At 64.8% G+C, this 56454-nt stretch carries 52 protein-coding genes, 1 tRNA gene and 1 pseudogene (1 of these 54 only partly in view); 14 read left to right on the top strand and 40 right to left on the bottom strand.

What is annotated here, in order from left to right; genetic code table 11:
- Positions 1-244, top strand: partial view of an alpha-D-ribose 1-methylphosphonate 5-triphosphate diphosphatase gene (locus ACLE20_RS10750; RefSeq protein ID WP_410940283.1) — the 3' portion only. It extends 896 nt beyond the left edge of the window; 244 of the gene's 1140 nt are visible here — the last part of the coding sequence; its start codon lies beyond the left edge, outside the window; the stop codon is at positions 242-244.
- Positions 245-278: 34 nt separating this feature from the next.
- Here ACLE20_RS10750 and ACLE20_RS10745 read toward each other — a convergent pair whose 3' ends face one another.
- The gene (locus tag ACLE20_RS10745; protein WP_410940509.1) at positions 279-2360 is read right to left on the bottom strand and encodes a response regulator; all 2082 of its coding nucleotides are present in this window, start codon (positions 2358-2360) and stop codon (positions 279-281) included.
- A gap of 351 nt (positions 2361-2711) precedes the next feature.
- Between ACLE20_RS10745 and ACLE20_RS10740 the strand changes: the two genes are divergently transcribed.
- On the top strand, positions 2712-3482 hold the full coding sequence (locus ACLE20_RS10740) for a CDP-alcohol phosphatidyltransferase family protein (protein ID WP_410940282.1): 771 nt from the start codon (positions 2712-2714) through the stop codon (positions 3480-3482).
- An 11-nt stretch (positions 3483-3493) separates the two neighbouring features.
- Here the strand turns inward: ACLE20_RS10740 and ACLE20_RS10735 are convergent, their stop codons facing one another.
- Positions 3494-4414, bottom strand: a complete 921-nt coding sequence (locus ACLE20_RS10735; RefSeq protein ID WP_410940281.1) for a lysylphosphatidylglycerol synthase transmembrane domain-containing protein — start codon at positions 4412-4414, stop codon at positions 3494-3496.
- A 184-nt stretch (positions 4415-4598) separates the two neighbouring features.
- Here ACLE20_RS10735 and ACLE20_RS10730 point away from each other — a divergent pair, with 184 nt between their 5' ends.
- Positions 4599-6191, top strand: coding sequence for a sulfatase (locus ACLE20_RS10730; RefSeq protein ID WP_410940280.1), 1593 nt, complete (start codon positions 4599-4601; stop codon positions 6189-6191).
- A gap of 21 nt (positions 6192-6212) precedes the next feature.
- Here ACLE20_RS10730 and ACLE20_RS10725 read toward each other — a convergent pair whose 3' ends face one another.
- The 4 genes from ACLE20_RS10725 to ACLE20_RS10710 are packed head-to-tail and all read right to left on the bottom strand — an operon-like array spanning position 6213 to position 12212.
- Positions 6213-7337: an ATP-binding protein gene (locus ACLE20_RS10725; RefSeq protein WP_410940279.1), complete on the bottom strand. Its 1125-nt coding sequence runs from the start codon at positions 7335-7337 to the stop codon at positions 6213-6215.
- Positions 7334-7906, bottom strand: coding sequence for a chemotaxis protein CheB (locus ACLE20_RS10720; RefSeq protein ID WP_410940278.1), 573 nt, complete (start codon positions 7904-7906; stop codon positions 7334-7336). The genes ACLE20_RS10725 and ACLE20_RS10720 overlap by 4 nt, the downstream gene beginning before the upstream one ends.
- Positions 7903-8742, bottom strand: a complete 840-nt coding sequence (locus ACLE20_RS10715) for a CheR family methyltransferase (protein ID WP_410940277.1) — start codon at positions 8740-8742, stop codon at positions 7903-7905. Before ACLE20_RS10715 ends, ACLE20_RS10720 begins: the two co-directional genes overlap by 4 nt.
- Positions 8739-12212 (bottom strand): response regulator, encoded by a 3474-nt coding sequence (locus ACLE20_RS10710; protein WP_410940276.1) that lies wholly within the window; start codon positions 12210-12212, stop codon positions 8739-8741. The genes ACLE20_RS10715 and ACLE20_RS10710 overlap by 4 nt, the downstream gene beginning before the upstream one ends.
- Before the next feature lie 488 nt (positions 12213-12700).
- Between ACLE20_RS10710 and ACLE20_RS10705 the strand changes: the two genes are divergently transcribed.
- Positions 12701-13489 carry an inositol monophosphatase family protein gene (locus tag ACLE20_RS10705; protein WP_410940275.1) on the top strand — a complete coding sequence of 263 codons (789 nt, stop codon included), beginning with the start codon at positions 12701-12703 and terminating at the stop codon, positions 13487-13489.
- 52 nt (positions 13490-13541) lie between these two features.
- On the opposite strand, the gene ACLE20_RS10700 is transcribed toward ACLE20_RS10705, so the two are convergent.
- From ACLE20_RS10700 to uxaC, 8 genes are all read right to left on the bottom strand, one after another.
- Positions 13542-13898, bottom strand: a complete 357-nt coding sequence (locus ACLE20_RS10700) for a cupin domain-containing protein (protein ID WP_410940274.1) — start codon at positions 13896-13898, stop codon at positions 13542-13544.
- Positions 13883-14644, bottom strand: a complete 762-nt coding sequence (kduD, locus tag ACLE20_RS10695; RefSeq protein WP_410940273.1) for a 2-dehydro-3-deoxy-D-gluconate 5-dehydrogenase KduD — start codon at positions 14642-14644, stop codon at positions 13883-13885. Before kduD ends, ACLE20_RS10700 begins: the two co-directional genes overlap by 16 nt.
- Positions 14641-15474 carry a 5-dehydro-4-deoxy-D-glucuronate isomerase gene (gene kduI / locus ACLE20_RS10690; RefSeq protein WP_410940272.1) on the bottom strand — a complete coding sequence of 278 codons (834 nt, stop codon included), beginning with the start codon at positions 15472-15474 and terminating at the stop codon, positions 14641-14643. Before kduI ends, kduD begins: the two co-directional genes overlap by 4 nt.
- 20 nt (positions 15475-15494) lie before the next feature.
- Complete coding sequence (locus ACLE20_RS10685; protein WP_410940271.1) at positions 15495-16277, bottom strand: FadR/GntR family transcriptional regulator; 783 nt, start codon at positions 16275-16277, stop codon at positions 15495-15497.
- 21 nt (positions 16278-16298) lie between these two features.
- Complete coding sequence (locus ACLE20_RS10680; protein ID WP_410940270.1) at positions 16299-17579, bottom strand: TRAP transporter large permease; 1281 nt, start codon at positions 17577-17579, stop codon at positions 16299-16301.
- A 4-nt stretch (positions 17580-17583) separates the two neighbouring features.
- Positions 17584-18198 carry a TRAP transporter small permease gene (locus ACLE20_RS10675; protein WP_410940269.1) on the bottom strand — a complete coding sequence of 205 codons (615 nt, stop codon included), beginning with the start codon at positions 18196-18198 and terminating at the stop codon, positions 17584-17586.
- 128 nt (positions 18199-18326) lie between these two features.
- The gene (locus tag ACLE20_RS10670) at positions 18327-19256 is read right to left on the bottom strand and encodes a TRAP transporter substrate-binding protein (RefSeq protein ID WP_410940508.1); all 930 of its coding nucleotides are present in this window, start codon (positions 19254-19256) and stop codon (positions 18327-18329) included.
- A gap of 104 nt (positions 19257-19360) precedes the next feature.
- On the bottom strand, positions 19361-20767 hold the full coding sequence (gene uxaC / locus ACLE20_RS10665) for a glucuronate isomerase (protein WP_410940268.1): 1407 nt from the start codon (positions 20765-20767) through the stop codon (positions 19361-19363).
- 151 nt (positions 20768-20918) lie between these two features.
- Here uxaC and ACLE20_RS10660 point away from each other — a divergent pair, with 151 nt between their 5' ends.
- The 3 genes from ACLE20_RS10660 (at position 20919) to ACLE20_RS10650 (ending at position 24742) form a co-directional block, all read left to right on the top strand.
- Positions 20919-22406, top strand: a complete 1488-nt coding sequence (locus ACLE20_RS10660; protein ID WP_410940267.1) for a mannitol dehydrogenase family protein — start codon at positions 20919-20921, stop codon at positions 22404-22406.
- Positions 22403-23593, top strand: a complete 1191-nt coding sequence (uxuA, locus tag ACLE20_RS10655) for a mannonate dehydratase (RefSeq protein WP_410940266.1) — start codon at positions 22403-22405, stop codon at positions 23591-23593. Before ACLE20_RS10660 ends, uxuA begins: the two co-directional genes overlap by 4 nt.
- A gap of 108 nt (positions 23594-23701) precedes the next feature.
- Positions 23702-24742: a Gfo/Idh/MocA family protein gene (locus ACLE20_RS10650; RefSeq protein ID WP_410940265.1), complete on the top strand. Its 1041-nt coding sequence runs from the start codon at positions 23702-23704 to the stop codon at positions 24740-24742.
- Here the strand turns inward: ACLE20_RS10650 and ACLE20_RS10645 are convergent.
- Genes ACLE20_RS10645 through ACLE20_RS10625 form a run of 5 tightly spaced genes read right to left on the bottom strand, consistent with a single transcriptional unit; the run spans position 24733 to position 29191 of the window.
- The gene (locus tag ACLE20_RS10645) at positions 24733-25320 is read right to left on the bottom strand and encodes a class I SAM-dependent methyltransferase (RefSeq protein WP_410940264.1); all 588 of its coding nucleotides are present in this window, start codon (positions 25318-25320) and stop codon (positions 24733-24735) included. The two genes, ACLE20_RS10650 and ACLE20_RS10645, sit on opposite strands and share 10 nt — an antisense overlap.
- Before the next feature lies 1 nt (position 25321).
- Positions 25322-25948 (bottom strand): DedA family protein, encoded by a 627-nt coding sequence (locus ACLE20_RS10640; RefSeq protein ID WP_410940263.1) that lies wholly within the window; start codon positions 25946-25948, stop codon positions 25322-25324.
- A gap of 2 nt (positions 25949-25950) precedes the next feature.
- Entirely contained in the window at positions 25951-26934 is a 984-nt protein-coding gene (locus ACLE20_RS10635; protein WP_410940262.1) for an SDR family oxidoreductase, read from the bottom strand.
- Positions 26935-26986: 52 nt separating this feature from the next.
- Complete coding sequence (locus tag ACLE20_RS10630; protein ID WP_410940261.1) at positions 26987-27829, bottom strand: SDR family oxidoreductase; 843 nt, start codon at positions 27827-27829, stop codon at positions 26987-26989.
- Between the two features lie 48 nt (positions 27830-27877).
- Complete coding sequence (locus ACLE20_RS10625; RefSeq protein ID WP_410940260.1) at positions 27878-29191, bottom strand: MFS transporter; 1314 nt, start codon at positions 29189-29191, stop codon at positions 27878-27880.
- A 162-nt stretch (positions 29192-29353) separates the two neighbouring features.
- On the opposite strand from ACLE20_RS10625, the gene ACLE20_RS10620 reads away from it, so the two are divergent.
- From ACLE20_RS10620 to ACLE20_RS10595, 6 genes are all read left to right on the top strand, one after another.
- Positions 29354-30277: an AraC family transcriptional regulator N-terminal domain-containing protein gene (locus ACLE20_RS10620; protein ID WP_410940259.1), complete on the top strand. Its 924-nt coding sequence runs from the start codon at positions 29354-29356 to the stop codon at positions 30275-30277.
- Between the two features lie 152 nt (positions 30278-30429).
- Positions 30430-30654, top strand: a complete 225-nt coding sequence (locus tag ACLE20_RS10615; protein ID WP_410940258.1) for an acylphosphatase — start codon at positions 30430-30432, stop codon at positions 30652-30654.
- A gap of 178 nt (positions 30655-30832) precedes the next feature.
- Complete coding sequence (locus tag ACLE20_RS10610) at positions 30833-31486, top strand: Rieske 2Fe-2S domain-containing protein (protein ID WP_410940257.1); 654 nt, start codon at positions 30833-30835, stop codon at positions 31484-31486.
- Positions 31483-32328 carry an aromatic ring-hydroxylating dioxygenase subunit alpha gene (locus ACLE20_RS10605; protein WP_410940256.1) on the top strand — a complete coding sequence of 282 codons (846 nt, stop codon included), beginning with the start codon at positions 31483-31485 and terminating at the stop codon, positions 32326-32328. Before ACLE20_RS10610 ends, ACLE20_RS10605 begins: the two co-directional genes overlap by 4 nt.
- A gap of 11 nt (positions 32329-32339) precedes the next feature.
- A complete protein-coding gene (locus ACLE20_RS10600; RefSeq protein WP_410940507.1) occupies positions 32340-33023 on the top strand; it encodes a glutathione S-transferase family protein in 684 nt (227 codons plus the stop codon).
- Between the two features lie 53 nt (positions 33024-33076).
- Positions 33077-33466 (top strand): RidA family protein, encoded by a 390-nt coding sequence (locus tag ACLE20_RS10595; RefSeq protein WP_410940255.1) that lies wholly within the window; start codon positions 33077-33079, stop codon positions 33464-33466.
- A 4-nt stretch (positions 33467-33470) separates the two neighbouring features.
- On the opposite strand, the gene ACLE20_RS10590 is transcribed toward ACLE20_RS10595, so the two are convergent.
- The 6 genes and pseudogenes from ACLE20_RS10590 to ACLE20_RS10565 form a co-directional block, all read right to left on the bottom strand.
- Positions 33471-34052 (bottom strand): NAD(P)H-dependent oxidoreductase, encoded by a 582-nt coding sequence (locus tag ACLE20_RS10590; RefSeq protein ID WP_410940506.1) that lies wholly within the window; start codon positions 34050-34052, stop codon positions 33471-33473.
- The gene (locus ACLE20_RS10585) at positions 34052-35458 is read right to left on the bottom strand and encodes an FAD-binding oxidoreductase (protein ID WP_410940254.1); all 1407 of its coding nucleotides are present in this window, start codon (positions 35456-35458) and stop codon (positions 34052-34054) included. Before ACLE20_RS10585 ends, ACLE20_RS10590 begins: the two co-directional genes overlap by 1 nt.
- A gap of 1 nt (position 35459) precedes the next feature.
- Positions 35460-36764 (bottom strand): cytosine deaminase, encoded by a 1305-nt coding sequence (locus ACLE20_RS10580; RefSeq protein ID WP_410940253.1) that lies wholly within the window; start codon positions 36762-36764, stop codon positions 35460-35462.
- A complete protein-coding gene (locus ACLE20_RS10575) occupies positions 36764-37573 on the bottom strand; it encodes an ABC transporter permease (RefSeq protein ID WP_410940252.1) in 810 nt (269 codons plus the stop codon). Before ACLE20_RS10575 ends, ACLE20_RS10580 begins: the two co-directional genes overlap by 1 nt.
- Positions 37573-38391, bottom strand: a pseudogene (locus ACLE20_RS10570) (ABC transporter ATP-binding protein). Before ACLE20_RS10570 ends, ACLE20_RS10575 begins: the two are co-directional and overlap by 1 nt.
- Positions 38392-38459: 68 nt before the next feature.
- Complete coding sequence (locus ACLE20_RS10565; RefSeq protein ID WP_410940251.1) at positions 38460-39458, bottom strand: ABC transporter substrate-binding protein; 999 nt, start codon at positions 39456-39458, stop codon at positions 38460-38462.
- A gap of 194 nt (positions 39459-39652) precedes the next feature.
- On the opposite strand from ACLE20_RS10565, the gene ACLE20_RS10560 reads away from it, so the two are divergent.
- Positions 39653-40591 carry a LysR family transcriptional regulator gene (locus tag ACLE20_RS10560; RefSeq protein ID WP_410940505.1) on the top strand — a complete coding sequence of 313 codons (939 nt, stop codon included), beginning with the start codon at positions 39653-39655 and terminating at the stop codon, positions 40589-40591.
- Here the strand turns inward: ACLE20_RS10560 and ACLE20_RS10555 are convergent.
- The 15 genes from ACLE20_RS10555 to ACLE20_RS10485 form a co-directional block, all read right to left on the bottom strand.
- A complete protein-coding gene (locus tag ACLE20_RS10555) occupies positions 40588-41385 on the bottom strand; it encodes a creatininase family protein (RefSeq protein ID WP_410940250.1) in 798 nt (265 codons plus the stop codon). The genes ACLE20_RS10560 and ACLE20_RS10555 overlap by 4 nt on opposite strands.
- A gap of 556 nt (positions 41386-41941) precedes the next feature.
- The gene (locus ACLE20_RS10550) at positions 41942-43189 is read right to left on the bottom strand and encodes an SfnB family sulfur acquisition oxidoreductase (protein WP_410940249.1); all 1248 of its coding nucleotides are present in this window, start codon (positions 43187-43189) and stop codon (positions 41942-41944) included.
- The gene (locus tag ACLE20_RS10545; protein WP_410940248.1) at positions 43186-44004 is read right to left on the bottom strand and encodes an ABC transporter ATP-binding protein; all 819 of its coding nucleotides are present in this window, start codon (positions 44002-44004) and stop codon (positions 43186-43188) included. Before ACLE20_RS10545 ends, ACLE20_RS10550 begins: the two co-directional genes overlap by 4 nt.
- 117 nt (positions 44005-44121) lie before the next feature.
- Positions 44122-45456: an ABC transporter substrate-binding protein gene (locus tag ACLE20_RS10540; RefSeq protein WP_410940247.1), complete on the bottom strand. Its 1335-nt coding sequence runs from the start codon at positions 45454-45456 to the stop codon at positions 44122-44124.
- A 96-nt stretch (positions 45457-45552) separates the two neighbouring features.
- Entirely contained in the window at positions 45553-46602 is a 1050-nt protein-coding gene (locus tag ACLE20_RS10535; protein ID WP_410940246.1) for a branched-chain amino acid ABC transporter permease, read from the bottom strand.
- 2 nt (positions 46603-46604) lie between these two features.
- Entirely contained in the window at positions 46605-47501 is an 897-nt protein-coding gene (locus ACLE20_RS10530) for a branched-chain amino acid ABC transporter permease (protein WP_410940245.1), read from the bottom strand.
- Positions 47501-48421, bottom strand: a complete 921-nt coding sequence (locus tag ACLE20_RS10525; RefSeq protein ID WP_410940244.1) for an ABC transporter ATP-binding protein — start codon at positions 48419-48421, stop codon at positions 47501-47503. Before ACLE20_RS10525 ends, ACLE20_RS10530 begins: the two co-directional genes overlap by 1 nt.
- 156 nt (positions 48422-48577) lie before the next feature.
- Entirely contained in the window at positions 48578-49681 is a 1104-nt protein-coding gene (sfnG, locus tag ACLE20_RS10520) for a dimethylsulfone monooxygenase SfnG (RefSeq protein ID WP_410940243.1), read from the bottom strand.
- 1 nt (position 49682) lies between these two features.
- Positions 49683-50276: an NAD(P)H-dependent oxidoreductase gene (locus ACLE20_RS10515; RefSeq protein WP_410940242.1), complete on the bottom strand. Its 594-nt coding sequence runs from the start codon at positions 50274-50276 to the stop codon at positions 49683-49685.
- A gap of 502 nt (positions 50277-50778) precedes the next feature.
- The gene (locus tag ACLE20_RS10510) at positions 50779-51639 is read right to left on the bottom strand and encodes a hypothetical protein (protein WP_410940241.1); all 861 of its coding nucleotides are present in this window, start codon (positions 51637-51639) and stop codon (positions 50779-50781) included.
- Positions 51636-52109 (bottom strand): hypothetical protein, encoded by a 474-nt coding sequence (locus ACLE20_RS10505; RefSeq protein ID WP_410940240.1) that lies wholly within the window; start codon positions 52107-52109, stop codon positions 51636-51638. The genes ACLE20_RS10510 and ACLE20_RS10505 overlap by 4 nt, the downstream gene beginning before the upstream one ends.
- Complete coding sequence (locus ACLE20_RS10500; RefSeq protein ID WP_410940239.1) at positions 52106-52654, bottom strand: hypothetical protein; 549 nt, start codon at positions 52652-52654, stop codon at positions 52106-52108. Before ACLE20_RS10500 ends, ACLE20_RS10505 begins: the two co-directional genes overlap by 4 nt.
- Positions 52651-53853: a bZIP transcription factor gene (locus tag ACLE20_RS10495; RefSeq protein ID WP_410940238.1), complete on the bottom strand. Its 1203-nt coding sequence runs from the start codon at positions 53851-53853 to the stop codon at positions 52651-52653. The genes ACLE20_RS10500 and ACLE20_RS10495 overlap by 4 nt, the downstream gene beginning before the upstream one ends.
- A gap of 94 nt (positions 53854-53947) precedes the next feature.
- The gene (locus ACLE20_RS10490) at positions 53948-55993 is read right to left on the bottom strand and encodes a vWA domain-containing protein (RefSeq protein ID WP_410940237.1); all 2046 of its coding nucleotides are present in this window, start codon (positions 55991-55993) and stop codon (positions 53948-53950) included.
- Positions 55994-56344: 351 nt separating this feature from the next.
- Positions 56345-56421: transfer RNA gene (locus ACLE20_RS10485), tRNA-Met, on the bottom strand.
- Between the last annotated feature and the right edge of the window lie 33 nt (positions 56422-56454).

The raw sequence follows: 56454 nt of genomic DNA, 5'->3' as shown, positions 1-56454 counted from the left end.
CCTCTCCTCCGATTACGTGCCGTTCAGCCTCGTCCAGGCGGCTTTCCTGCTGGCCGAGCGCGAGATCGTCGATCTGCCGAGCGCCATCCGGCTGGTCACCGCCAATCCGGCTCAGGCCGCAGGCCTCGACGATCGCGGTCGGATCGAGATTGGCCGGCGCGCAGATCTGGTGCGGGTGCGCCGCGGCGGGGCTTTGCCGCCGCTGGTCTCGGCCGTCTGGCGGGCGGGCGAGCGGGTCTGCTGAGCCGCGGCCCGCCTCCCCTCAGAACGGGCGATCGTCAGCCGCCGTTGAGCAGTTCGCCAACGCGGCGGGCAAAGGCTTCCGACGCAAAGGGCTTGGTGATCACCTGCATCCCGCGCTCGAGATGACCGTGGTTGAGCACGGCATTTTCCGCGTATCCGGTGATGAAGAGCACGTTGAGTTCCGGCCGCTGCACGCGCACCGCGTCGGCAAGCTGTCGGCCATTCATGCCGTTCGGCAGGCCGACATCGGTGATCAGGAGGTCGATATCGGGCCGCACGGTGAGGATCTTCAGCGCCGAGGGGCCGTCATCGGCCTCCAGCACGGAATGGCCGAGCTCCTCGAGGATTTCCACCGCCACCATGCGCACAAGGGGCTCGTCGTCGACGACGAGGATGGTGCTCTGGCCCGCCGCCGGTTCCGGTCGGGCCAGATCGGCGGCCACCTCCGCCTCCACCCCATCGCCGAAATGGCGGGGAAGATAGATGCAGATCATCGTGCCCTTGCCGACTTCCGAATAGATCCGCGCCGCGCCACCCGACTGGCCGGCAAAGCCATAGACCATGGAGAGGCCAAGCCCCGTGCCCTGGCCGATCGGCTTGGTCGTGAAGAAGGGATCGAAGGCACGCTCGACCACATCCGGCGGCATGCCTGTGCCCGTATCGCTGACGCAGAGCGAGATATATTGCCCCGGCGCCACGCCGCGCTCCTTGGCGGCGCGCTCGTCCAGCCAGCGATTGCCGGTCTCGATCGTCAGGCGCCCGCCGTCCGGCATGGCGTCGCGGGCGTTGATGCAGAGATTGAGCAGTGCATTTTCCAGCTGACCGACATCGACGAAGGCGGTCCAGAGCCCGCCGGCGGCCACGGTTTCGATCGCGATCCCCGGACCGACACTGCGGCTGATCAGATCATGCATGTCGGCCACGATCCGGTTGATGTCGGAGGGCTTGGGATCGAGCGTCTGGCGGCGGGAGAAGGCGAGCAGGCGCTGAGTCAGGCCGGCGGCGCGCTTGACCGCCGACTGGGCGCCGGTCAGGTAGCGGTCGATATCGCTCAAGCGCCCCTGGGCAAGCCGCGTGCGCATCAGGTCGAGACTGCCGGAAATGCCGGCGAGGATATTGTTGAAGTCATGCGCCAGGCCGCCCGTCAGCTGGCCGACGGCTTCCATCTTCTGCGCCTGGCGCAGCGCCTCCTCGGCCTGAAGCAGTGCGGCGGTGCGCTCTTCCACCCGGTGTTCCAGCGTGTCGGTGAGCGCCCGCAGCGCTGCGATCGCCCTATCCCGCTCCGCCTCCATGGCGCGGCGCCCCTCAATATCGAGCAGCACGCCAGGAAAGCCGAGCGCCGATCCGTCCGCCGCCAGGTCCACTCGGCCGTTCGCCTCCAGCCAGTAATATTTGCCATCCCCGCGGCGGGTGCGAAACTGATGGGCATAGGGACCGCCGCGAGCAAGCGCGGCCCGGATCGAGTCGGACAGCCCTGCCTGATCATCGGGATGGACCGCGGAGACGACATGGTCGAGGCTCAACGGCGTGCGGCTCAGCGCGGGGTCGAAGCCGAAGGCGGCGGCGAAGCCTTCGTCCACGGTAAAGCGGTCGGCCGGCACATCCCAGGACCATGTGCCGATGATGGCGCCGGCGGCAAGCGCCAGCTGCACCCGCTGCACGTTTTCGCGCGCCAAGGCCTCGCTCGCGCGCAGCGCATCCTCGGCCTGGCGGCGGGCGGTGATGTCGCGGAAGAGGACCGAGACCTGGCGCAGGCTCTGCGGCTCGACCCGGCTGGCCGAGACCTCGATATGCCGGCCGATCGCCGCGAATTCCTGCTCGAACCGCACCGTCTTGCCGGTTCTGAGCACGCCGCCATAAAGCTCGAGCCAGACATCGGCATTGTTCGGCTCGATCTCGCGCAGGCGCTTGCCGACGACATCGGGGATGCCGGTCTGCCGCTCATAGCCGGAATTCGCCTCGATATGCAGGTAATCGCTGAGCGGACCATGCGGCCCGTCGATGAATTCGATGATGCAGAAGCCGTCGTCGATCGCTTCGAACAGCGCGCGCCGCGCCGGATCCTCGCTCGAGACCGGCTGCGGATCGGCGCCGTCCTCGGCCCTATCGCCGCCCATCGCGGCCAGCCGGGTACGCAGCTCCAGATATGCGGTTTCGAGCTGCGCGCGCGTCAGCGTGGCGGGGTCTTGGCTCAAGGTCGGGCCTCTTTTGTGTCAGTGTTTCCTTAGCAAGAAGACCGGTGGGGCAAAAGTCCGCGCGGCGCGCTGAGGAACAAGAAAGACCTGTTCCGCAAGGCAAGGTGAACCAAGCCTTGCGCGGCCCGGCAGCGCTGGTCAGAATAAGGGTGACCCCTCCTCCTTATGGAGGCAGCAACCAGACATAGCGATGATGACAGGCCTAGATTCGGTCGGGAAAGATCAAGCGAGACGGCACCGGCCAGGTCGGGTTTGCAGGCTCGTGCTCTGATCATGGTAGTGCAGGGCGGGACGAGACGGAAGAACGAGGGCGGAGCAGAAGCCGCGCTTCAGGCGGATGCTCAAGGCACGCTCTTCTGGCTGTTTGCGGGAACGGGCGTCGCGGCAGGACTGGCGACCTGGCTGCTCTCGCTCGGCTGGCTCTTCGTCGTCAGCGCGCTTCTGCCGCTCGCCCTGATCTACACGCTCGCTCTGCGTGGCCTCGACGATCATCCGCATGCGCGTTTCGGCAAAGCAAATGTAATCACGGCGCTTCGCGCAGCCATGACCTGTCTCGTTGCCGCCGCCCTTCTCTGCCTCGATGGCCTGGCGGACCAAGCGCCGGCGATGTGGGGTCTTGCGGCCTTCGTTCTCGTCGCCTTGGCGCTCGATGGTGTGGACGGGGCTCTCGCCCGGCGCTCTGGACTCGACTCGGCTTTCGGCGCCCGCTTCGACATGGAGGTCGATGCCTTCCTGATCCTCGTCCTCTCGGCCGGCGCGACGCTGCTCGGCAAGGCCGGGCTCTGGGTGCTGCTGATCGGGTTGCTCCGCTATGCCTTCGTGCTGGCCGGCTGGCTTGACCCGCGGCTCACGCAGCCGCTCTTTCCATCCTTCCGGCGCAAGCTCGTCTGCGTCGTGCAGATCCTTTGCCTCTGTCTCCTCCTGCTGCCGGTGGTCGTCCCCCCGCTCTCGACCCTGATCGCGGCGGCCGCTCTCGTCTCGCTCCTCTGGTCCTTCGCGCGCGACACCCTCTTTCTCCTGCGCCAGGCCGCGCGTTCGGTCTGACAGCGGCCGGCTCAGCTGCGCTGGTTCCTCCGCCGCAACGCCTGCCAGACGAGTAGACCGAGGCCGGGAAGGGCGCCGGCGAGAGACAGCGCGCCGTAAAGGAGGCTTGCTGCCAGACCCTGCGCGGAGGTGGATCCGAGGAGCGGCCAAAGCGCCATCGCCGCCGCCTCCCGCGTGCCCCAGCCGCCGAGGCCGGATGGGATCAGCATGGCGAGGAGGGCGAGCGGGATGATGGTCAGCAGGGCTTCGAGCGGTAGAGGCGCGCCGACCGCCCGGCTGGCGATGAAGAATGTCACCCCATAAAGGGAGACGACGAGCAGGCTGAGGCCAAGCTGCACCGCCCAGGCTCCATCTTTCACAAAGACCTGGGCGAGATCCCGCGCGGTCGCAGCGACGAAGGCGGAGCGGCGCACGGCCAGCCGCAGCGCGAGAATGACGGAAAGCAGGACGATGAGCGCGCCGAGCGTCAGCGGTCCGGCGCCGAGCGACAGGTCCGGCGGCGCGACCATGCGGGGCCAGAAGAGAAGGCCCGTCAGCGCGACGAGAAGGAAGGCACCCTGGCCGGACAAGCGCTCGAAGAGCACGGCCTTGGCCGGCGCCTTCCATCCACCCGCCCCGCCTCCGCGCAAGCGGTAGGCGCGCAGCGCATCGCCGGCCATGCCGCCGGGCAGGCTCAGATTGAGAAGGCTCGCCACATAATATTCCCCGATCGCGCGTCCGAGCGAAATCTCCTGGCCGAGACGCGCCGCCGTGAAGCGCCAGCGCAAGGCCGAGAGCCAGATCTGCCCCTGGACCAGCGCCAGACCGGCGGCCACCGATGCCATCGAGACCTGTGCCAGCGCCTGGCGAAGGGCAGCAAGATCCACCGTCAACAGGAGCCAGCCGGCAAGGACGAGGACAAGCAGCGGCGCGACAATGCGGAGACTGGACAAAGGCAGTGACTTTCGTCTCTCTATCGGTCTGGCTTAGACATGGGCCGCCGCTGGCCGATCCCTCCAGCGCGCATGTCAAACCGTTCCACCTGCCGCGGTCGTGCCCTCCGCCCTTCGGGCCTGGGGAAGACGATCTCGGCCGTCATCGAAGATCAACCCCTGGGGGCTGAGGGAGTATCAGGGCATGATCCAGGGCCGGGTTTTGACCCTTGGCAGCGTCGTCATTGTCTCGCTCATCCTCATCCTCGTCGTCAATCTCCCGGATCGTCCCGATGCCGTCACGGCGGCGGCCTTTTTCCGCCTGCCGCTCGAATGGCCGATGACCCTGCTGCTGCTGCTGAGCGGACCGGCGATCACGCGACAGCTTTCGGCCTGGCTCGCCGGCCTGTCGATCGCGGTGGTCCTCGTCCTGAAACTCGCCGACCTCGGCGTGCAGTCCGCGTTCCAACGTCCCTTCAACCCCTATCTCGACCATCGCCTGCTGAGGAATGTGGCGAGCGGCGCGCTCGGCCTGCCGCTGGCGCTCCTTGCCGTTGCTGCTGCCTTGGCGATCCTCGGCCTTGTCGTCGCCCTGGCGATCCTGGCCGCCCGGCGGCTCTCGACTTTATCTTCGCCCCTGCGCCGGCCGCTGGCGATGGGTGCCGGCGCGCTGGCGCTGCTTGGCCTCTTCGGCCTTGCCCTGCCCCTCCCGATCGTCGAGGCGCGGATGCCTGCCTATCTGGCGGAGCGGCTCGCCCTGATGGTCCGCTCGGCCGAGGACATGCGGCGGTTCGAGGGCGAGCTTGCCGCCGGGGTCGGCCCTGCGAGCGGCACCGGGCTTTTCACCGGGCTCGCCGGAAAGGACGTCATCCTCGTCTTCGTCGAATCCTATGGCCGCTCCGCGCTTGAGGATCCGCGCTACCGGGATCGAATGGGCAAGCGCCTCAGCGCGGTCGAGACCGAGCTTTCCGAAGCTGGGCTTGCTTCGGCCAGCGCCTGGGTCACCTCGCCGACGGTCGGGGGCTTGAGCTGGCTCGCGCATGGCACGCTGCTCTCGGGCCTGTGGATCGACAGCCAGACGCGCTATGAGCGATTGATCCGGAGCGCGCAGCCGAGCCTCAACCGTCTCTTTGCCGAGGCCGGATGGCAGAGCGTCGCCGTCATGCCGGCCATCACGCAGGCCTGGCCGGAGGCTGCCTACTTCGGCTACCGCCGGGCCTGGACGGCCGGCGACCTCGGCTATCGCGGCAAGCCGTTCAACTGGGTGACCATGCCGGATCAGTTCACGCTGTCCGCCTTCGAGCGGCTGGTGCGCAGGCCCGCCCAAGCGGCGGGGCAGCGGGTCATGGCGGAACTGGCGCTGGTGTCGAGCCACGCGCCCTGGACGCCCGTTCCCCGCCTGATCGACTGGGCAGCGATCGGCGACGGCCTGATCTTCGACGAACAGGCGACGAGCGGCCCCTCGCCGACCGAGGTCTGGGCCGATCCAGAGCGCGTCCGCCAGCATTACATCGCCACCATCGATTATTCGCTGGAGACGCTCGGCAGCTATATGGCGCGTTTCGGCAAGGATGCCGTTTTCCTGGTGCTCGGCGATCATCAGCCGGCCGCGATCGTCACCGGACCGGATGCCTCCCGCGCCGTCCCCTTCTCCATCATCACCGCCGACCGCGCTCTCCTCGACCGCTTCCGCGCCGATGGCTTCGAACCCGGGCTGCGGCCCTCACCCACAGCGCGCGAATGGCGGATGGATGCGCTGCGCCAGCTTCTGATCGACCGCTTCTCCGCCGCGCCATAGGCAATAGCCACAGGAAGACGGTCAGCGCGGCAGGGAGAGCTCGAAGGTGGCGCCCTTGCCACGGCCGGGGCTGGAAACGCTGATCGTGCCGCCATGCAGCTCGACCAGCTGCTTGACCAGGGCGAGCCCGATGCCGAGCCCGCCGCGCGCATGTGCGAGGTGATGATCGACCTGGGAGAAGAGGTCGAAGACGCCGCGCATATCCTCCGCGCTCAGCCCGAGCCCGTCATCGACCACGCGCACCAGGATGCAGCCTTCCGCGGGAATGATTGCCGCTTCGAGATGACCGCCGGGCGGCGTGTACTTGGCGGCGTTGTTCAGCAGATTGGCGATGCACTGCGTGATCCGCACCTCGTCGGCAAAGATCAGAACCGGATCGTCGGGCAGGTCGATTATCAATGTATGCTGCTTGGCGTCTATGTTCTGGCGCGCCATGGCGACTGCGGCATGGAGGGATTCGCGCAGGTCGAACTCATCCCTGCGCAGCTCGATCTTCGCCTGGGTGATCCGCGAGATATCGAGGAGATCGTCGACCAGGCGGACGAGATGAGCCATTTGGCCGTCCATCAGGACCTTGATCTCCTCCGCCTTCGGCCCGTCCGGCCGGCGACGCAGGAGATTGAGCCCGCCCTGCAGGGCGGCGAGCGGATTGCGCAGCTCGTGGGCGAGGATCGCCAAAAACTCATCCTTCTTCCGGTCGGCCAGCTGCAGGGCCTGTGCCTGAGCCGCAAGAACATCGCGCTGCTCGGCGATCATCTGCCGCTGGCGAAAGATCTCGAAGAACACCTCGGTCTTGCTGCGCAGGATATCGGGCTCGATCGGTTTCTGGATGAAGTCGACCGCCCCCGCCTCGTAGCCCTGGAAGCGGCGCTCGGCGCTATTCGCACCGGCGGTGACGAAGATGATCGGGATGCGCTTGGTCCGCTCATTGCCGCGCATCAGTTCGGCGAGCTCGAAGCCGCTGAGGCCGGGCATTTGCACGTCGATCAGCGCCAGGGCCACGTCGTGCTGGAGAAGCAGCTCCAGCGCCTCGTCGCCCGAGCGGGCCTTGAGCAGCAGCAGCTCGTCCCGGCGCAGCAGAGCCTCCAGCGACAGGAGGTTCTCCGGCAGATCGTCGACGAGCAGGAAGGTGACCGGCTTGTTCATGTGGCGAGACTCGACAGGTGTGAGGCAATCTGCGGGAGGGGGAGAACGCAGGCCTCGGGGCAGGCGGCGAGCGCCGCCTCGGGCATGGCGCGGGCATAGGCACCCTGCGGATCCTGGACGATGGCGACGCCGCCGGCCCGGACGATCGCCTGCAAGCCCTTTGCGCCATCCTGATTGGCGCCGGTCAGCACGATGCCCACCAGCCGATCGGCAAAGACATCGGCCGCGCTCTCGAAGGAGACGTCGATCGACGGGCGGGAGAAGAGCACCGCATCCTCGTTGGACAAGGCGATCGTCTCCTGATCCTCGATCAGCATGTGGTAATCGGGCGGCGAGACATAGACGGTGCCGGCGCGAACCGGCTCCTTGTCTTCCGCCTCGATGACCCGCAACGCGCATTTGGCATCAAAGATTTCCGCCAGAACGCTGCGCTTGTCGGGCGGCAGATGGACGATGACGAAGATCGGCCAGGGAAAGCCGGCATCGAGCGCCGGCAGGATGAAATTGAGGGCCTCCAGCGCGCCGGCTGAAGCGCCGATGACGACCGCACCCGCCTGTCCGCCGCTCATGATCCGGTCCTCTGATAGATCTTCTCTTCGCGCACGAAGTCGCGGAAGGCGGCCGCATGGGCGGAGAAGCGCAGGGTTTCCTTGGCGCCGAGGCCGAGAAAGCCGTAGCGCGGCAGCGAATCCTTGAACAGGCCGATGGCGCGATCCTGCAGGTCGCGATCGAAATAGATCATGACATTGCGGCAGGAGACGAGCTGCATCTCGCCGAAGACCTGATCGGTGACGAGCGAGTGATCGGAAAAGACGACGTTGCGCCGCAGGCTCTTGTCGAGCAGGCAGCGATCATAGCCGGTCTGGTAATAGTCGGAGAGCGAGGTGCGGCCGCCGGAGAGCCGGTGATTTTCGGTGAACAGCCGGACGCGATCGAGATCGTAGACTCCGGCCTCGGCCTGGGCCAGCGCATCCGGATTGATGTCGGTCGCATAGAAGATGGTGCGCTCCTCCAGACCTTCCTCGCGGAAGAGGATGACGAAGGAATAGAGCTCTTCGCCGCTGCTGCAGCCGGCAATCCAGACCTTTAGCGACGGATAGGTCTGCAGATGCGGCACGACCTTCTCGCGAATGGCGCGAAAATAGGAGGGGTCGCGAAACATCTCGCTGACCTGAACGGTGAGGAAGCCCAGGAGATGCGGCAGCATGGCGGGATCGTGCAGCGCCCCCTCCTGCATGGCGGAGATGGTGGCAAAGCCCAGCTGCTCGCGCGCCTGGCGCAGCCGCCGGCGGATCGACGACATGGCATAGCTGCGGAAGTCGTAGTGGTATCGATGGTAGAGCGCCTCCAGCAGCAGCCGGATCTCGATGTCTTCCACCTTCATCGTGTCGGTCGTCTCGTTCATTGCGGCATCCAGACGCGCACGAGCGAGAGAAGCTTCTCCACATCGAGGGGCTTTGCCATGTAGTCATTGGCGCCCGCCTCGATGCAGCGCTGCTGGTCGTCCGGCATGGCCTTGGCGGTCAGCGTGATCACTGGGAGCTTCTTGAACTCCGGCATCTTGCGGATCATCCGCGTGGCGGTGAGCCCGTCCATGACCGGCATCATCACATCCATCAGGACGAGATCGATCCGCCGGTCCGGCTGCGCCAGAGACGACTGCAGCATCTGCAGCGCCTCCTCGCCATTGCGGGCGATCTCGATCAGCGCGCCGCGTGGCTCCAGGATGTTGGTGAGCGCATAGACATTGCGCACGTCGTCCTCGACGACCAGGATCCGCCGGCCTTCGAGCAGCGCATCCCGGTTGCGCGCCTTGCGGATCATTTTCTGTTGCTCGTCGGGCAGTTCCGACACCACCTGGTGCAGGAACAGCGTCACCTCGTCGAGCAGGCGCTCCGGAGATTTTGCGCCCTTGATGATGATCGACTTCGAATAGCGGCGCAGCTTCTGTTCTTCCTCCGGCGTCAAGAGCCGGCCGGTATAGACGATGACCGGTGGGAAGGAGTGCGTGCTGTCTTGGCTGATCGTTTCGAGCAGCGAATAGCCGGATGCATCCGGCAGCGAGAGATCGAGCACCATGCAGTCGAAGGTCTGTTCCTTCAGAAGGGCCAGACAGTCGGCGGCCGTCGCCGCCCCCACCGTTTCCACCTCCGGCGAACCGATCAGCTTGGCGACCGCATCGCGCTGGATGTCGTTATCCTCGACGATGAGCACGCGGCGGACATTCTGGGTGATCTTCGCTTCGAGCGAGCGGAACACCCCGACCAGCTGATCGCGCTGCACCGGCTTCAGCGCATAGCCGACCGCGCCGAGCGACAAGGCGCGCTCTGTATAGTCGTCCCCCGAGATGATGTGGATCGGGATATGGCGGGTGCGCACATCGCGCTTCAGCCGGTCGAGCACGGACAGGCCGGACTGGTCGGGCAGGCCGATATCGAGCACGATGGCGCTCGGCATGAACTGCCGGGCAAGCTCGAGCGCCTCCTGCGCCGTGCCGGCGTGCAAAGCCTGGAAATTAAGCTCGCGGGCAAGATCGCGCAGGATCATGGCGAAGGACTGGTCGTCCTCGATGATCAGCAGCTTTCGGCCCTGTTCACCGCTCTGCAGGCGGTCATCCTCCAGCACCCGGAAGGCGCGGGGGCGGGGAACCGGCGCTTCCGCCTCGCTTCTCGATGGAGCCTGCGAGGTAGGCCTCTGAGCGGGCGGGATTGAGGGAAGTGGCGCCGGTAAGGGAGGCCGGCCGGCTGCCGGGACCACCACTGTGGCATCGAAGACCTGGGGCACGACGATGGTGAAGGTGCTGCCGGCGCCCGGCCGGCTCTGCAGGTGGATCGAGCCGCCGAGCAGGCGAACGAGCTCGCGGGAAATCGACAGGCCGAGACCGGTGCCGCCGAACTTGCGACTGATCGTTCCATCCGCCTGATGGAAGGCATCGAAGATGCGGCGCTGCTGCTCCTCGGCAATGCCGATGCCGGTATCAATGACAGAGATCGCCAGCTGCCGGTCGCCGGTCGGGCGGATCTGCATGGAGACGCTGCCCTTCTCGGTGAATTTCAGCGCATTGGCGAGCAGGTTCTTCAGCACCTGTTCCAGGCGCTGCGGATCGGTTTCGACCACCGCTGGCGCGTCCTCCGCCACCTCGATCGTGAAGTCGAGCCCCTTGTTCTTGGCCAGCGGTTCGAACATGTGGCGCAGCGTGTTGACCGTTCGGTCGATCAGCACCGGCTCCGGCCGCACTTCCACATGCCCGGCCTCGATCTTGGAAAGGTCGAGAATATCGTTGATCAGGTTGAGGAGATCATTGCCGGAGGACTGGATGGTCTGGGCGTATTTGACCTGTTCCGGCGTCAGGTTTTCGTCCGGATTGTCAGCGAGCAGCTTGGCGAGGATCAGCGAGGAATTGAGTGGCGTGCGCAGCTCATGCGACATGTTGGCGAGGAAGTCGGACTTGTACTGGCTCGCCTGCTCCACCTCCTGCGCCTTGAGCTGGATCGCCTGATTGGCGCGCTCCAGATCGTCGCGCTGGCGCTCGAGCTCCTGGGCCTGTTCCTCCAGCTGCGAATTGGTCTGTTCCAGCTCGACCTGCTGCTGCTCGAGCCGGCTCTGGGATTCCTTCAGCGCCCGGCCTTGCTCTTCCAGCTCCTCATTGCCGACGCGCAGCTCCTCGCCCTGCACCTGCAGCTCCTCCGCCTGGCGCTGCGTCTCGCGCAGGAGTTTTTGCAGCGCTGTGCGGAACTCGGCCGAGCGAATGGCCGCGGCCATAGTGGCGGACGACTGTTCGAGAAGCTCGAGAATATGGTCGCCGACCGGCCGCAAAAAGCCGAGCTCGACGATCGCCTTCAGCTCGCCATCGATGCTGGCAGGCGCCAGGCTGAGATAGCTGGGCGCCTCATGGCCGAGACCGGACCCGAAGCGGATATAGCCCTCCGGCACGGCGCCGACGACGATCGGCCGCTGATCCTGAACGACATGGCCGAACAGCCCATCATTCGGGGCAAGCCGTTCCGGCACGGAGGCTTCGGTCGGCACGCCGAATGTGGCGCTGCGGGCAAAGCCCTGCTCATCCTTGATATAGACGAGTCCCGCGACGGCCCCGACATAATCGGTGAGGTATCGCAGGATGTTCTCGCTGAGTTCGTCCGTCGTCTTGTCGCCCATCAGCGCCTGACCGAGGCCGACCTGGGCCTGCTGCAGCCAGGCCTGGCGCCGGCGCGTCAGCGTCACGCGGCGCAACAGGAAGCCGATGAGCACGGTCAGCATCAGCCCGAGCACACCGGTCAGCACGACGAAGCCGAAGGCGGTCTTGTAGGCCGCGCGCATGTCGGCGAGCCGGATCGCCCGCTGATTGGCTTCCTCGGCCCGCATGTCGGCAATCGTCGCGCGGATCGCGTCCATGGCGTTCTTGCCAAGATCGGAATTGACCAGATCGATGGCCGCCTGGGCGTTGCCCGCCCGGCGCAGGTCGATCGTGCGGGTCAGCTCGTCGCGCTTCACGGTCAGCTGACCTTCGAGATCGCTGAGGCGCCGACGCTGGACCGGATTCTCCGCCACCAGCGTCGCGACCTCCGCCAGCTGCTTGCGGATCTGGCCCTGCGCGCGCTCGAAGGGTTCCAGGTAGCGTTCGTTGCCGGTCAGCAAATAGCCGCGCTGGCCGGTTTCTGAATCCTGGACGTCGGACTGCAAGAGATCGATGGCGACGATCACATTATGGGTCTGCACGACGCGGCTGTTGTTCTCCCGCAGCGAAGCGGTGGTGGAAAGCAGGGTTGCCGTGCTCACCACGAAGAACAAAAGCGCGACCGACAGGCCGATGGCGACGATCGGATCAAGACCGAGCCCGCGCGTCAGGCGAGCGGCGGCATCCTTCCTGTGCATGTCTCTGCAGTCCCTATTCACAAAACTAGGCCGGCCTGTGCGGCGCCTTATGGTCTTTATGCGCAACGCAAAAGTTTAGTAAGTCAAAAACGCCCGAAAGCCGTGCCTTCTGCGGCCGTGGCGAATGCGCGGCGCGAGACCGCACGGGAAGAAGACCACCACGCCATGTCCGAAGCCCTTCGGTCGATCCACCACCACGACGCTGCGCCTCGAAATCAATTGACGCGCCGCAGCCGGTCAGATCGCAGGGCTGACATAAGAGCCGGCGCTGCCGCGGCAATGTCTGGCGGGGTGACAGAAGGCTTTTCCTTTGCTTGAGGGGTGATCGCAAAGGAGCCTCGCTTGCAGGGAGGCCGAGAACAGCGCCTTTATGAACAGAGTCTTAAAAACCTGTCATGGACGCGTCACGCCTTTCGTGCAACGGCTACGATGCTGGATCTCCGGTCAACGGCCCCCTCCCAGCCGTAGCCCATCAAGAAGGACCCGTCATGTCGCACGACCTCGACACCCGCTTCGCGCTTGCACAGAGCCTCGCCCGGAAGGCCGGCGCGCTGGCGCTCGACTATTTCAATCGTCGTGAGACGCTGATCATTGAAACCAAGCGTGACGCGCAGGATGTGGTCTCGATCGCCGATCGAGAGGTCGAAATGCTCATTCGCGGTGCCGTATCGGACGCGCATCCAGAGGATGGTTTCCTCGGCGAGGAATATGGGCTGACGCCCGGCACGTCCGGTTATAGCTGGGTGGTCGATCCGATCGACGGCACCAGCCCCTTCGTGAACGGGATGCCGAACTGGTGCGTCTCGATCGCCGTGCTCCACGAGCGCCAACCGGTGATCGGCGTCATCTATGCGCCGCTGTTCGAGGAGCTCTATGCTGGGGCGGTCGGCAAGGGCGCAACGCTGAATGGGCGGACGCTGACGCTCGATCCGACGCGCACGATCCGCAATGCGCCTACCGGCCTTGGAGCCAATGGCCATGTCACTCCGGCCTTCGTGGCCGGCATGGTGGAGTCGCTGCTGACCGCCGGTGGCACATTCATCCGCAACGGATCCGGCGCACTGATGCTCGCCTATGTCTCGGCCGGCCGGCTGGTCGGCTATCACGAGCCATACATGCATGCCTGGGACTGCTTAGCCGGCTATTGCCTCATCAAGGAAGCGGGCGGCTGGCACCAGCCATTCCCAGCGGACGACGACCAGATCACCCGCGGCGCGCCGGTCCTGGCCGCTAGCCCGGGCGCGGTAGACGACCTCAGGGCGATCGCCGGTCTTTAAAAAACTGGTCTCCTCGGCGGCATCGGGCGCAGGCCCGGTGCCATTCGCTCGATCACAGAAAGTCGGCGCGATGCGGGGTGAAGCAATCGACGAGGCGGCCTTTTTCCAGCGCCTTGACGCCATGCTTGAGGCCGGAGGGAACGATGAAACTGTCGCCGGCCTTCAACCGCTCCGTGCGGCCGTCGATGGTGACGTCGAAGCTGCCCTCCGCCACATAGCTCGACTGCACATGCGGATGATCATGGATCCAGCCCTCGCCGCCCGCCTCGAAGGCGAACTCGACCATCATCAGTTCCGCCGTGTAGCAGATGATCCGCCGCTTGTTGCCATCCGGCGTGTCCTGCCAGCTGCCCTCCGCGGCACGCACGAAAATATCCTTACTTTGAACCATGATCACCTCGCCAGCCATCCGCCGTCGACCGGCAGGACGGCGCCATGCATATAGTTGGAGGCGCGCGCCAGCAGGAAGACCGCCGCATCGCCGATATCGTCGGGAACACCCCAGCGCCCGGCCGGAATCCGCTCGAGGATCGACCGGCTGCGGTCCGGATCATTGCGAAGCGCTTCCGTATTGTTGGTCTCGATATAGCCGGGTGCGATGACATTGACGTTGACGCCCTTCGCGGCCCATTCGTTCGCAAGCAGCCGGGTGATGCCGAGCACGCCATGTTTCGAGGCCGTGTAGGAGGCGACCCGGATGCCGCCCTGGAAGGAGAGGAGCGAGGCGATGTTGACGATCCGCCCCGGGCGTCCCTGTGCCAGGCAGGCGCGGCCATAGGCCTGGCAGAGGAAGAACAGGCTGCGCAGGTTGACATCCATCACCGCGTCCCAGTCGTCCTCGGTAAAATCCACCGCATCGGCGCGGCGGATGATGCCGGCATTGTTGACGAGACCGTCCAGCGGGGCCGCTGCCATGAGCGTCTCGAGCAGGGCAATCGTGGCCTTGCTGTCGGCAATGTCCGCCATGGCCTCGCTGAAGCCAGCCCCCTCGGCCTCAACGAAGCGTGCCGTCTCCGCCATGGAAGAGCGGCCGATGCCGATGACCGAACCGCCGGCGCGCGCGATGGCAACCGCGATTCCCTGCCCGATCCCGGTATTGGCGCCCGTGACGGCAATGCGCTTGCCGGCAAGGCTGAAGGCCGAAAGATCGCTCACCGCATCTCTCCGATCGCCACGGCGTCGACATCGGTATAGTCGACATTGTCGCCGGCCATCGCCCAGATGAAGGCGTAGTTGGACGTACCGCAGCCGGAATGGATCGACCAGGCGGGCGAAAGCACCGCCTCCTCATTGGCCATGACGATATGGCGGGTTTCCGAAGGCTCGCCCATGAAGTGGAAGACGCGCGCCGTCTCGGCGAGATCGAAATAGAGATAGGCTTCCATGCGCCGGTCATGGATATGCGCCGGCATGGTGTTCCAGACCGAGCCCTTGGCGAGCTGCGTCATGCCGACGACGATCTGGCAGGTCTCGACCGTGGTGGTGAACTGGAAGATCGAGCGCTCGTTGGAGGTCTCTTGGGCGCCGAGGTCGAGGCGCTTGGCATCGGCGAGCGTGATCAGCCGCGTCGGGCATTTGCGGTGGGCGGGGGCCGAGAGAATGTAGAACTTGGCCGGCGCCGCAGCATCCTTTGAGGCGAAGCTGATCGTTTCGCCGAGGCCGACATAAAGCATGTCGCGCGTGCCGAGCGGGTGGGTGGTCTCGCCGACGGTGATCTCGCCGGCGCCACCGATATTGACGGCGACCAGCTCGCGCCGCTCCAGGAAGGATTTGGTCCCGACCGGCTTGATGGTCTCGAGCGCGAGCGTCTCGCCGAGCGGCATGGCGCCGCCGACGATCATCCGGTCGTAATGGGTATAGGTCAGCGTGATCTGGCCCGGCGCAAACAGCGTGCCGATGTGGAAGTGGTGACGCAACTCATCCGTACCCATTGTGGCGGCGGCGGCAGGGTCGATCGCGAAACGGGTGCTGTATTCGGGGGTCATGTCACTCTTTCTTCCATGGTTCAAAAGGTGCGGATCCGGGCGGGAGGCGCCGCATTCTGCGTATAGTCGGATTGCTGGCCGGAGAGCCGCTTGCGGTAGCGCTCCTGAGCGGCCACGAGATGGGCGCGCATCGCGTCCCGCGCCCCATCGGCGTCCCCTGCGGAGATCGCCTGGAGGATGCGCAGATGCTCGCGCTGCAGGCCGTTCAGATAGTCGGTGGAGAGCACCTCGATCGAATACCAGGGGGAGTTCCGGTCGCAGGGGATGGTGCGATCGCCGAGCGCATCCAGGATCTCGACATAGAAGGGATTGTTGGTGGCCGAGGCGATTTCGCGGTGGAAGGCGAAGTCCGCCTTGCCGGTCGGTTCGCCCTGCTTGAGCAGATGTTCGAACTCGAAGAAGGCCTCCTGGATGCGGGCCTCCTGCGAGGGGCTGCGACGCTGGGCGGCTAATCCCGCGCTTTCGATCTCGATGCCCATGCGAACTTCCAGCACGTTCACCGCCTGGCTGATGCGGTTGCCCATATCGGCGGTAAGCGCGCTGATCTTGCGGGTCGGATGGTCAAGCACGAAGACGCCGGCCCCGTGGCGGGCTTCCACCAGATTGTCGGCGGCAAGTGCCGCCACCGCCTCGCGGACCACCGTGCGGCTGACCCCGAAGATCTCGGTCATGCGCTGCTCGGTCGGCAGCCGTTCGCCCACCTGGAAATCGCCGGCCAGGATCTGCGTGCGCAGCGCCTGGGCGACATTCTCAGAAAGCTTCGGCTTGCGCTCGACCTTCATATCCACTGGAAGTCCGCTCATCGTCGTTCCACTCCAAAAGCCCTATTTGAACACGCTCGGCAGCCAGAGCGAGAGAGCCGGAATATAGGTGACAAGAAGAAGAACCACGATGCCCGCCCCATAGAAGGGCCAGATGGAGCGCATGGCTTCCCAGACCGATATCTTCCCCACCGCGCAGGCAACGAACTGGACGCCGCCGACCGGTGGCGTATTCAGCCCGATACCGTAGTTCAGGATCATGATCACGCCGAAATGGACGGGATCGACGCCATAGGCGGTGGCGATCGGCAGGAAGATCGGCGTGGTGATGATGATCGTCGGGCCCATATCCATGAAGGTGCCGAGCACCAGCATCAGGACATTGAGCAACAGGAGGATCATGATCGGATTGTCCGACAGCGTCTGCATCCAGGCGACCAGCGTTGCGGGGACGCGCAGGAAGGCCATCAGCCAGGAGAAGGCGGCCGCGCAGCCGATGATGAGCAGCACCATGGCGGTGGTTCGCACGGCGCCCATGGTCGCATGGACGAAATCCTGCCAGCTCAGCTGGCGATAGATCAGCAGCGTGACGAGGAAGGCGTAGATGACGGCGATGCAGGAGCTCTCCGTCGCCGTGAAGATGCCGGAGCGCACGCCGCCGAAGATGATGGCGATCAGCAGCAGGCCCGGGAGGGCGACGGCGAAGAGATGCAAGGCGGTCGCAAAGCCGGGGAAGCGCTCGGTCGGATAGCCGCGCTTGCGGGCGACGATATAGGCGGTGACCATCAGCACCGCGGCAAAGAGCAGGCCGGGAATGACTCCGGCGGTAAAAAGGTCGGCGATCGAGATCTTCCCGCCCGCAGAGATCGAATAGATGATCATGTTGTGCGAGGGCGGCAGAAGCAGCGCGATCAAGGCTGCCATGGAGGTGACGTTGACGGCATAGTCCGCGCCATAGCCGCGCGCCTTCATCTGCGGGATCATCAGCCCGCCGACGGCGGCAGCCTCGGCGACTGCCGAGCCGGAAATGCCGCCGAACAGCGTCGAGGTCAGGATGTTGACCTGTCCGAGCCCGCCGCGCAGATGCCCGACGATCGAGGCCGCGAAGGCGACGATGCGCCCGGCGATGCCGCCGCGCACCATCAGGTCGCCGGAATAGATGAAGAAGGGAATGGCGAGCATGGAGAAGACGCTCATGCCCGAATTCAGCCGCTGGAACACCACCAGCGGCGGCAGGCCCATATAGATGACGGTCGCCAGGCTGGAGACGCCGAGGCAGAAGGCGATCGGCGTGCCGATCAGCATCAGCAGCGTGAAGGCGCCGAACAGGATCCACAGTTCCATCTGATCAATTCCCCTTCGTCACGGGCGGCCGGTTGCCGGAACCAAGCGTGGCGGCGTCCTTGCGGACGTCATCGATGTTTTCGAGCTCGACGGCGATTTCGGTCGGCGCCATCTCGTCCAGCGCCTCGTCGATCGGCGCGCCCGTGGCCCGAAGGAGGATGCGCTCGAGCGCGAAGAGGACGATCAGCGCGCCGCCGCCGATCAGCGGCGCATAGTCCCAGGCGCCGGAAATGCCGAGCGAGGGCAGCGTGGTGGCCCAGGTCAGGCCGACGAGCTTGCCGCCATACCAGATCATCCCCAGGCCGAAGGCGAAGATGACGATGTCCGAGATCATGCGCAGCCACTTCTTGCCGGCCGGCGGCAGGACATAGAGCAGCACGTCGAAGCCCATATGGTTGTTCTCCCGCACGCCGACGGCGGCGCCGAGGAAGATGAACCAGCTCATGAGGATCACCGCGCCGGGCTCGGTCCAGCTTGGCGAGTCGTTCAGCACATAGCGGCAGAACACCTGGTAGGCGACGATGACCGTCATGGCGATCAGGCCGACGCCAGCGACATAGAGCGCCGCGGTGTTGAGCTTCGTCAGGATCGGCAGGCCCGATCTGAGTGAGGTGGTCATGGTGTGACTGTCTCCTGGCCCTTTCCGGCTTGCGGGAAGGGAGCGGACCGCGCGGCCCGGACAAATCCTACAAGAGGGCGCGGCCGCCCGCCCGCGCCCGGTCGGCGCGACGGCGGGCGGCCGGCGGCTTACTGTACCGCCTGCACGTCGGCGACGAGCTTCTTCAGGACATCATCGGTGATGTGCTTGTCGTAGACCGGCTTCATCGCATCGATGAAGCCCTGCTTCTCGACCTCATTGATCTGGGCGCCGGCCTTTTCGACATTGGCGCGCGATTCCTGGGTCTTGGCGGCCCAGAGCTCGCGCTGCTTGGCGACGCTGTCCTTGGCCGCCTGCCTGAAGATCGCCTGGTCTTCCGGCGTCAGCTGGTCGAAGGCGGCCTTGTTCATCACGAAGACCTCGGGGAGGATCGTGTGCTCGTCGAGCGAGAAGTTCTTGGCCACTTCATAGTGCTTGGCCGTATCGAAGCTCGGGAAGTTGTTCTCCGCCCCGTCGATGACGCCCGTCTCGATCGAGGAATAGACCTCGCCATAGGGCATGGGCGTGGCATTGGCGCCAAGTGCGGCCACCATGTCGACGAAGATGTCGGACTGGATGACGCGGAACTTCAGCCCCTTCATGTCCGCAACCGTCTTGATCGGCTTCTTGGCATTGTAGAAGGAGCGGGCACCGGCGTCGTAGAAGGCGAGCGCCACCAGGCCAGCCGGCTCGAAGGCCGCCTTGATCTGGTCGCCGACCGGGCCGTCCATGACCTTGTGCATGTGGTCTTCCGAGCGGAAGATATAGGGCAGCGCCGGGATGATGCTCTCCTTCACGGTGCCGTTGAAGGGCGCCATGGAGACGCGGTTGAGCTCGATGACGCCGGAGCGGACCTGCTCGATCGTGTCCTTTTCCTCGCCCAGCTGGGCGGAGTGATAGACCTCCACCGCATAGCGCCCGGCCGTGCGCTCCTTGACGAGTTCGCCGAAGTATTTAACGCCCTCGACCGTCGGATAGCCATCCGGATGCGTGTCCGAGGACTTCAGCACGGTCTGTGCCGAGGCCGTCCCCAGCATCATGAGCGACGCGAGCGCAACGCCCGTCCAGAGTTTGGTGATGTGCAACATTGTCTCCTCCCAGTACGCAGGCCTTCGCCTGCTGTTGCCGTCGTTTCGTTATGGGTTCAAAGCTTGTAGGCCCTCCTGGCGAGCCCGTAGGTCAGGTCCCGCGCGAGATCATGAGCCTCCTCCTCCCCCAGCCGGTGCTCGGCCACGAGCCGCGCCAGGAAGGCGCAATCGACCCGGCGGGCGACATCGTGGCGGGCAGGGATCGAGGGGAAGGCGCGAGTGTCGTCGTTGAAGCCGACCGTGTTGTAGAAGCCGGCCGTTTCCGTCGTCATCTCGCGGAAGCGGCGCATGCCTTCCGGACTGTCGTGAAACCACCAGGCGGGGCCGAGCTTCAGCGCCGGATAGACGCCGGCGAGCGGCGCCAGCTCGCGCGCATAGCTGGTCTCGTCGAGCGTGAAGAGGATGATCGAGACGCGCGGGTCGGTGCCCACCGCATCGAGCATGGGCTTCAGCGCCCGGACATAATCGGTCTGCGTCGGAATATCGAAGCCCTTGTCGCGTCCGAACTTCTTGAAGATCGCCGGCGAATGGTTGCGCCAGGAGCCCGGATGGATCTGCATGACGAGCCCGTCCTCGGCACTCATCTTCGCCATCTCCGTCAGCATCTGCGCACGGAACAGGGCTCGCTGCCGCTCATCCGCCTTGCCGGACCGCACGCCGTCGAACAGGGCCTCGGCCTCTCTCGCCGAAAGATTGGCGGTCTCGGCCGAGGCGAGCCCATGATCGGTCGCCGTGGCGCCGAAGGACTGGAAATAGGCACGGCGGTTGCGGTGCGCGTCGAGATAGCCCTGCCAGCGGCCCGTATCACAGCCGCTGATTTCGCCCAGCCGATCCAGCGCCACGGCAAAGCCTTCGAAGTCCGGGTCGATGACCGCATCCGGCCGGTAGGCGGGGATCACGCGGCCGCTCCAGCCGCTCTCGCGGATCATGCGGTGCCAGGAAAGATCGTCGAGCGCGCCGTCGGTCGTCGAGATGACCTCGATGTTGAACCGCTCGAACAAGGCGCGGGGCCGGAACGCATCGGTCTGCAGCTGCGCGGCGATCGCGTCATAGTGCCGGTCGGCATTAGCGGGGGTCAACGACTCTTCGAGGCCGAAAAGATTGGCGAAGGTGTAGTCGAGCCAGAGGCGGGTCGGGGTTCCGCGGAAGAGAGAGTAGTTCTCGGCGAAGATCCGCCAGATCCGCCGTCCATCGGTCTCGACCGGCGTGCCATCCAGCGTCGGAACACCGAGATCCTCAAGCCGCACGCCCTGACTGAACAGCATGCGGAAAATATAATGATCCGGGACGATCAGCAGTTGGGCTGGGTCTGGGAACAGCGCATTCTCGGCGTACCAGCGCGGATCGGTGTGACCATGCGGACTGATGATCGGCAGATCCTTGATGCCGGCAAAGAGATCCCGCGCGATCGATCGGGACGCGGCATCGGTCGGAAACAGCAAATCCTGCGCAACAAGGGTCATGAGATCAGCCGCTCCTCCTTCGGCTATATCATTGGGTAGGATTAAAGAGAGATCATGTCAACATACAAAAAAACACTAGTTGTATGATGACTTTTCCTTGACGCGTGAGTCGGCCTTTGGCACCACTGGCGCGGGTTGGATCGGAGGAACCATGGACGACCGATCAGCGGCGCCGGAGAAGCGCTTGAGCAATCGCCATCTCGAAATGCTGCCGAACGCCATGTCCGGGCCGAGCTTTGACCGCCACACGGTCACGCCCGGCATCGTGCATCTGGGTCTCGGCGCTTTCCATCGCGCGCACCAGGCCGCCATCATCGACCGCTGCCTCAGCTCCGGGGAGACGGACTGGGGTATCATCGGCGCCTCGCTCCGCAGTCCGGCGACGCGTGACGCGCTCGATCCGCAGGATGGCCTTTACACCCTGGCGGTCGTCGATGGCTCGGGAGAACGCTTGACCGTCATCGGCGCCCTGCTGCGCTCGCTGGTGGCCCCCGAGGATCCGGCGGCACTGATCGCGTGCCTTGCCGATCCGCGCATCCGAATCGTGACGCTGACGGTAACGGAGAAGGCCTATTTGCGGGCCGCATCAGGCGGGCTCGATCTCGATCATCCTGACATCGTCCACGACCTTGCTGCACCCGAGTCGCCACGGACGATCTACGGCTTTCTGACGGCGGCGATCGCCCGGCGGCAGGCGGCAGACATCGCGCCCTTCACCCTGCTCTCCTGCGACAATCTTCCCGAAAACGGCAAAACGCTCAAACGCCTGCTCGTCGCCTTCGCCACGCGCCGCGACGCGGCGCTCGGCCGCTTCGTCGACAGCGCCATCGCCTTCCCCTCCAGCATGGTCGACCGGATCGTGCCCGCCACCACCGATGCCGATCGAGACCGGATCTCGGCGCGGCTTGGCCTGCAGGATGCCTGGCCGGTCACGACCGAGCCCTTCCTGCAATGGGTGATCGAGGATAATTTCACGGCCGGCCGGCCCCAATGGGAACGCTTCGGCGTCGAGATGGTGGCGCATGTCGCCCCCTTCGAGGAGATGAAGCTGCGGCTCCTCAACGGCGCCCATTCGGCCATCGCCTATCTCGGCCTGCTTGCCGGCCATGCGACCGTTTCCGAGGCCTTTGCAGACCCGCTGATCCGGCGCTTCGTGTCGCGGCTCTGGGCCGAGGCCATCCCCTCGTTGCCAAGCGATGCCGGTCTCGACCCGGCGGCCTATGTCGCGAGCCTGACGGAACGGTTCGACAATCCGGCGCTCAAGCATCGCACGGCGCAAATCGCCAATGACGGCAGCCAGAAGCTGCCGCAGCGGATCATCGCGGTAGCGCTCGCAAGACTTGCCGCCGGCGGATCGGCCGATCATCTGGCCCTGGTGCCGGCCGCCTGGCTGGCGGCCGCCAAGGCTCGAAATGCCGGCCTGCCGGCAGCCGGCTTCACCGATCCGCTCGACGAGGTCCTGGCAGAGATCTTCGACGGCGCGGGCAGTTCACGCGACAAGGTCGAAGCAGCGATCGAAGCAGCCGGATTTGCGGCCGGTGACCGGAACCGGGCGAGGCTCGTCGACAGCATCGCCGCCCACTACGAGACGCTCCTGCAACACGGCGTGACAATGACATTGGAAAAGGTGCTCGCATGAAGGAAACCTGGCGCTGGTTCGGCCCCGACGATGCGGTGACGCTTGCCCATGTCCGCCAGGCAGGCGCCAGCGGCATCGTCAGCGCGCTGCATCACCTGAACGACGGCCGCGCCTGGCCGGCCGACGAGATCGATCGGCGGAAGGCGGAAATCGAGGCTTCAGGGCTGACCTGGGACGTGGTGGAAAGCATCATCGTCCATGAGGACATCAAGACCCGCAGCGGCCGCTACCGCGACTATATCGAGAATTACAAGCAGTCGGTCCGTGCCATCGCCGCCGCCGGCATCACCACGCTCTGCTACAATTTCATGGCGATCACCGACTGGACGCGGACCGATCTGCACGCCCCCATGCCGCATGGCGGCAATGCGTTGCGCTTCGATATCGTCGACTTCTGCGCCTATGATGTCCTTGTCCTCAAGCGCAAGGGCGCCGAAGCCGATCACCCCGAGGGACGGATCGAAGCGGCCAGGGCGCGGCTCGCCGGCATGAGCGAGAGCGACCTCGCGCGGCTGGAAAACAATCTGATCGGCTGGGTGCCCGCGCGCGAATTCGTGTTCGACCGCGACAGTTTCAGGCGCGCGCTGGCCGTCTATGACGATCTGACCGAGGAGGGACTGCGCGACAATCTTTTCGCCTTCCTGCGCGAGATCGTGCCGGTGGCCGAAGAGGTTGGCGTCCGCATGGCGATCCATCCCGATGATCCGGCCTTCCCGATTTTCGGCCTGCCGCGGGTGGTCTCCTCCGCGCCAGCCGCCAAGGCCCTACTCGGAGCGATCGATTCGCCTTCGAATGGCCTGACGCTCTGCACCGGCTCCTATGGCTCGAACGGGGCCAACGACCTGCCGCAGATGGCCAGGGACTTCGGTCCAAAGATCCATTTCGCGCATCTGCGCAATGTGACGAAGGAGCCGGACGGCTCTTTCCACGAGGCCGAGCATCTTGGCGGCGATACCGACATGGTCGAGGTTGTGGCGGCGCTGATGCGCGAAGAGGCCCGGCGGCAAGCGGAAGGGCGGACGGACTGGCAGATCCCGATGCGGCCCGACCATGGCCATGCGATCGTCGACGACATCGGCAAAAAGGTAAACCCTGGCTATTCCTGCATCGGCCGGCTGAAGGGGCTCGCCGAACTTCGCGGCATCCAGACCACACTGGCAAAGACCGGCATCCCGGACTGGCTGTAGAACGTCCCACACACGACATCGTCTCCGGCACCGCTGTGCCGGCTGGCGGCCTGCCGCTGAAACCAAGCGCCCGGCGCCTCAGCCGCAACGGCCCTAGGAGGATGAACCATGCACGCTTCCAGACAATGGCGCGCCGGCATTATCGGTCTCGGCATGGCAGCACCGCCGCATGTGGAGAGCCTGCGCGATCTGCGCGACCGTGTGACGGTTGCCGGTACCTACAGCCCCAGCGTCGCCCGAAGGCAGGCTTTCCATGAGCGCTACGGACTGCCGGTGGTCGAGAGTGCCGATGCGCTGTTCGATGATCCGTCGATCGACTATCTGATCATCCTGACGCCGCCCGCCAGCCATCTGGAGCTTGTTCGGCGCGCGGCCAAGCGGGGCAAGCCCGTGCTGCTCGAAAAGCCGCTCGAGGTGACACTGGCGCGATCCAAGGAATTGGTGGCGGTCGCGGCCGCCATCCCGCTCATCGTCTGCTTCCAGCGGCGTTTTCGCCGATCCTTCATCGAGACGGCACGGCTGGTGGCCGACGGCGCGCTCGGCGAGATCGTCTCCGCCACGCTGCAGCTGCGCAATTGGCGTCCGCAGAGCTATTATGACGAGCCCGGCCGCGGCACCCTGGCCCGCGATGGCGGCGGTGTCCTCCTGACCCAGGCGATCCACCTGATCGACCAGTTCATCGCGCTCGTCGGCCTGCCGAGCGCGGTCACCGCTTTCACCGGCACCAGCGCGATCCACCGCATGGAGACGGAAGACCTTGTGCATGCGGCGCTGCGGCTGCGGAATGGCGGGATCGGCGCGCTGAGCGCCACCACCGCCGCCTTTCCCGGCCTGCCCGACCGCATCGAGCTGTTCGGCACGAAAGGCTCGGCCGTACTCGAGGGCGAGACAGCGCGGATCAGGCTGATGGACGGGCGCACCATCGACATCGAAGACGACAGCGAGGCCGGCGGCACCAGCGCCGACCCCATGGCCTTCTCCCACCACAACCACCGCCGCCTCCACGAAGACATCCTCACCGCTCTCGACGTGAGCCACCCCCCGACAATCACCGCCGCGGACGCGCTGAACGCCCATCTCCTCATCGACGCCCTGCTCCGCTCGTCCGATTTGGGCGAAACCGTCTTGGTGGAGCAGGATCACCGGTAGGGCTGGAGCGGTCTGCGGCGGCGGATCCGATAGACGGCGGCAGGGGGAAGATTGGCGCAGGTCCGCCCGATCAGCGTCGCCTTGAGGCCGAGACGGTCGAGCAAGGGGCGCGGGACCGGGCAGCGGGGACCGTAGGTGAATTGATAGAAGGCACCGTGCTGGCCGAGATGGGCAAAGGCCCCGTCCAGAATGGCGAGCACCTTGCGCGGCGGCATCGAGAGCAGCGGCAGACCGCTGACGACGGCGCCGACCGTCCCGCCCATCTCCACCTCTCGCACCCGGGCGGCGTCCATCAGCATGGTTCGGGCGGCGGGGAAGCGGAGGGTGAGTTCTTCAGCAAAGGCCGCGCCCGATTCGATCAGGACAAGATCCTCTTCCTGAACGCCGCGGTCGAGAAGGGCTTCGGTGAAGACGCCGGTACCGGGACCAAGCTCGATCACCGTCCCGGTTTCAGGAGAGATTTCCTGCGTGATCAGCAGGGAGAGCGCCCGCCCGGATGGGGTGACGGAGGCCACCTGCAGCGGCGCGGCGAGCCAGGCCTTGAAGAAGACGAGCGCATCGGTCGTTCTGCTGGTCATGTCAGATTTCCTGCCGGCGAGGGCCGCCCTTCCGCTGGAGGCGGAGCCAAAGCGCGATCAGCGCCTCGATGAGGACGACAAGCACCAGCATCTTCAGCGCAAAGGCCGAGGCGTTGATGGACGGCAGGGCCAGGACGGCGAGGTAGCCGGCCGCGATGAACAACCCGTTCCACAGCACGATCCCGAGCGCCATGCCGGTTGAAAACCGCAAGAGACGCGTTCCGATCATTCCCGCAGCCAACGGCGAGACGAGGCGCAGGACCGGGATCAGCTGGGCGGTGACGCCGAGCGCCTTTCCCCGCGCCTTGAGCGATGCGAGGCTTTGCCGGACGCGCCGGGGCGGGACCCCCACTCGGCGCCCGAGCGCCGAAAGAAGCCGAACCGACCGCCGCTCGCCGAGCGTGCGGGCGAAGAGAAAGAGAGCCAGCGCGCCCAAAAAACTTCCGATCGCGGTGCCGATGATGGCAACCGGAACGGACCAGGCCTCTTCGCTGGCGGCAATGCCGACGGCCACGAGAACGCCATGCGACGGGACCGCCGGAACGACGCGCTCCATGAGCCCGACCAGCAGGAGGCCGACAACCCCGTAAAGCGCGATCCAGTCAATCAACTCGGCCAGCGGGTCCATCGTCAGCCTTCCCCGCCGACACGCGCAACCGTCAGCCAGTCGGCCGCCTGCAGAGCCGCCTGGGCCTTGAAGGAGAGGCCGGTCAGCTCCTCGGAAATCCCCCAGAGCCGCTCGGCCGTCGCTTCGTCGCGTGCCCGTGGCGGGATCTGCGCCGTGGTGGGATGACCGCGTGTCTCCATCAGCCGGTCCGGGCCGTAATAGCCGCCGCCGCGGGCATCGGGTGCCGTGGCAGCAAACAGCGTCGGCAGCGCGCCCTGCGCGACCGGCTGGAACAGGAACCACAGCAGCGAGCGGAGGAGACCCTGGGCACTGTGGCGGCCGGGGGCGTTGTGCAGCAGATCGGTACGCGCGACGCCGGGATGTGCTGCGATCGAGGTGACGCCCCAGCCGGCCGTCTGGCTGCGGCGATGGAGTTCCAAAGCGAAGATCAGGCAGGCGAGCTTCGACTGGCCATAGACCGGCATCGGCCGATAGTTTCGTTCCGCCTGCAGATCGTCGAAATCGATCGCGACGGTGGCGCCGCGTGCCGCAACGCTCGACACCGTGACGACGCGAGGGTCTCGCCCCCGCCTGAGAAGCGGCAGGAGGTGCGCCGTCAGGGCGAAATGGCCAAGATAGTTGGTGCCGAACTGCAGCTCGAAACCGTCATCGGTCGTCTGGCGCTTCGGCGGTGTCATGACCCCGGCATTGTTGATCAGCACATCGAGATGGTCGTGCTCCGCCTTGAGCCGCGCACCGAATGCTTCGATCGAGGCGAGATTGCCGAGATCGAGCGGTTCGAAGGCAATGGAGGCCTTGGGAGCACTGGCCTTGATGCGCCGGACCGCCTCGGCCCCTTTGGCGGGGTTTCGGCCGGCGAGAATGATGGTGGCGCCGGCGCGGGCAAGCGCGAGGGCATCCTCGAAGCCCAGACCGCCTGTGCCGGTCACGACGATGGTCCGGCCCGTCTGCAAGGGCATATCATCGAGCGTCCAGTGTTTTGGCATGATCGGTTCCTTTCTTGGCTCTCAGCCTGGTCTTGTCGTGACGCCTGCGGTCTCAGTTGATGCCGCCATTGGCGAAAACCGTCTGGCCGTCGATCCATCCACCCTCCTTAGAGCAGAGGAAGGCGATGACGTCGGCGATGTCCTCGGGCTGGCCGAGCCGCCGCAGGGGCGTGGCCTCGGGAATGCCGCGCAGGGCCTCCTCGCCGTGCTGGCGCAGCAGCCGCGTATCCACCGCGCCGGGAGCGATGGCGTTGACGGAGATGTTCCGCCCCGCCAGTTCCTTGGCGAGCACGCTCGAATAGATGTCCTGGCTCGCCTTGGTCGCGGCATAGGCGCCGGTAAAGGCCGGCTTCTGGTTGGTGATGCTCGAACTCAGGCTGATGATCCGGCCGCCATCGCGGATGCGCCGCGCCGCTTCGCGCAGCACGTTGAAGCTTCCCTTCACATTGGTCGCCATCATCCGGTCGAAGGCCTCGTCCGTCATCTGCGCGAAGGGGCCGACATTCATGATTCCGGCATTGTTGACCACGACGTCGACACCACCGAAGGCGTCGACATGCGCGTCGAACAGCGCCTCGACCGCACCGGGATCGGCAACATCGGCCTGACGGACGAGGGCGCGGCCGCCGGCAGCCTCGATGTCGCGGGCGACACTGTCGGCGAGATCGCGGCTGGTCAGGTAGTTGACGGTGACGGCATAGCCATCGCGGGCCAGGCGGCGGGCCGTGGCGGCGCCGATGCCGCGCGACGAGCCGGTGATGACGGCCGATCGGTTCTCCGCGGTCGTGCCGGAGGCATCGCCCGACTGCGCCGAGGCGGTCCTGAAGGCAAAGGCCGAGGGGGCCGCAGCCGCGAGAGTAAGGAAGGTTCGGCGCGTTCTATCGATCTCGGACATGGATGCGTTTCCTTTGGTTCAATTTGGAATGGTGGTCTGGCATCAGGCTCAGTCCCGTCGGAGGTGAGGACCGATCCGGCGGCTGGCGATCAGGAGGGCGATGCCGGAGAGGACGCTGGCGAGCGGAACGATCAGCAGGCCGAGCGCCAGGCCATCGGGGCTGTCCGCTGCGGCGGCGGCATCGCTGACGAGGCCGACGATCAGGGGGCCGAGCGCCGGGCCCAGGAGACCGCTACCGATCATGACGAGACTGGACGCCTGGGCCTGGCGCCCGGGACCCGCGACAAGATGGGCTGCGCCGAAACCCCAGGGAAGCATGAAGGAGAAGGACAGCATGGCGGGAACGAAGAGGGCAATCGAGATCCAGCCGGCGGGAGCAAACAGCGCAGCAGCCGTGCTGACACTGGCCAGCAGGAACAGGATCGCCGGAGGGGCGAGGATCAGCCCGCGACCGGAGCGAACCGCATGGTCGAACCAGCGCCCGCCGCCCAGCGTGCCGATGATGCCCATCAAGCCCTGCAGGAGCCCGAAGGAAACGCCGACGTCGGTCGCCGTCAGCGCATGGGTGCGGATCAGAAACGGGATGGAGAAGGCGTAGAAGGGTGCGCCGGCAAAGCCTAAGAAGATTGTGCCGAGGAAGAGCCAGCGAAAGGCCGGCGACGACAGGAGGCCGAGGCTGGTCTTCAGGAAGGGCTCGTTGCGCGTCGTCCTGCTCGGCAGGGGCGGCGTCGGACCCGTGACGACGATCGTCAGCAGACCGATCAACAGCCCGATCGTACCGGCTGCGATCAGCACGATCCGCCAGCCGAACTGGTCCGACAGGGCTCCGCCGACCGCAAAACCGACCATGGTGCCGAGCGGAATGCCCATCGCGAACAGGCCGATGGCAAGGCCACGCTGCGCCGGCGCGATCTTCCGGGCGATCAGCGCATGGCCGGCCGGCACAGCGCCCGCTTCGCCGAAGGCAACGCCGAACCGGGTCAGCGCCAGGAACAGGAAGCTGGCTGCGAAGCCGCCGAGCGCGGTCATCACGCTCCAGATCAGGACGCAGGACACCAGCACCAGCCGCGGCGAGCCTCGATCCGCCGCCCGGGCCAATGGTAGGGAGAGAAGCGCATAGCAGACGGCGAAGGCAATGCCAGTCAGAAGTCCCATCTGCGTATCGGTGAGAGAAAGATCAGCCTTGATCTTCTCCGCAAGGATGAACGGAAGTATCCGGTCGATCTGTGAAAATGCATTGATTAAGAGAAGCGTGGCCAAAATGGCCACAAAACGCCAGCCTTGCACGAATTCTCTGCTGGTCGTCGATTCTTGCCCGGATTCTACTGAGGGATCTCTTGACCTGGCGGTGATTTCTGCCATTTTTGGATCACTCCTCGCTTGGTTGCATCCTCAAGCTAGATGGAGTGTGCGATGATCAGAATGCCCGAACTTGCAAGAAACTTGCCTATTCCTGCAGAAGCGGCGATGCTGCCAATACGAAGCCAGGTTGTGCCCTGGCGCGGAAAGCTTCGGGAGCCGCGTGTGAACAGACCATTGCTGGATGCCGTCACCGCCTATATCGACGAGCAGGGCGGCGGTCAGGGCCTCTTTCCGACCGAGATCCCCGGCTTCAACATCGTTCGATCCTTTCAGTCGATGATGCCGATGCGAAACATCTATCGGCCATCGCTCTGCGTCGTGCTCGAGGGGTCGAAGGAGCTCCATTTGGGCGAGCAGCAGCTGCGCTATCGCTCGATGGAATGCCTGGTGGTCAGTGTCGGCGTTCCCGCAAGCGGGCGGATCGTCGAAGCCAGCGAGGAAAACCCCTATGTCGGCATGGTGATCGATTTCGACGTGGCCACCCTGCGCGAGGTCCTTGAGCAGATGGATACGCTCCCCGCGCAGGCGGACGAGTCGAGCCCTTGCGCCTTTGTCGCCAAGGTTGATCAGCCTCTGGCCGACTGCATGCTGCGCTTGGTCAAGCTGCTCGCGACGCCGAAAGCCATCCCGGTCCTCGCCCCTTCGATCATCCGCGAGATTTGCTACTGGCTGCTCAGCGGCCCGCATGGCGGCGAGATCTGCAAGCTCGGCTTGCCAGAATCGAACATCGAGCGCGTCGTCCGGGCGGTTTCGATGCTCCATACCAATTTTGCGGAGACGTTGCGCGTCGAGCAGCTGGCCGATATTGCGCGCATGAGCCCGTCCTCCTTCCACCAGCATTTCAAAGCGTTGACCTCGATGACGCCGCTGCAGTTCCAGAAACAGCTTCGCCTGCTGGAAGCGCGCCGGCTCATGACGACGCAGGCGGCCAATGTTGCCGAAGCCGCCTACAAGGTCGGCTATGAAAGCGCGTCTCAGTTCAGCCGCGACTATTCGCGAAACTTCGGCATTGCGCCCAAGCAGGACGCCCTCAATCAACAGCGCCTCTACGCCACCTATGCGAGCCGCACGCTGCGGTCGGCCTGAGGCTCCCTCCCTCGCGAGGATCATCTTGCCCTTTGCGCGAGATGATCCCGCGACCAGCGATCGCAATTCGGGTCCCCATGGTCACATCGCATCATCAATTTCCCGAACCGGAAAAGCCCTGGGACAATCGCCCCTCGATCCGGACGGAGCGCATGACCATCCACGGACGGCTTGAGACGGCAAGCTTTCTGCCCTGGATTCGCCGCCACGCGGCAAGGCTTGGTCTTGAGCAGCGTGTCGATCATGCGGACGCGGCGCGCATCGACCTTACCGTTGCCGGCCCGATCGAATTGATCGATGCTCTGGAGATGGGCTGTTCGCTGGGGCCGATCGATGTCTGGGTCGATGTCATTGACCGCAGGGACGCGAGGGAGTGAGGCCTTTCGCAGGGCGTGGGAGGCAATGGCAAGGCGAAGAGCGAGCCGCATGCGCAATTATTAGCCATCATTGCGCCTGCGGAAAGTTTATGCAAACGTACGGCCCAGGCTTCGTGCCCCGATGCCCGCTCTCGCCGGGTCTGGTGCCTTCCTCTTTGTAATATCTCGGACATTCGCGATGCTTCCCACCCAACCGCATGCCTGGACACCGGTCGCCCTGTCGGCAGACCTGCCGGCGGCATCGGTCCTGCCCGCCCATCTTCCTGGAGGGGCGCTCGCCGTGTGGCGCGCGGAGGATGGCACGGTCTCGGCGGTCGCGGATCGCTGTCCGCATCGCGGCATGCGGCTCTCCCACGGTTTCGTGCGCGGGGAGGCTCTCTCCTGCATCTATCACGGCTGGCGCTACGGCAAGACCGGCCGCTGCCTTGCCATCCCCGCACATCCCGCATTGTCGCCACCGGACGCGATCCGCGTCGCGACCTATCGAACGGGAGAGCGAGACGGCATCATCTGGGTGACGAGGAGCCAAGAGGCCGGCGCGCTTCCCGCGCATGACGGCTTCGTCGGGCTTCGCAGCATCACGCTCGCATCGACGCCTGAAGCGCTCGTTTCCAGCCTTGGCGGCACCGCCGAGGGCGGCAGTCTCGACGGGACTATCGGTGGCGTGGAGGCGCGTCTCCTGATGGCGCCTGCCGGAGATGAGGGCGCGCTGCTCTGCCACCTGCTGGTTGCTGCCGACGCCATGCTTGAGGAAAAGGTCGCGGCCTCGCGCGGCCTGGAAGAGTTGCGCCGACGGGCCGAGGCTGCCGGCACGACGAGGGCGGCTGCATGAGCGCCCATGCCATGATCGACCAGTGGTATCCAGTCGGCCTCGCCCGCCAGCTCCTTGAGGACGGCAGGGACACGATGCTGATGGGCGAGACGATCCGCGTCTCGAAACACCAGAGTGGGGCAGCAAAGGTCGCAACCGCCGATGGCCGCGCCCTTCCCGTTACCGAGCGCTATGGCCATGTCTGGTCCTCGCTGGGCCTCCCGGCCAAGCCGCTTTTCGACATTCCGGAGGCGGAACAGCCGGGCCGGCGCATGGTCGAGGTCGGCGTGGTGCGTGTGCGCTGCTCGCCGCTCAGAGCCGTCGAAAACTTTCTCGACATCGCTCATTTCCCCTTCGTCCACACCGACATTCTCGGTTCAGAGCCCCATACGGAGGTCCAGAACTACAAGGTGGAGATCCGCGAGGACGTCGACGAGGTCTGGGCGACGCAGGTGACGTTCTACCAGCCGCAGGCCGCCAAATCCGCAAGCGGCGGCATTACCACAGACTATCTGTACCGCGTGCCAGCCCCAACCTGTTCCGTGCTCTACAAGACCTGTCCGCCGCGTCCGGGCGAATGGGATGTCATCACCCTCTTCGTGCAGCCACTGACGGAGGAGCTCTGCGACGTCTGGCCCTGGATGGCGCTCTTCGACGACGAGACGCCGATGACCGATCTCATCCACTTCCAGCAGATGATCTTCCTGCAGGATCGCTCGATCCTCGAAAATCAGATCCCGCGGCGCCTGCCGCTCGATCCCGGCCTGGAGATCCCGACGCGCGCCGATCTCACCTCGGTCGCCTATCGCCGCTGGCTGAAGCGCCATGGCTTTATCTATGGCGCCCAGCTGGTGGCTCAATGACGCGTCCCAGCTTGCTGCTCTACGACTACATTCTCTCGCCGAGCTGCTACAAGGCGCGGCTGATGGCAGCGCTCGCGGGGGTCAAGCTGGCGCTACGGGCGGTCGATTTCCATCCCGGTGCCGAGCATCGCAGTCCCGCGCTCCTGGCGCTCAACCCGGCCGGCTCGATCCCGATCCTTGTCGACGGCGATCTCGTCCTGACCGAGTCCTCGGCGATCCTCGTCTATCTCGCCGGCAAGGCCGCGCCCGCCTATCTTGGGCGCGGCGATCCGGCGGGTGCCGCCCGCATCCAGCAATGGCTCGCCTTCTCCGCCCGGCTGACGGCAAGCCTTGGCGGCGCGCGGCTGCACGAGATGCTGCACCGCCCCGGAGACATCGAGTCGCTGCGCGCATCCGGCATCGCGGCGCTGCGCGAGCTCGAAGCCGCTCTCTTCGAGCAGCGGATCAAGGGGGAAACCTTTCTTACGGCGGTCCGCCCGACCATCGCCGACATCGCCTGCTTTCCCTATGTCGCGCTTGCCCCGGATGGCGGCGTCTCGCTGGACGCCTATCCCTCGATCCGCCTGTGGATGCGCGCGGTGCGCGCCCTGGATGGCTTCATCGAGATGCCCGGCATCCACCGGCTGCACGAATTAAAGCCCGATCCGCATGACGTTTCAAACCTTATGGAAGCGGAGGCGGGCACGTCGTCTTGAACGGCGCCGCGCTGGACTTATGAACCCTTTCCGACGAGATGCGGAGCACAGTCATGAAGACCACACTCAATCCCACCTCCGTTCGCCGCCCCTTCGGCCAGTATAATCACGGCCTCACCGTGCCTGCCGGCGCCCGCCTGCTGGTGACATCCGGGCAATTGGGACTGACGACGGACGATGTCATTCCCGACCGCGTCGAGGACCAGGCGGTGCTGTGTTTCGAGGCGATCGGTGCCATTCTGAAGGAAGGCGGCATGAGCTTCGAGGATGTGATCCGCATCTCGGCTTTTGTCACGAGGCGCGAAGACTTCGCGCCCTATATGGCGGTGCGCGACCGCTATACCGGGCACATCAAGCCGGTCTCGACGCTGATCATCGTCTCCGGCTTCACGCGGCCGGAGTTCCTGGTCGAGGTGGAGGTGACCGCCGCGAAGATCGACTGACCGATCAGAAGGTCTCCATGCGCGTCCGCACCTTGTCGAGGAAGGCGGCGCGCGTCTCGTCGGTGGAGCGGTTCATGTCGTAGTGGGCAAGGAACGTCACCGGGCTCCAGGGATTGATCTGGGCACGCAAGACGCGCTTGACGATCTTCTTCGGCGGATTGCCGGCGGCGAATGCGCGAAAGGGCGTTGCGCCATAGGTCAGCACCGCGCCGAGCTTGTTGATATGGCGAAGCCGCGACTGCACCCGCCCATTGACCAGCTCGAAGGAGATGCCGGGGACCCAGACGCGGTCGAAATAGCCCTTGAGCATCGCCGGGAAACCAAAATTCCAGACCGGCGTCACGATCACCAAGGCTTCCGCAGCCCGCAGGCGATCGCAATGGGACGACACCAAGGTCGTGTTCTCAGGGTAGTCGTGATAGACGATCCGATCATGGCGCGACATGACGGGGTCGAAGCCCTCGGCATAAAGATCGCAGTCGTCCACCGTATGGCCGGCCCGCTCCAACGCTTCGCGCGTGGTCTTGTGCAAGGCCCCGCCATAGCTCTCTTTCACCGGATGGGAATGAAGAAGAAGAACGCGCATCATGACACTCCCATGGATTCGAGACCCCGGAACAGGAAAGTCTTGCCGGCCGTAAAATCGAAATCCGGGTTTTCCCAAGCGATCATCTTGCCCGGATTGAGCAGCCCCTTGGGATCGGTCTCGCGCTTGAAGGCCAGTTGAACGAGATCGGTCCGCTTCATCCCGCCCTCTTCCAGCGTGTAGCAATGCGGGTTGAAGATCGGGCAGCCATTGTCTTCGTGGATGCGGATGATCTCCGTCAGTCTCTCTTCCGTGGTGTAGCGCACCAGCGGCAGGCCGGCGCACTGGATCTCGCCGTTGAAGCGGATGAATTCGAGATGGCCGGGGACTTCGTCGCCGAAGATCTCGGTCATCCTGGCGACCTTTTCGATGTGATCGGGACCGGCATACTGCACCTGAAGATAGGTGAGCGTGGGATCGACCTTGAGCGCTCTCAGCGTCGTGTGGTTCCAGGCAAGCTCATAGGCATGGGGAATGCCTTTCATGCTGTCGACCTTGTCGGAGCGGAAGATGATCTCGGCCTTCTCCGTGCGCGCGAAGGCCTCGAACGGCCCCATGGCAAAGGGGGCGACCATCAGGACCGCGACAGACTGGCCTTCGCGGATCCACGGCTTGTGGCGGGAAAAGTAGAGATGGGGAACCGGTGCGGCAATCGGCGCGATTTCCTTGGTCAGCAAGCCGCTTTCATGCGCCAGCGCATCGGAAAACCGCACGGCATCCATGAAGTCATCGAAGCCCACGAGCACGTCGACCCAATCATAGGCCGGCGCCAGCGGCATCTCGACCTCCGTGATGATGCCGTTGGTGCCATAGGCGTGCGAGACCTTATGAAGGTCCATGCCGGTGAGATCGAGCACCCGCGGCTCCTTCTCCATCGTCACCACCCGAAGCCTCAGGATATTGCCGATATCGCGCAGGCCGCCCCATGTGATGGAGCCCACCCCGCCCGATCCACCGGCGATGAAGCCGCCGAGTGTGGCGGTTTGCGCGGTCGAGGGATGAAAGCGCAGTTCCTGTCCGGAATGGGCGCGGGTTTGCGCGTCGAGTTGGGAGATGATGACCCCGGGCTCGGCGATGACGCGGCCGGGATGGATCTCCTTGACCCTGTTCATGCTGGCCATGTTGAGGACGATGCCGCCCGAGAGCGGCATGGCCTGGCCGTAATTCCCGGTGCCGGCGCCGCGTGGCGTCACCGGCACGCCATGCGCATAGGCGACCTTGAGGGTGCGGATGACCTCCTCCTCCGACACCGGCGAAACGACGAGATCGGCCGTGACATGATCGAGTTGCGCCTTGAGGACCGGCGAGTACCAGTAGAAATCCCGGCTCTTCTGCTTCACCAGGGCAGGATTGTCCTCGATCGCGAGACCGTCGAGTTCTCTGATGAGGGCGGCATAATCAGGCATGTCAGGCTCCCAGAATGGCATCGAGATCGCGAAAGTCGGGCAGGGCTGTATCGATCGGACGCCCCTTTCGCAGGACGGTCCGATCAGACTGAGGTCGGGAGAGGAATTCGCTCCAGCGGCGCGCGGTGAACAGCACCAGATCGGCGGGCTGCCCGGCGGCGATCACGCCGAGCTCGGGGCGGCCGAGAATGGCTGCCGGCGTGGCGGTGATGATGGAGGCGGCGTGATCGAGCGGATGATCGAGATGCAGGATGCGCACCGCCTCGCGAAACACTTCGACCGGATCGAGATCGCCATAGGCATAGAACGGGTCTCTTGTATTGTCGGAGGCGACGGCGACGCGGACACCGGCGGCGCGCAATTCATGCACCAGGGTCACGCCGCGCCAGCGCGGGGTGCGGCCGGAATGACGGTCCTGCAAATACATGTTGCACATCGGCAGCGACACGACCGCGAGATCCGCTTTCGCAACGAGATCGACAACACGTTTGGCAGTCTCGGCATCCTGCTGCGCCAGCGAACAGCAATGACCGACGGTCACCGTGCCTTGAAAACCATTGCGCAGCTTGGCTTCGGCGACGGCCTTGAGCGTCATCGCACTCGGGTCGGCGGTTTCGTCGATATGCAGGTCGATGTCGAGGCCGCGATCGGCGGCGGTGCGGAAGAGGTGGTCGAACTGGCTGTCAATCTCCGGGTTCATCAGCGGGAACCCGCCGAGCAAGCTACCGCCGGTGTGCTCGATTACATCGAGCAGATCGGCGAACTCCGCTTCCTGGGTCAGGAGATCGAAGGGAAACAGCGCCACCGGCTGCAGTACGATGCGGTCTTTCCATGCTTCCCGCATCGCTTCGAAGACGCCGAAGGAAATGCGATGCTGGGGCGGCAGGCTGTCGAGATGGGTGCGGATCAGCTGGGTGCCATGGGCGTAGGCGGTCTTGAGCGAGAACTCCATGCGCGCGGCGACATCGGCTGCCGTCCAATGGCTGACGCTATCGCTCCGCACGATCTCCAGGGCGCCCATGAAGGACCCGTCCGGATTGGGTGCACGCTCCCAGATGTGGCCCTTGTCGAGATGCGTGTGCATGTCGGTAAAGCAGGGCCAGACCATGCCGCCACGAAGATCGACGAAGGCTTCGAGCGGCACACCCGCGGCGGCCGGCGTGATCGATTCGACCAGGCCATCAGCGATGATCAGATCGACTGCCGCGAGACCCTGCACCGTGGAGGTTACCAGGCCAGGTGCGAGATCGGCGGGAACGGTGGCATTGCGCAGTTGATAGCGGCGCGCAGCGGGAATGGTCAGCATCAGTTTTCCCTCTTCAGGCTGCTTTCATGCCAGCGGTGCAACACCAGCCAGGACAGAAACGAGGTGAGGGAGAACAGCGCCACACCGAGGAAGGAGAGCATGAGAAGCGCGGCGAAGAGCCGGGGAATATTCAGCCGGTACTGCGCCTCCAACAGACGGAAGGCCAGGCCGGAACCCGCACCCGCCGAGCCTGCGGCAAATTCCGCGACGACAGCGGCGATCAGGGCCAGACCGCCGCCGATCCGCAAGCCGGTCATGAAATAGGGTTGCGCCGAGGGCAGCTTGAGATGAATGAGCGTTTGCAGCGGCGAGGCACCATAGAGCTCCATCAGGTTGAGAAGATTATGGTCCACGCTCTTCAAGCCCTGAACCATGTTCGAAAGGATCGGGAAGAACGAGACGAGGAAGGCGCAGATCAACAACGCCACCTGCGTCGTCGGCGCATAAATCAGGATCAGCGGCGAGATCGCCACGATGGGCGTGACCTGAAGAATGACGGCGATGGGATAGAAGGCGAGTTCGATCCAGCGCGACTGCACGAGGAAGATCGCAAAGCCGACCCCGCCGATCAGCGCCAGGAGCAGCGACACCAGCGTGATGCGGGTCGTGACGAAGAAAGCCGGCCAAAGAATGCCCCAGTCATTGACGAGCGCCTTGGCGACCGGCAGCGGTCCCGGCAGGATGTAGGGGGCCACGCCGCTGATCCGCACGGAGAGATCCCAGATCGCGATCAGCACAGCGATGACGCAGGTGGGGACCAGAATTTTCAGAAGCAAGTCCCGGCGCTTGCCAGCTCCCGCGTCCGCCATCAATGCGTCTCCTGTCCATACATCGCCTCGGCCAGGGAGCGCGAAACCCGATCGCAGGCATCGCGATAGGCACCGGAGAGCCGAAAATCCTCGTTCTTCTCGACCTAACTGTCGAGCGTGAAATCCTCATGCACGCGGCCCGGCCGCGGGCGCATGACCACGATGCGCGTGGAGAGATAGGCGGATTCGTAGACGGAATGGGTGACGAACATCACGGTGATGCCGGTATTCCGCCAGAGCTTGAGCAGATCGTCATTGAGTTTCTGCCGCGTGATTTCGTCAAGGGCCGCAAAGGGTTCGTCCATCAAGAGAAGCTTGGGCCGGGTGACGAGCGCGCGGGCGATCGAGACCCGCATCTTCATGCCGCCGGACAGTTCGCGCGGATAGGCCTTCTCGAAATCGGCAAGGCCGACGGTCGCAAGCGCCTCGGTAATTCGGCCACGCGCAGCCTTTGCCGAGAGGCCGGAAAGCTGGAGGGGCAGATGCACATTGCCGTAGACGGTCCGCCAGGGCATCAGCGTCGGCTCCTGGAAAACGAAGGAGATATCGCCGTCCGGCAGACCGCGCGCATTGATCGTCGAGCTTGGCCAGTCGATCTCACCCGAACTTGGCCCGCCCAGCCCCGCGATGATGCGGAGTGCCGTGGATTTCCCACATCCGGACGGACCAAGCAGGCTGATGAATTCACCCGACCGCACCGTCAGCGACATGTCTGTCAACGCGAGCGTGCCGCTGGAGAAAGCCTTTGACACCGACTTCATGGTCACGAGCGGGCGCTTCGCAGTCTGGCGATTCTTAGCTTCTAAACCATGCGGCATCGGATTGCGCTTCGACATGAGGGACGGCGGGATGACATTCGCCAGACGTCTGGCGACGATAGGACGCGTCACTTCTTGAGCGCCAGGCCGACGCCTTTGCAGACGAATTGGGTGGTGAAGGCCTTCTTGTAGTCGGTATCGGCCTTGAACACGTTGATCTTGACCATGGCGTCGAAGAAGGCCTTCTGCCGCTCGTCAGTCATGCAACCGATGCCCTTGGTCAGCGCCTCTCCCGATTCGAGAATGCCGTACTCCTTCATCTTGGCGATCGAAAACGCGATCTGCCCATCGGTCATTTCCGGATTGTCTTTCTTGATCAGCTCGTTGGCGGCCTTGTTGTCCCCGTAGAGATAATTGTACCAGCCTTCGATCGAGGCATCGACGAAGCGCTGTACCAGATCCGGGTTCTTCTCCACGAGCTCGTTGCGGGCGGCGATGGTGGTCGAATAGGGCGCATAGCCGGCATCGGCCAGCAGGAAGACCTTCGGCTGCCAGCCAGCCTGGCGCTCGACCTCATAAGGCTCCGATGTCAGGTAGCCCTGCTGGGCGGAATTGGCGTCGGCGATGAAGGGAGCGGGATTGAAATTATAGGGCTTGTACTGCTCGTCCTTGAACCCCGGGAAATTGGCCTTCATCCAGGCGAAGTAGGTCAGATAGCCGTCCTTGCTCATCAAGATGGTGTCGAGCTTGGCCAGGTCTTCGAACGTGTTGATCCCCTTGTCCGGATGCGCCATCAGGATCTGCGGGTCCTTCTGGAAGAGCGCCGCAACATTGGTGACCGGTATGCCCTGTTCGACGGCCGAGAGTTCCTCCATCGCGCCGCCCATGTAGAAGTCGATTTTGCCGGCGATCAGCAGGGCGCTGTTGGCGGCATTCGGACCGCCCTGGACGATCGTCACATCGAGGCCGTGCTTCTTGTAGGTGCCGTCCGCGACGGCCTGGTAGAATCCCCCATGTTCCGCCTGCGCCAGCCAGTTGGTGCCATAGGTCACCTTGTCCTCGGCGAAAGCGGTGCCGGAAAGCGTCAGGCCAAGCCCCAGAAACGTCGACAGAAGCAATTTCTTCATCACAGCGCGCATTGTGCGTCGTTCCCCTTCTTCACGTGAACGCCGCCATCGACGTTCCTTGCCCGCACTTGAGCGCTTGCAATGTGCGTTGAAAAGCATCAAATTTCGTCCGCATTGATGCTTTTCCGGCATAGCTGCAAAGCCTGTCGCCCATTTAAGCGCTGTGGCTAAAATTTAAGCGGGTGCAAGAGATGGTGTTGCATTCTCGGAAGCTTCTCTACATCGACGAGATCGCCCGCTGCGGCTCGATCCGGAAGGCGGCGGATCACCTGAACGTCGCCTCCTCGGCGATCAATCGGCAGATTCTTGCGCTGGAAGAAGAGCTTGGCACGCAGATCTTCGAGCGCCTGCCGCGTGGACTGCGCCTGACGGCTGCCGGCGAGCTCTGCGTCGAGCATATTCGCGAGGTTCTGAAGAATTACGAGAAGCTCGAGGGCCGGATCCGCGGGCTGAAAATGCCACAGGCGGGAAAGGTATCGATCGTCACGACGGTTGGTCTGGCAGCAGGTCCGTTACCGGAGCTGATGGCACGCTTCATCACCGAGAATCGACGCGTCCGCGTGTCGCTGCGAAACGACGGCGGCTCGACCACCATCAATCCGGTAATTTCGGGCGAGGTTGATCTGGGCCTCGGCTTCAACATCCCCGCGACGCCCGGAATTCGTACGCTCGCCAATTTCGACATCCCCATCGGCGTGGTGCTGCCGCCCGGCCACCCGCTCGCCGAGAACGAGCGCGTGAGCCTGATCGATGTGGTGCAGGAGCGGTTGGTTCTGGCGCTGCCGGGAACCTCGCTGCGCGACATGATCAACCTCATCCTCGCGCCCCTGCCGCTGCCGATCGAGCCGGCGCTCGAAACCAATTCGTCGGAAATGTTGAAGGACATCGTGCGGCACGGCAAGGCTCTGACGCTTCTCAATCCGCTCGACGTGCTGGTCGAATGCAGGCGGGGCGACCTGATCTACCGGCCACTTGCGGATCCCTATGTCCGCCAGCAGCCTTTGAAACTGGTTGCCCGCGCGCGCGCCTCGCTCGACGCCGCAGCCAGCCTGTTCGTCGAGTTCCTGCTCGCCGAGCTCGTCACCATGGTGCGCGAGGTGCAGGGACGTCCGTCCGCGGCCGACAGTCCTTAAGGCTGATAGAGATGCGAGAGGGGATAGCGCGTCAGATCCTCGATCAGGTGGATGAAGGCCTGCGCGACATGACGGCAGTAGAGTGCCCCCTTCTGCGCCGTCCCTTTCGAGGCATCGCCGACTACGCCCTGTGGATTGAGGTCATGGGCGACCCAGGCCAGCGCATGCGGCGGAAGAGGCTGCAGATACAGCGTGTTCTTCACCATCCATTCGGCCTTGGAGACGAAGTTTTCAGCGCGGTCCATCTTGACCAGATCGGGCCGGAAATGAAGCATCATCGAGGTTTCCACCTCGCCGCCATGAATGCCGAATGCCATCTCATGCGCGCTGAAGAGGCCGTCCGGCGCACCGAACCGGCTCCATTGCGTCGCCACCACCGCCATGTTGAAGCGCACCCGCATTTCCCGCGAGACGATGCTCATCACGTCGAGATTGCCGCCATGCGAATTGACGATGATCATCTTCCGAACGCCGGCCCCCGCCACTTTCTCGCCAATCGCGGTCCAGGCGGGGATCAGCAGTTCTGCCGGCAGCGACAGGGTGCCGGGACCGTAGACATGCTCATTGGCCTTGCCGATCTCCTGCGTCGGGAGAACCAGAACGTTCAGATGGGCGCCGAGCTGGGCGCGCACTTCGCCGAGCATGCCCTCAGCGATTGCGACGTCGGTGCAAAGGGGGAGATGCGGCCCATGCTGCTCGGTCGAAGCCAGCGGTAGGATCGCGATCGTGGTCTCGGGATCGAGTTCACGAACTTCCGGACTTGTGAGCTCATTCCAATAGAATCTCTTTGTCATAAACCGCCGCTTTCCCGAGTGCCCGCACGAGGCTTAGGTCAAAAGCCGGCATGCTCAAAGCATCAATTTCCGCGCCGCATGATGCCTTTTTGAGATCTGAAGCCTAGCGATCGACCCCCTCGACGCGGCACCCCCGACCGGAGCCTTTGACCGTCCTTCGGATTTCGGGACCTGTCGCTCCATCCAGGAGACGGACGACGAAATCGCTTCCGCCTCGCATGTGGTGGAAGAACGGATCACCCGGGTTATGGGGAGCAGGATCGAGCGAAAAGACAGGCGCCCTCTGCCGATCTCGACAAATTTCCGCCGTGTTCGAGGGTGCGGCAGTCTTACCTCACCCTTCCATCCTCGCGCGATCGCAGCCCTCAGCCCGGTTCCTGAGGTTTCTTCTTCGCCAGGTGGTTCTTGATCATGACGACAGCGAATCGGACTCCGACTCTCGCAACGACGCCTCGGCTGAATGGCGCCGGAGAAAGTCCGATCAGCGCAGCGGGATATTGGATGGGCTCTTGCCCCGCCGAAACGTCCAGCGGGGCAAGCCTGTCAGCAAAGTCGCTCAGCTCCAGGCGTGGAGCGGCGGCTTTTCGCCGTTCAGGAAGTAATTGCCGAGGATCGCATATTTCCAGCGGACCGGATCATGCAGCGTGTGGGTCCGGGCATTGCGCCAGTGCCGGTCGAGATTGTGCTCTGCAAGCGTCGAGCGCGTGCCTGCCAGTTCGAAAAGCTTGTTGGTTGCCGCGATGGCAATCTCGGTCGACAGCACCTTGGCTTGCGCGGTGACGATCTGCGCTTCGGCGACCGTATCGGCGGTGGGATCGAGGACGGCCCGGTCGATCGCATGGCCGGCTTTTTCGAGCAGAGCCTGGGCCGCATGCAGCCTGAGCGTCAGATCACCGATGGCCTGGATCGTGTAGGGATCCTGCCAGGCATGGTCGAGACCGCTATCGACCCAGGCGCGGCTCTTGGTCCGCACAAAGGCGATCGTTTCGTCGATCGCCGCCTGCGCAATGCCGGTATCGACCGCCACCTGAATGATCTGGAAGATCGCGCCGTCGGCCGTCGGCACCTCATAGCCCTTATAGCCGGGGACGAGGTGCGTCTTCGGCACGCGGACATTGTCGAGGATCACGGTGCCGGACAGCGTGGTGCGCTGGCCGAAGGACGACCAATCGTCGATCACCGTCAGGCCCGGCGCGTCGCGCTCGGCGATCGCATACCAGGCGCGACCTTCCTCATCGAGCGCGACGATCGGCACGAGATGGGCAAGAAGGGCGCCCGAAGAATAAAATTTCTGGCCGTTGACGAGGACATGATCGCCTTGGTCGATGAATTTGGTCTCGAAGTCGACAGCGCGCTTGGAGCCAAACTCGGAGAAGGCGTTGCCGAAGCGGGTGCCCTTGAGCACTTCGGCGAAGAGAAGCCGCTGCTGCGCCTCGTCCGACACCGTGCGGATCGCCGCGACGACACCTAGGTGGTTCTGGGCAATCTGGCCGATCGAGCTATCGGCGGCCGAAATGATCTCGATCACCTTGGCGAGCGTCGCATAGGAGACCTCCGGGCCGCCAAAGGCCTTGGGAACGTTGATCGACCAGAGACCGCTTTGCGAGAAGGCATCCAGTTCCTTCACCGGCCAGATCCGGTCGCGATCGCGAAGCGCGGCCTCGGCGGAGAACTCCTTGGCGAGAGCCTTGGCGACGGCGATGGCCTCGGCGTCGTCGCGGATGATATGGGCGGGCTCTACCGGCCGAGGCACGGCCGGTACGCCGGCAAGGGCATCCTTGGTGTTGACGGTATTGACGGTCATGACAGGGCTCCTGAAGTCGCGGGTGTGGGGGAAGCGTTTGAAAGCGCAGCGAGGCTGATGGCGGCCGATTTCCGGCCGAGATAGAAGGCGCGAACGTCGCTGCGGGCCTTGAGGTCGGCGGCCAGGCCCTCCAGCACGGTGCGGCCGTTTTCGAGGATGACCGCCCTGTGGGCATAGGTCAGGGCCACCGCCGAGTTCTGCTCGGCGACGACGATCGAGAGGCGCTCTTCGACATTGAGGCGCTGCAGCGCGCGGAAGATGTCCTGCACGACGAGCGGCGCAAGGCCCATCGACGGCTCATCGAGAATGAGCAGGCGGGGACGGGCCATCAGTGCCCGGCCGATCGCCGTCATCTGCTGCTCGCCGCCGGAGGTGAGCCCGGAAGCGGTCTGCCGCTTCTGCTGAAGCCGCGGAAACCAGCGATAGACCTTTTCAAGGTCGGCAGCGATCTCGCTGCGTGACGCTCCGCGGCCAAGCCCGCCGGCGACGAGGTTTTCCTCCACCGTCAGCGACTTGAAGCAGTGTCGTCCCTCGAGCACCTGGACAAGGCCGGCGCGCACGAGACTGGCCGGGCTGCGCGACAGCGTCGTCTTGCCTTGGAAAAGCACCTGGCCAGCCGTGACCTGCCCGCGCTCGGCCGGCAGGAGATTCGAGATCGCCTTCAGCGTCGTCGTCTTGCCGGCGCCGTTGCTGCCGAGAACGGCGAGGATCTCGCCTTCGCCGAGCGCCAGGTGGACGCCATCGAGGGCGGTGATCGAATGGTGATAGGTGGCCTTGAGGTTGGTCACCTCAAGAATCGGGCGCGCCTGCGTCATGGTCTGGCCTCATGTCCTGTTTCCTGCCCCTTGGGTAGTCGGATCAGGGCGGGTCGAAGGGAAGAGCCGAAGCCCTCCCCGATGCGCCGGGCGGCAGCGCCGCCCGGCGGGCGCGGATCAATTGGTGACGGTGTCGGCGTCCTCGGCGGTGCGGATCTTGATGCCCTTTTCAGCCGCATAGGCCTGCGAGGACTTCTCGATGATCGGCCGCAGCAGAGCCCAGTCGGGGGCGATCCAGTCGGACACCACCTTCCACTTCGCCCCGTCCCACTGCTGGAAGGTCACGTAGCCATTGCCTTCGTGGTTGTCCCAGGTGACGTTGATCGAGTGGAAGAGATCCTTGGCACCGAGTGCCTCGACGCGGGCCGGATCGAGCTGCAGATGCTCGAAGCCCCAGCGGACCTCGTCGCCGGTGAGCGTCCGCTTGCCGAACTTCTCCTGGGCGATGCGGATCGCCTCGACATTGAGGATGCCGTTGACGATGCCGAGATTGTGGTAGACCGAGCCGATGCGCTTCTTGTCTTCCAGATTGCCCTTGCCCTTGTCGTAGAGGGTGGCGACGATTTCCTTGACGACCGGATATTCGGCGCCCGAAGCCTGGGTGGTGATGGCGGTGTAGCCTTTGGCGGCTTCGCCGGCCGGAATGACGTCCTCTTCCGAATTGGACCAGACATTGCCGATGATGTGATCGACGGGGAAGCCGGTCTTGGCTGCCGTCTTGAGGGCAACCGGGTTCATCACGCCCCAGCCGCGCAGAACGACATAATCCGGCTTGGCGCGGCGGATCGTCAGCCACTGCGACTGCTGCTCATTGCCCGGATGCGGCACCTCGATCTGCTGCAGCTCGAAGCCGTATTTCTGCGCCAGCAGCTCGTAGATCGGGATGGTTTCCTTGCCATAGGGCGAGCCGTGATAGAGCACGACGATCTTCTTGCCCTTCAGTGCATCGAGCCCGCCTTCCTTGGAGGCGATGTAGTTCACGATGCCCGAGGTCTCGCTATAGGGATTGAGAAGCAGCGGAAAGACGTAGGGGAAGACGCGGCCATCGGTGGAGTCTGTGCGCCCGTGATTGATCGTGATCAGCGGCACCTTGTCGGCGGTGATGCGATCGATCATCGCATAGGCGATGCCGACGGAAAGCGGGTTCCAGGCGGCGATGCCGGGATTGCTCTTCAGCCGCTCATAGGCCTCGACGCCGCGCTCGACCTCATACTGGGTCTCGGCCTCCGACCAGGTGAGCTTGACCCCGTTGACGCCGCCGTCGCGCGTGTTGATGAGGTTCAGATAATCGATGAAGCCGCCGAAGAAGCCGGTACCGCCGGCGGCATAGGGGCCGACGCGATAGCTCTGCAGCGGGAAATGCTGCTCGTCGGCCAGCACCGGCGCGACGAGCGTAGCGAGACTGATGCCGGCGGCGAGCGCGGCGATCTTGAAGGTGGAAATCAGGCTCATGTCAGGACAGACTCCTCTGTTCGGCTGACGATGCCGCCAGCCGGTCCTTGATGTTGAAACGATGCATGTCGGAGGCGCCTCAGCGCTTCCTCGAACTCACGCCCGCCCGAAGGCAGCCGCAACGCGTCTTCTGACCCGATCGGAGAGGGCGACGAGCCCATCCGGTTCGAGGATCAGGAAGGAGATGATCAGCACGCCGAGGACGATGCGCTGCGTCATGTCGAGCACGCCGGAATCGAACAGGTCGCCGAAGACGAGGGCACCGAGCCGCGACAGAAGCAGCGGAAAGACCACGATGAGCGCCGCCCCGAAAAAGGCGCCGCGGATCGTTGCCAATCCTCCGATGATGATGATGAAGAGAATCTGGAACGAGCGGTCCAGATTGAAGCCAGCCGGCTCGACGGTGCGCAGATAGGCGAAGGCCCAGAGCGCGCCGGCGATGCCGATGATGAAGGAAGACGCCGCAAAGGCGAAGAGCTTGGTCCGCAGAACGGGAATGCCGATGATGCGGGCCGCCGTCTCATTGTCGCGTACGGCGATGAGGTTATGCCCGGTCTGGACGCTGACCAGCCGCCAGGCAAGGAGTGTGAGCGCCGTGACGATGGTCAGCGCAAAGAGATAGCGCCCGACCGGGCCCTCGAAGGAGATCCCCGCCACGGCCAGCGGCGGTGCATCGATGACGCCGGAGGCGGAATTGTTGGAGAACCAGGAGAATTTGGTGAGCGCCCACTGCACGAAGAACTGGGCGGCCAGCGTCGAGACGGCGAGGTAGAAGCCTTTCAGCCGCAGGCTCGGCAGACCGAACACCAGGCCGACGAGGGCGGCCGAGAAGCCGCCGATCGCCAGGCTGGCAAGCAGGGGCAGGCCGTCGATTCTGAGATTGGCATTATAGGCGGCAAAGGCGCCGACGGCCATGAAGGCAGCCGAGCCGAGTGAAACCTGCCCGGTATAGCCGGTCAGCAGGTTGAGCCCGACTCCGGCGAGGCTCAAGGCGAGGAAGGGAAGCAGCAGTGCCTCGAACACATAGGAGGAGCCGATGAAGGGGACGACGCCATAGGCGAAGGCGAGCAACAGGACCGGTCCGATGAGCTTGAGTGAAACCGATGCCGGAGACCTGGCGGAGAGAGGGAGGGTTTCGGCAGTCATGATCAGACCCTTTCCACCTGTCTTTGGCCGAAGAGGCCGGAGGGACGGATGAGCAGGAAGGCGAGCGCGACGACATAGGCGAACCAGCTTTCGATGCCGCCGCCGACCAGCTCGCCGAGATAGACCTCCGCGAGCTTCTCGGCTGCGCCGATCAGCAGGCCGCCGACGATGGCGCCGAGAATGGAATCGAAGCCGCCCAGAACCAGGACCGGCAGCGCCTTCAGCACGACCAGCGACAGCGAGAACTGCACGCCGAGCCGCGCGCCCCAGAGGAGCCCGGCCACCAGTGCCACCAGTCCGGCGGCCGCCCAGACGCTGGCCCAGATCCAGGGCAGCTTCAGCCCGACGGCAAGCGCCGCCAGCTGATCATCCGCCACCGCACGGAAGCCGAGCCCGATGCGGGTGTAGCGGAAGAAGGCCGAGAGCAGGCCAACCATCGCCGCCGCGGTGGCGGCTGCGAAGAGATCGAACTGGCTGATGAAGACGCCGGCGACATCATAGGGCAGGTCCTCGATCCCAAGATCGAGCCCGTGCACCTGGGTGCCCCAGAGCAGCTGAGCCGCCCCCTCGATGATGTAGGAGAGACCGAGCGTGGCCATGAACAGCGTGATCGGCGGCTTGTTGACGAGCGGCCGCAGGACCGCCCGCTCGATGGCGATGCCGATGGCGATCATGATCGCGAAGGTGATGAGGAAGGCCGCGGCAAAGGGAAGGCCGCGCTCGACCAGGCTGACGAAGGTCAGCGCCGCGAAGAGAAGCAGAGCGCCTTGGGCGAAGTTGAGGACGCCGGAGGTCTTGTAGATCAGCACGAAGCCGATCGCGACGAGGGAATACATGACGCCGGAGAGGAGACCCCCGACCAGGACCTCGGTGAAGAATAGCCAGTCGAAGTCGGCCATCAAAGCGCTCCCTCGTCCTGCTCGGCGGCGACGCCGAGATAGGCATCGATCACCCGCTGGTCGTTGGCGATCGCCTCGGGCGGGCCATCGGCGATCTTGCGGCCGTAATCGAGCACGGCAATGCTGTCGGACAGTTCCATGACGACGCCGATGTCGTGCTCGATCAGCACCACGGTCAGGCCGAATTCCTTGCGCGCCGCGGCGATGAAGGCGGAGAGCTCGCTCTTGTCGGCAGCGGTCATGCCCGCCATCGGCTCGTCCAGCAGGAGCACGCGCGGTTCGGCGGCGAGCGCGCGGGCGAGCTCCACCCGCTTGCGCACGCCATAGGGCAACGCATCGGCCAGCCGCTCCGCGAAGGGTTCGAGATGGAGGAAGCTGATCAAACGTTCGGCCTGCGCCCGTGCCGCGTCCCGCTCGCGGCGCGCCTGCGGCAGGCCGAGAAGCTGGGAAACCAGGGGGGCCCGACCCCGAAAGGCGCGACCGGCCGCGATGTTGTCGATGACGTTCAGGCCCTTGAACAGAGCGAGGTTCTGGAAGGTTCTGGCAATGCCGAGCGCCGCCAGCTGGTCGGTGGGCACCCGGCGATGCGGTACGCCATTGATGAGAACGACGCCGGAGTCAGGGCGGTAGACGCCACTGATGATGTTGATCAGCGAGCTCTTACCCGCCCCGTTCGGGCCGATGATGGCCTTGATCTCACCGGTCCGCACGGAAAGATCGATGCCGCTCAGCGCCGTGACGCCCCCGAAGGAGAGGCTGATCCCCGACAGCGCCAAGGCGGCGACGCCCCGGGCAGCCACCGCGCCCGTTTGCCCGGCAGCAGCGGGCACTGCGGCGGGCAGGTCCGAGGCAGCGGCCTCCTGGTCGGTCGGACTGGCCGAGCCGCCGAAGCGCGAAAAGGCGTGGATGGATGCGGTCATGGTCATCTCGTTGTGAGCAGGTCGGAAAGCAAGCGCTCTTGGAACAGGGGCACTTGCCGATCCCGGCTCGGGTGGCATGAGGGCGTGGACGGTCGTTCGCAGCCCCGGCAAGGGCTGCGTGAGTTCAGAGTTGCTGCCGCCTGGCAGTGTGTCGGGTTACTCGGCGGCGATCGCCGGCGCGCTTTCCTGCTCTTCCAGCGCGCGGACCAGCGGGATCACATGTTCGCCGAAATAGGCGACCTCTTCCTGGAAATGCAGGAAGCCGAGCAGGATGAGATCGGCACCAGCCCGCTTCAGGTCGACGATCCGCTCCGCTACCTGCTGCGGCGTGCCGATCAGGTTCGAGCGGAATCCGTCATTGTATTGCACCAGGTCTTCGAAGGAGGATTTGGCCCAGTTGCCCTCGCCTTCAGGCGAGGCCTTGCCGGCGTTCTTCACCTCGTGGCCAAAGGCATTGACCGCTTCCGGGTTGGCCTTCTCGATGATCTCGGCCAGAACCGCCTTTGCCTCTTCCTCGGTTTCGCGAACGATCGCGAAGGCATTGACGCCGATCTTCACCTGATGGTCGTTGGCGCGGGCCTTTTCGCGAATGTCCTCCACCTGCTTGGCGAGGCCTTCCGGCGTATTGCCATTGGTGAAATACCAATCGGAGACACGAGAGGCCATGTCGCGCGCCGCGCGCGACGAGCCGCCCTGGAAGACTTCGGGCTGCGGATCGATTGGCTTCGGCTTGAGTGAATAATTGGTGAAGCGGTAGAAATCGCCGCGGAAGGTAAAATTGTCTTCCGTCCAGATGCCACGCAGCGCGCGGATAAACTCTTCTGAGCGGCGGTAGCGCTCATCATGGTCGAGCCAGGGTTCGCCGATCGCCTGGAATTCGCCGCGAAACCAGCCGCTGACGACGTTGACGGCAATGCGCCCATTGCTCAGGTGATTGATGGTGGCGATCTGCTTGGCGGCAAGCGCCGGGTTCCAGGGACCGGGCAGAATCGCGGCGATGACCTTCAGCGTCGTGGTTGATTCGAGCAGCGCATGGCTGAAAGAGACCGATTCATGCTGATATTCGGCGCCATAGCCTGCCGTGAAGCGAATCTGGCTCAGTGCGTAGTCGAAGCCGCTGCGCTCGGCGATCCGGGCGAGCTCGCGATTATACTCGATGGTCCAGGAGGTTCTCTGTTCGATGTTCGAGATCACCAGGCCGCCGGACACATTCGGCACCCAATAGGCAAATTTCAGGCTGTCGCGCTGAGTAGCGGTCATATTACAGTCTCCCTGTAGACAGAAGTTTGGGCGCAGAAACAGCCGCGTGATGGCGCGGCGCCTCCATGATCTTCGGCGCGGCCAGCGCCAGAACCTCGGCGGCAACCCGGTCGATCCGGGCGGCGATCTCTGCATTGACGAGGCGATGCGCGGTGAAATCCGCGACGGTGGCGTAGACCGTCGTTGGAACGACGAGGCTGTTGAAGAAGGCAAAGAGTGGCCGAAGCTGGTGGTCGAGCATCAGCCCGTGCAGCGCCGTTCCCCCGGTCGCGGCATGCGCCACGACCTTGCCGCTAAGCGACCGGTAATCAACGAGATCGAAGAGATGCTTGAGCGCGCCGGTATAAGACGCACGATAGACCGGCGACCCGACGACGAGAACATCGGCCGCCTCGATGCGCGCGACGATGTCGCGCCCCTCGCCGTCCAGTCCATCGCTGCGCAGCGCCCGGAACAGGACGGGTGCGGCATCGACGAGGTCGATCCGATCCACGTCCAGGCCAAGCTCGCGACCGATGGCCGACGAGATCAGATCCAGAATGTCGCCCGTGCGGGACGGTCGGCTCGTGCTGCCGTTGATGGCGATGATGTTCATGACGGCTCCTTCAATTCTCATTGTCTATAGATTTTGAGATCTAACAAAGAACTTGCTTCTAAAATTCTCGCAATCCGGAGCTAATGGTTGCTCAGGCTTTGGCCGATTGGAAATGGCGAGCCCGCCCATCGACCGACGCGGCAGCCGGCCTCGCCCGGCCAAGTGCTGACCGGCGATCGCTCTGCTGCAAGCAAAGAGGGGCATGCAATCTCCGGATCGGCTTAGGTTTTTTCCCGGGTTGTGACGCCGAAACGCCTCGACCACGCCGCTCGGGAGGATGTGGTCTGGAAGTCTGAAGGCGACAATGAGAAAAGGGTAAGGCTGCCAGGGTAGGGAACGCCTCGTGCCAAAGGCATCATGACGCTCGATCCGATTGAGGAATGACCGCGACCAGCTCTGAGTTGCCACGGGCCGCCCTGCTGGCCGGTCAAGCCTGTGGCGATGTCGGCGCCTGGGCGAGTATAATGGATTGCTCCCGAGCGATAGACATCGTCCAAGCGCCCTATTCATCCATCAGGAACAAACGGTAGCGGCTGCGTTCGGTGGTGGTGAGGAAGAGGTCGTCGGCGCAGCGATTGGCCTTGACGGCGTGCCAGCGGCCGTTCTGCTTCTCAAGCACTGCTTCCAGCAGGGCGGTCTCCGGGTCCTGTTCGCACTTGCCCCAGATCGCAGGATCGATCGGCCTCCCATCCAGCTTGCGACGCACGGCGCCGCGGAAATAGGCGGTCCGGCCGTCGCTTCGCAACAGCTCGACGATGAAGACGATCGGGGTGCGCCCGTTAAGGTCGGCATTGGCCTCCCTGACCGCATCCAGAATGGCCTTGCGCTCCGGATTGCCCTTCGCAACGTCGTGGATTCCCGCTTGCTCCACCGTGGAGAGGCGATTGAAATGCGGCGGATGAAGCATTTCGGCGATGTCCTGGGCGGACCAATAGCTCCGCTGTTCGCATTCGAGCGGGTCGTAACTGCCCCTGCTGTCGAGATCGATCCAGCCATCGACCGGGTCTCGAACGAAGTTGACCTGCATGTCCGCCGGGTCAGTGGAGTCGCGGCAAAGCCTGCGCCGATCGGTCAGGGCGATCTGGAAGGCGATGAAGGCATTGTCCTCGCCCGCCTCGTCCCGGCCGTAGCGCGCATCGACCACGTGGATCTCCGCTGCGCGCGCAGGCGGCAGACGGCGGAAGAGGATGGCGAGCAGCGCTGCCGCGCAGGGCCGCACGTCGCTCGCCTCGGGCAGGCGCGTGGCCTCTGCGGCCGGGAAGGCGGCCTGGCACCCCGCAGGCTGTGGCGACGCTTCCGCAACCGGCGGCGCGGAGATGGCAAGGAGCAGGGACAGGAGGATGCGGACATGGCGAGTGGTCATCGAGGGCCCTCCGGCGGCTTGCGTCGATCGGCAATGAAGGTCGGCAGCCGCGCGAGCAGCATGGCGAGGCCGAGCGCTGCGACGGCGGCGGCGGCGAACGCTGCGGGCGCGAGCAGGGGGAGTGCGCCGCGCGTCCTGCCTGTCAGAAACAACGGGGCAAGGATGAGGAGCCCCGCCAGGCCGCTGAGACCGGCTGCAAGCGTCAGGCGCGACACCAGCCTCCAGCCACGGCGAGCCAGCACGCCATCGAGCCGGCCGCCGAGAAAGGCGGGTGCGGCCCCGATGAGATAGGCGGGCGGCAGGACGCTGGCGATCAGGCCGGGGCCCAGCGGCGCTGCGCCGAAGAGCTGCAGGGTCAGTACCGCGGCGACCGGCGGCACCGTGAGGGCGAGAAAGGTGGCGTGAAACGGCATCAGCCGCGCGGCGGGCGCAGGGCTTCCGGCTGCGGCTGCATCCGACACCTTGCTCACGGCAGCGGCGCCGTGACGCCGTCATACTCGATCTTCGCCACGGTCGCGGCCTTCAGCGCCTTCTCAATGAGCGGGAGGCCGGTGTTGTCGTCGAGCAGAACGGTGATCCTTTCGCCTGGAACATTGCCGCTCAACTTCGGCGGGGTGAATTCATAGGCTGTGCCGGCGATGCCATCCATTTCGCTGGAGCCGATCCGCTGGCACGCGTTGACGGTCTCCGGCGAGGGCGTGCCCTTCTTCATGATCGCGCGCGCGGCCTCGTCGAGTTTCATTTTTCCCCAGCTGTCCTTGGGGCCGACGCGGGAATAGAGCGCGTCCGGCGTCAGAACCATCTCGGGGGCGTCGGCCATGCCGGGGACCGTGATCGTCCGCTTGACCGCCGGCATCTTGTACATGGCGGCATAGGCGTCGAAGATCGGCTGACAGTCCGACGCGGCCTGCGCGGGTGCGACGATTGTTAGAAGGAGGATGCCCAGCACGGGTATGCTTGTCGGCAGACGCATCATGGGTTCGGTCTTTCTCTCGTGGTTCGTTTCCGTGGTCATTTGCCCACCCCCATGCCGGGCAGTCCGAGGCCGAGGCAGAAGGTGTTGCTGCGCTTGGCGCGCCAGACGCAGGCTTCGCCGCCGCCATATTCGGAGGCGAAGCCGGCAGCGAAGATGCCCTCGCCACTCGGATTGCGGGCGACCACGGTCCCGCCTTCGGACTTGTCGCTCTGGCCGATCGTGGCGACGGGGTTGCCGGCTTTGTTGTAGGCCGCGACGCTGCGCTCCTTGCCGACCAGGGCCGCCGCCCCGGTGCCGTCGGTAGCGAAGGCCTGGACAAGCCCGCTGCCATCCTGCTGGCCGGAGAGGATGGCCGCCGAGCGGCTGCCGTCCGACACGCCCGCCGCCACGATGCCGGCGCCACCCTGATCGGGATTGGCACCCGCCGAGACGACCTGCTGGCCTTGCGTGTTGAACAGCCGCAGCGCCACACCCTTGCCGGGCAGCGTGCCGAGCGACGCGGCGGGCTTTTCCCCCTGGCTGAGCTTGAGGCCGAAGAGGTCCTCGTCCGCCGCGAGATCCGTGTGTTTCTCACCCGATGTCAGATGGAGGCCGACCTTGTCGCTGGCGATCACGTAGGCGCTAGTCTTGCCGCTGTCGCTCTGCACCTGCAACTGGCCGCCGCTCTCGCCGATGCTGGCGGCGAAACTGCCATGCGGGCTGAACGCTGCGATCGACGCGCCATCACCCACGAAGCCGATACCGATCGCGCCCTGCCCGGTCGCACCCTGAAACTGGCTGTTGCCGTAGGCATCCACCTGGAAGAGGGCTTTTCCGGAGGCGCTGACCACATTGAAGGGGGCGTTCGCCGTACCCTTGGCCTTCTCGAGCGCTTCGACCCGGGCGATTAGATTGTCAATTCTGGGATCGGCCACAGGCTTTCCGCCTGGCTGGGCAGATTCCAGCTGCGCGACGCGTCGCTTGAGATCGGAGACTTCATTTTCCAAGGCTTCGACTTTGTCTTCCAAGGAAATGAAGCTTGAATTTGCGTCGTCGATCCAATCCTTGAGCATCTGCGTGTATGACCACATGTTCCCCACGAAGGCCGGGTAGTCCACCACAAGTCCTGCCGGCTGAAAGCCTTCTGCAAGGATCGGGAAATCCTTGGTTCCCGACCACTTGGGAACCGGCGCGCCAGGCTCGGCGATCGCCGTCCCGCACATGAGCAACGAACAGAGGATCAGCAGCAGGCGTTTCATGCGAGGTCTCCGTATTGTGCGGGCCGCACGGTGAAAAAGGCAGGATGCTCGCGGCGCCCATCCAAAGCAGGTTGAAGGCGCAGCCACGGGATCGTCATTTCAGAGCAATTCTCATTTCGAGGGACTGACCTTCGGGAAGGTCGATGGTCGCTGCGCCCTTGCGCCCCTGCTCGTCGGCGGCATTGATCCGGTATCGGCCGGCCGGCAGGATGATGGCGTAGTCGCGCGACGTTCCGGCCTCCGCGACCGGTTTCTCCGCAAAGCCGCCCTCCGTGGTCGTCGCGAAGATTGATATCACCACGTTCAGCGGCGCCGGGGCGCCCGGCTCTGGCATTGCCGAAATGGACAGGCGGGCGGCGCCCACGTCGAGGCGCTCGCGGGCTTTCGCGCCGGGAGCGAGCGTCAGCCGCCGTGTGACGCTGGCCGCGCCGGATGTAAGCGTCACCGCCCAGTCGCCCGGCAGCAGGGTCAGGTGCGGCAAAGCCTCGGCCTTGTTCTCCAGTGCCGCGCCGGCTTGCGCATTGCCGATCAGCTGAACGGGCCGCACCGTCCAGGTCGCATCGCGCCAGTCCGTGAAGCTCGGCGCATCCGGGCCGAGGCTGCCTTCCAGCACGAGCTCCGCCGAGGGCAGGTCGAGCCGGACGGTTTTCGTCGCGCCCGCCTCGGCCGTGACGGCCTGTTCGATGACCGCGCCGGCAATGGCAAGCCGGGCCGTGTAGGCGCCGGCCGAAACGAGAAAGGTCGGCCGCGCCAGCGCCTCCGCCGTCAGGGGCGCGGTGTCCGCCTGTCCGGCAAGCGTCCAGGAGAGGCCCGCTCCGGTCTCGATCGGCGTCGTCTCTCCCGGCAGGGCAGCCTCCAGAGTCAGTTTCCCCAGCTGGAGGTCGAGCACGCTCTCGACGGTGTTGCCTTCGCGGACATTAATGTCGGTCGTCGCCGAAAAGCCGCCGAGCGAAACCGTCGCCGTATAGGAACCGGGCGCGAGCATGGCTTCGGGCGCGAGCACGCCCTCCAGCGTCGCTGGCGCCTGTCCCGCCCTCGGCGCCAGCGTCCAGGTCGGGTCCCCCTTCAGATCGGTGTCGGCGAGCGACAGCCCCGGGGCCGCGACGACCGACAAACGGACAAGGCCGCCCTTCAGCGGGATCTCGTGGCGCTCATCGGGCTGCCCCGCGACCGTCAGCGCCGTTTCCATGTCGATATTGCTGCCTGCGAGGTGCAGCCTATAGCGACCGGGCGCGAGGCTTGGGCTCACCTCCGTCCCCTTGCCGGAATAGACCGTCTCCCCTTTGGCATCGACCACCGTGAACAGGACGGCGCCGGGCACCGTCTTCTTGCCGACGACGCCTCGGAGCAGAACCGGTTTCCGCGTCGGTGGGGGTGAGGCGGACGGTTCCCTTACGGGCTCTGTCGGCGCTGGCCGTGCGTCGCTTCCCGTGTCCGCGGCTTGCGGCGGCTGTGTCAGCGTCTTCAGCGCCCGCTCGAGACCCTCTGCATTCCTGGTCTCGATCGCCTGCCCGCCGCCGCGTTCGGCGATGCAGGACAGGCGCTTCATCTCACCTTCGGACAGGCCGAAACCGACGACATGGATGACGAGACCAGCCTGCGCCTTCTTCAGCGCCTCGGCGACGGCGCAGGGGTCCTCACGGCAGGTTTCCAACCCATCGCTGACCAGCATGATCGTGCCGCCGCCGGCCGGAAGGAGGCCAGCCGCATGGCGCAGTGCGCCGGAGAGCGGCGTCTTGCCCTTGGCGCGCAGCGGCTCGAGGGCCTGGCGGATGGCTGCAAGATCCACCGGAGCAAGGCCTCTGATTGTCTCGATATCGCGGCAGTCACTCTTGCGGCGGTGGCCGTAGGCGACGAGACCGACCGGGCGATCGATCGGAAAAAGCGAGAGTGTATCGAGGAGAATACGCCGCGCCGCATCCAGCCGCGTCTCCCTGCCCAACTTCGCAGCCATGCTGCCCGAGGCATCGAGCACGACGATGACCGGGCCGCGTCCGACAGGAAGGGCTGCGCGGTCGCCCGCCTCACCGCGCGAGCCGGAGACGCCGAAAAGAAGCGTGAGAACGACCACCAGGACGCGCCACGCCGCCGTCGACAGGACGAACCGCGGTGTATCTGTCGTCTGGCGATGCAGTATCATGAAACGTCATCCGACCGGCCGGCCGGATCATCATGAACCGCCTCCTCAGCCCCGCCTCCGCTAGCACCGGACATGCCGGGCCCGCGTGTCGTTTCTGTCAGAAACGGGTTCGGAATCTGTCATTTACGAGAGGGCGAATGCGGGGCGCAGGTGATTGGAATGACTAGGCGGTGTTCATGGAATGCGCAGCAGAAGCGTGGTGGGCCGTGTGACTAGGGGGAGGTTATCGATTGACGCGACGATTGTGGCGACGAGGTCGCAACCATCCCCCCTCCCGCTTCTACGGCAGAACGCAGAGAGCCCCGCCGGGGGGACCGGACGGGGCTTTGATGTTTGGGAGTTTGGCTTGTTTGGTTGCGGGGGCAGGATTTGAACCTGCGGCCTTCAGGTTATGAGCCTGACGAGCTACCGGGCTGCTCCACCCCGCGGAATGTTTGGTAAGGGCGTTGTGTTGAGAGAAG

This window comes from Rhizobium sp. YIM 134829 (assembly GCF_046546455.1).
This window is presented reverse-complemented; position numbering and strand designations above follow the sequence as displayed.

Bases quoted from the DNA above. Each gene is read 5' to 3' on its own strand.
- ACLE20_RS10745 (WP_410940509.1), bottom strand. From the start codon at position 2,360: ATGGGCGGCGATAGGGCCGAGGACGGCGCCGATCCGCAGCCGGTCTCG.
- ACLE20_RS10740 (WP_410940282.1), top strand. From the start codon at position 2,712: ATGGTAGTGCAGGGCGGGACGAGACGGAAGAACGAGGGCGGAGCAGAA.
- ACLE20_RS10730 (WP_410940280.1), top strand. From the start codon at position 4,599: ATGATCCAGGGCCGGGTTTTGACCCTTGGCAGCGTCGTCATTGTCTCG.
- ACLE20_RS10725 (WP_410940279.1), bottom strand. From the start codon at position 7,337: ATGAACAAGCCGGTCACCTTCCTGCTCGTCGACGATCTGCCGGAGAAC.
- ACLE20_RS10720 (WP_410940278.1), bottom strand. From the start codon at position 7,906: ATGAGCGGCGGACAGGCGGGTGCGGTCGTCATCGGCGCTTCAGCCGGC.
- ACLE20_RS10715 (WP_410940277.1), bottom strand. From the start codon at position 8,742: ATGAACGAGACGACCGACACGATGAAGGTGGAAGACATCGAGATCCGG.
- ACLE20_RS10710 (WP_410940276.1), bottom strand. From the start codon at position 12,212: ATGCACAGGAAGGATGCCGCCGCTCGCCTGACGCGCGGGCTCGGTCTT.
- ACLE20_RS10705 (WP_410940275.1), top strand. From the start codon at position 12,701: ATGTCGCACGACCTCGACACCCGCTTCGCGCTTGCACAGAGCCTCGCC.
- ACLE20_RS10700 (WP_410940274.1), bottom strand. From the start codon at position 13,898: ATGGCTGGCGAGGTGATCATGGTTCAAAGTAAGGATATTTTCGTGCGT.
- kduI (WP_410940272.1), bottom strand. From the start codon at position 15,474: ATGACCCCCGAATACAGCACCCGTTTCGCGATCGACCCTGCCGCCGCC.
- ACLE20_RS10685 (WP_410940271.1), bottom strand. From the start codon at position 16,277: ATGAGCGGACTTCCAGTGGATATGAAGGTCGAGCGCAAGCCGAAGCTT.
- ACLE20_RS10680 (WP_410940270.1), bottom strand. From the start codon at position 17,579: ATGGAACTGTGGATCCTGTTCGGCGCCTTCACGCTGCTGATGCTGATC.
- ACLE20_RS10675 (WP_410940269.1), bottom strand. From the start codon at position 18,198: ATGACCACCTCACTCAGATCGGGCCTGCCGATCCTGACGAAGCTCAAC.
- ACLE20_RS10670 (WP_410940508.1), bottom strand. From the start codon at position 19,256: ATGATGCTGGGGACGGCCTCGGCACAGACCGTGCTGAAGTCCTCGGAC.
- uxaC (WP_410940268.1), bottom strand. From the start codon at position 20,767: ATGACCCTTGTTGCGCAGGATTTGCTGTTTCCGACCGATGCCGCGTCC.
- ACLE20_RS10660 (WP_410940267.1), top strand. From the start codon at position 20,919: ATGGACGACCGATCAGCGGCGCCGGAGAAGCGCTTGAGCAATCGCCAT.
- uxuA (WP_410940266.1), top strand. From the start codon at position 22,403: ATGAAGGAAACCTGGCGCTGGTTCGGCCCCGACGATGCGGTGACGCTT.
- ACLE20_RS10650 (WP_410940265.1), top strand. From the start codon at position 23,702: ATGCACGCTTCCAGACAATGGCGCGCCGGCATTATCGGTCTCGGCATG.
- ACLE20_RS10645 (WP_410940264.1), bottom strand. From the start codon at position 25,320: ATGACCAGCAGAACGACCGATGCGCTCGTCTTCTTCAAGGCCTGGCTC.
- ACLE20_RS10640 (WP_410940263.1), bottom strand. From the start codon at position 25,948: ATGGACCCGCTGGCCGAGTTGATTGACTGGATCGCGCTTTACGGGGTT.
- ACLE20_RS10635 (WP_410940262.1), bottom strand. From the start codon at position 26,934: ATGCCAAAACACTGGACGCTCGATGATATGCCCTTGCAGACGGGCCGG.
- ACLE20_RS10630 (WP_410940261.1), bottom strand. From the start codon at position 27,829: ATGTCCGAGATCGATAGAACGCGCCGAACCTTCCTTACTCTCGCGGCT.
- ACLE20_RS10625 (WP_410940260.1), bottom strand. From the start codon at position 29,191: ATGGCAGAAATCACCGCCAGGTCAAGAGATCCCTCAGTAGAATCCGGG.
- ACLE20_RS10615 (WP_410940258.1), top strand. From the start codon at position 30,430: ATGACCATCCACGGACGGCTTGAGACGGCAAGCTTTCTGCCCTGGATT.
- ACLE20_RS10610 (WP_410940257.1), top strand. From the start codon at position 30,833: ATGCTTCCCACCCAACCGCATGCCTGGACACCGGTCGCCCTGTCGGCA.
- ACLE20_RS10605 (WP_410940256.1), top strand. From the start codon at position 31,483: ATGAGCGCCCATGCCATGATCGACCAGTGGTATCCAGTCGGCCTCGCC.
- ACLE20_RS10595 (WP_410940255.1), top strand. From the start codon at position 33,077: ATGAAGACCACACTCAATCCCACCTCCGTTCGCCGCCCCTTCGGCCAG.
- ACLE20_RS10590 (WP_410940506.1), bottom strand. From the start codon at position 34,052: ATGCGCGTTCTTCTTCTTCATTCCCATCCGGTGAAAGAGAGCTATGGC.
- ACLE20_RS10585 (WP_410940254.1), bottom strand. From the start codon at position 35,458: ATGCCTGATTATGCCGCCCTCATCAGAGAACTCGACGGTCTCGCGATC.
- ACLE20_RS10580 (WP_410940253.1), bottom strand. From the start codon at position 36,764: ATGCTGACCATTCCCGCTGCGCGCCGCTATCAACTGCGCAATGCCACC.
- ACLE20_RS10575 (WP_410940252.1), bottom strand. From the start codon at position 37,573: ATGGCGGACGCGGGAGCTGGCAAGCGCCGGGACTTGCTTCTGAAAATT.
- ACLE20_RS10565 (WP_410940251.1), bottom strand. From the start codon at position 39,458: ATGAAGAAATTGCTTCTGTCGACGTTTCTGGGGCTTGGCCTGACGCTT.
- ACLE20_RS10555 (WP_410940250.1), bottom strand. From the start codon at position 41,385: ATGACAAAGAGATTCTATTGGAATGAGCTCACAAGTCCGGAAGTTCGT.
- ACLE20_RS10550 (WP_410940249.1), bottom strand. From the start codon at position 43,189: ATGACCGTCAATACCGTCAACACCAAGGATGCCCTTGCCGGCGTACCG.
- ACLE20_RS10545 (WP_410940248.1), bottom strand. From the start codon at position 44,004: ATGACGCAGGCGCGCCCGATTCTTGAGGTGACCAACCTCAAGGCCACC.
- ACLE20_RS10540 (WP_410940247.1), bottom strand. From the start codon at position 45,456: ATGAGCCTGATTTCCACCTTCAAGATCGCCGCGCTCGCCGCCGGCATC.
- ACLE20_RS10535 (WP_410940246.1), bottom strand. From the start codon at position 46,602: ATGACTGCCGAAACCCTCCCTCTCTCCGCCAGGTCTCCGGCATCGGTT.
- ACLE20_RS10530 (WP_410940245.1), bottom strand. From the start codon at position 47,501: ATGGCCGACTTCGACTGGCTATTCTTCACCGAGGTCCTGGTCGGGGGT.
- ACLE20_RS10525 (WP_410940244.1), bottom strand. From the start codon at position 48,421: ATGACCGCATCCATCCACGCCTTTTCGCGCTTCGGCGGCTCGGCCAGT.
- sfnG (WP_410940243.1), bottom strand. From the start codon at position 49,681: ATGACCGCTACTCAGCGCGACAGCCTGAAATTTGCCTATTGGGTGCCG.
- ACLE20_RS10515 (WP_410940242.1), bottom strand. From the start codon at position 50,276: ATGAACATCATCGCCATCAACGGCAGCACGAGCCGACCGTCCCGCACG.
- ACLE20_RS10510 (WP_410940241.1), bottom strand. From the start codon at position 51,639: ATGACCACTCGCCATGTCCGCATCCTCCTGTCCCTGCTCCTTGCCATC.
- ACLE20_RS10500 (WP_410940239.1), bottom strand. From the start codon at position 52,654: ATGACCACGGAAACGAACCACGAGAGAAAGACCGAACCCATGATGCGT.
- ACLE20_RS10495 (WP_410940238.1), bottom strand. From the start codon at position 53,853: ATGAAACGCCTGCTGCTGATCCTCTGTTCGTTGCTCATGTGCGGGACG.
- ACLE20_RS10490 (WP_410940237.1), bottom strand. From the start codon at position 55,993: ATGATACTGCATCGCCAGACGACAGATACACCGCGGTTCGTCCTGTCG.